General features: G+C 49.4%; 52 protein-coding genes and 1 pseudogene (1 of these 53 running past the window's edge). 37 read left to right on the top strand and 16 right to left on the bottom strand.

Annotated elements, in window-relative coordinates; all coding sequences use genetic code 11:
- The 8 genes from EJV45_RS05940 to EJV45_RS05910 all read left to right on the top strand — a co-directional run.
- Positions 1-318, top strand: partial view of a mechanosensitive ion channel family protein gene (locus EJV45_RS05940; protein ID WP_129714749.1) — the 3' portion only. It extends 471 nt beyond the left edge of the window; the window shows 318 of its 789 coding nt (coding positions 472-789); its start codon lies off the left edge, out of view; it ends in the stop codon at positions 316-318.
- A gap of 11 nt (positions 319-329) precedes the next feature.
- A complete protein-coding gene (locus EJV45_RS05935; RefSeq protein ID WP_129714748.1) occupies positions 330-569 on the top strand; it encodes a hypothetical protein in 240 nt (79 codons plus the stop codon).
- Between the two features lie 217 nt (positions 570-786).
- Positions 787-996, top strand: a complete 210-nt coding sequence (locus tag EJV45_RS05930) for an entericidin (protein ID WP_129714747.1) — start codon at positions 787-789, stop codon at positions 994-996.
- Positions 997-998: 2 nt separating this feature from the next.
- Positions 999-1,280: a hypothetical protein gene (locus EJV45_RS05925; protein WP_129714746.1), complete on the top strand. Its 282-nt coding sequence runs from the start codon at positions 999-1,001 to the stop codon at positions 1,278-1,280.
- A 46-nt stretch (positions 1,281-1,326) separates the two neighbouring features.
- Entirely contained in the window at positions 1,327-1,503 is a 177-nt protein-coding gene (locus EJV45_RS19460) for a DUF6496 domain-containing protein (protein WP_165304998.1), read from the top strand.
- Between the two features lies 1 nt (position 1,504).
- Entirely contained in the window at positions 1,505-1,756 is a 252-nt protein-coding gene (locus EJV45_RS05920; protein ID WP_129714745.1) for a hypothetical protein, read from the top strand.
- A gap of 139 nt (positions 1,757-1,895) precedes the next feature.
- Positions 1,896-4,346, top strand: a complete 2,451-nt coding sequence (locus EJV45_RS05915; protein WP_129714744.1) for a glycoside hydrolase N-terminal domain-containing protein — start codon at positions 1,896-1,898, stop codon at positions 4,344-4,346.
- Between the two features lie 95 nt (positions 4,347-4,441).
- Positions 4,442-4,969: a GNAT family N-acetyltransferase gene (locus tag EJV45_RS05910; RefSeq protein WP_129714743.1), complete on the top strand. Its 528-nt coding sequence runs from the start codon at positions 4,442-4,444 to the stop codon at positions 4,967-4,969.
- A gap of 180 nt (positions 4,970-5,149) precedes the next feature.
- On the opposite strand, the gene EJV45_RS05905 is transcribed toward EJV45_RS05910, so the two are convergent.
- Entirely contained in the window at positions 5,150-5,395 is a 246-nt protein-coding gene (locus EJV45_RS05905) for a hypothetical protein (RefSeq protein WP_129714742.1), read from the bottom strand.
- Positions 5,396-5,717: 322 nt separating this feature from the next.
- On the opposite strand from EJV45_RS05905, the gene EJV45_RS05900 reads away from it, so the two are divergent.
- A complete protein-coding gene (locus tag EJV45_RS05900; protein WP_129714741.1) occupies positions 5,718-6,464 on the top strand; it encodes a LiaF domain-containing protein in 747 nt (248 codons plus the stop codon).
- A gap of 96 nt (positions 6,465-6,560) precedes the next feature.
- Here the strand turns inward: EJV45_RS05900 and EJV45_RS05895 are convergent, their stop codons facing one another.
- The 6 genes from EJV45_RS05895 to EJV45_RS05870 all read right to left on the bottom strand — a co-directional run bounded on the left by EJV45_RS05895 (position 6,561) and on the right by EJV45_RS05870 (position 12,373).
- A complete protein-coding gene (locus tag EJV45_RS05895) occupies positions 6,561-7,229 on the bottom strand; it encodes a head GIN domain-containing protein (protein WP_129714740.1) in 669 nt (222 codons plus the stop codon).
- 23 nt (positions 7,230-7,252) lie between these two features.
- Positions 7,253-8,344: a hypothetical protein gene (locus tag EJV45_RS05890; protein ID WP_129714739.1), complete on the bottom strand. Its 1,092-nt coding sequence runs from the start codon at positions 8,342-8,344 to the stop codon at positions 7,253-7,255.
- Between the two features lie 299 nt (positions 8,345-8,643).
- Positions 8,644-9,897 carry an exo-beta-N-acetylmuramidase NamZ domain-containing protein gene (locus tag EJV45_RS05885; protein ID WP_205942331.1) on the bottom strand — a complete coding sequence of 418 codons (1,254 nt, stop codon included), beginning with the start codon at positions 9,895-9,897 and terminating at the stop codon, positions 8,644-8,646.
- A gap of 203 nt (positions 9,898-10,100) precedes the next feature.
- Positions 10,101-10,451, bottom strand: a complete 351-nt coding sequence (locus EJV45_RS05880; RefSeq protein ID WP_129714738.1) for a hypothetical protein — start codon at positions 10,449-10,451, stop codon at positions 10,101-10,103.
- Between the two features lie 366 nt (positions 10,452-10,817).
- Positions 10,818-11,378, bottom strand: coding sequence for a GNAT family N-acetyltransferase (locus EJV45_RS05875; protein ID WP_129714737.1), 561 nt, complete (start codon positions 11,376-11,378; stop codon positions 10,818-10,820).
- Between the two features lie 119 nt (positions 11,379-11,497).
- The gene (locus EJV45_RS05870; RefSeq protein WP_129714736.1) at positions 11,498-12,373 is read right to left on the bottom strand and encodes an NAD(P)-dependent oxidoreductase; all 876 of its coding nucleotides are present in this window, start codon (positions 12,371-12,373) and stop codon (positions 11,498-11,500) included.
- Positions 12,374-12,520: 147 nt separating this feature from the next.
- Between EJV45_RS05870 and EJV45_RS05865 the strand changes: the two genes are divergently transcribed.
- The 6 genes from EJV45_RS05865 to EJV45_RS05840 all read left to right on the top strand — a co-directional run bounded on the left by EJV45_RS05865 (position 12,521) and on the right by EJV45_RS05840 (position 19,454).
- Positions 12,521-12,874, top strand: coding sequence for a helix-turn-helix domain-containing protein (locus EJV45_RS05865; RefSeq protein WP_129714735.1), 354 nt, complete (start codon positions 12,521-12,523; stop codon positions 12,872-12,874).
- Between the two features lie 93 nt (positions 12,875-12,967).
- Positions 12,968-14,818 (top strand): glycoside hydrolase family 2 protein, encoded by a 1,851-nt coding sequence (locus tag EJV45_RS05860; protein ID WP_129714734.1) that lies wholly within the window; start codon positions 12,968-12,970, stop codon positions 14,816-14,818.
- Between the two features lie 209 nt (positions 14,819-15,027).
- Complete coding sequence (locus EJV45_RS05855; protein WP_129714733.1) at positions 15,028-16,449, top strand: NAD(P)/FAD-dependent oxidoreductase; 1,422 nt, start codon at positions 15,028-15,030, stop codon at positions 16,447-16,449.
- A gap of 17 nt (positions 16,450-16,466) precedes the next feature.
- Complete coding sequence (locus EJV45_RS05850; RefSeq protein ID WP_129714732.1) at positions 16,467-17,729, top strand: YeiH family protein; 1,263 nt, start codon at positions 16,467-16,469, stop codon at positions 17,727-17,729.
- Positions 17,730-17,883: 154 nt separating this feature from the next.
- Entirely contained in the window at positions 17,884-19,056 is a 1,173-nt protein-coding gene (locus EJV45_RS05845; RefSeq protein ID WP_129714731.1) for a glycoside hydrolase family 88 protein, read from the top strand.
- 47 nt (positions 19,057-19,103) lie between these two features.
- The gene (locus tag EJV45_RS05840; protein WP_129714730.1) at positions 19,104-19,454 is read left to right on the top strand and encodes a nuclear transport factor 2 family protein; all 351 of its coding nucleotides are present in this window, start codon (positions 19,104-19,106) and stop codon (positions 19,452-19,454) included.
- A gap of 1 nt (position 19,455) precedes the next feature.
- Here EJV45_RS05840 and EJV45_RS19455 read toward each other — a convergent pair whose 3' ends face one another.
- The gene (locus tag EJV45_RS19455) at positions 19,456-19,626 is read right to left on the bottom strand and encodes a hypothetical protein (protein WP_165304997.1); all 171 of its coding nucleotides are present in this window, start codon (positions 19,624-19,626) and stop codon (positions 19,456-19,458) included.
- 80 nt (positions 19,627-19,706) lie between these two features.
- On the opposite strand from EJV45_RS19455, the gene EJV45_RS05835 reads away from it, so the two are divergent.
- Both EJV45_RS05835 and EJV45_RS05830 read left to right on the top strand, forming a co-directional pair.
- Positions 19,707-20,576, top strand: coding sequence for a sigma-70 family RNA polymerase sigma factor (locus EJV45_RS05835; RefSeq protein ID WP_129714729.1), 870 nt, complete (start codon positions 19,707-19,709; stop codon positions 20,574-20,576).
- A 66-nt stretch (positions 20,577-20,642) separates the two neighbouring features.
- Positions 20,643-21,101 (top strand): carboxymuconolactone decarboxylase family protein, encoded by a 459-nt coding sequence (locus EJV45_RS05830; RefSeq protein ID WP_129714728.1) that lies wholly within the window; start codon positions 20,643-20,645, stop codon positions 21,099-21,101.
- 55 nt (positions 21,102-21,156) lie between these two features.
- Here EJV45_RS05830 and EJV45_RS05825 read toward each other — a convergent pair whose 3' ends face one another.
- Both EJV45_RS05825 and EJV45_RS05820 read right to left on the bottom strand, forming a co-directional pair.
- Positions 21,157-21,330: a YtxH domain-containing protein gene (locus EJV45_RS05825; RefSeq protein ID WP_129714727.1), complete on the bottom strand. Its 174-nt coding sequence runs from the start codon at positions 21,328-21,330 to the stop codon at positions 21,157-21,159.
- A gap of 12 nt (positions 21,331-21,342) precedes the next feature.
- Positions 21,343-21,630 (bottom strand): hypothetical protein, encoded by a 288-nt coding sequence (locus EJV45_RS05820; protein ID WP_129714726.1) that lies wholly within the window; start codon positions 21,628-21,630, stop codon positions 21,343-21,345.
- A 713-nt stretch (positions 21,631-22,343) separates the two neighbouring features.
- On the opposite strand from EJV45_RS05820, the gene EJV45_RS05815 reads away from it, so the two are divergent.
- The 17 genes from EJV45_RS05815 to EJV45_RS05735 all read left to right on the top strand — a co-directional run bounded on the left by EJV45_RS05815 (position 22,344) and on the right by EJV45_RS05735 (position 44,779).
- Positions 22,344-22,907, top strand: coding sequence for a hypothetical protein (locus EJV45_RS05815; protein ID WP_129714725.1), 564 nt, complete (start codon positions 22,344-22,346; stop codon positions 22,905-22,907).
- Positions 22,908-23,002: 95 nt separating this feature from the next.
- Complete coding sequence (locus EJV45_RS05810; protein ID WP_129714724.1) at positions 23,003-25,675, top strand: glycoside hydrolase family 78 protein; 2,673 nt, start codon at positions 23,003-23,005, stop codon at positions 25,673-25,675.
- A gap of 87 nt (positions 25,676-25,762) precedes the next feature.
- On the top strand, positions 25,763-26,449 hold the full coding sequence (locus EJV45_RS05805; protein ID WP_129714723.1) for a FadR/GntR family transcriptional regulator: 687 nt from the start codon (positions 25,763-25,765) through the stop codon (positions 26,447-26,449).
- 162 nt (positions 26,450-26,611) lie between these two features.
- Positions 26,612-29,851: a SusC/RagA family TonB-linked outer membrane protein gene (locus EJV45_RS05800; RefSeq protein ID WP_129714722.1), complete on the top strand. Its 3,240-nt coding sequence runs from the start codon at positions 26,612-26,614 to the stop codon at positions 29,849-29,851.
- An 11-nt stretch (positions 29,852-29,862) separates the two neighbouring features.
- Positions 29,863-31,302 (top strand): RagB/SusD family nutrient uptake outer membrane protein, encoded by a 1,440-nt coding sequence (locus EJV45_RS05795; RefSeq protein WP_129714721.1) that lies wholly within the window; start codon positions 29,863-29,865, stop codon positions 31,300-31,302.
- Entirely contained in the window at positions 31,292-32,476 is a 1,185-nt protein-coding gene (locus EJV45_RS05790) for an exo-alpha-sialidase (RefSeq protein ID WP_129714720.1), read from the top strand. The genes EJV45_RS05795 and EJV45_RS05790 overlap by 11 nt, the downstream gene beginning before the upstream one ends.
- A gap of 11 nt (positions 32,477-32,487) precedes the next feature.
- Positions 32,488-34,140, top strand: coding sequence for a sialidase family protein (locus tag EJV45_RS05785; RefSeq protein ID WP_129714719.1), 1,653 nt, complete (start codon positions 32,488-32,490; stop codon positions 34,138-34,140).
- Positions 34,141-34,160: 20 nt separating this feature from the next.
- On the top strand, positions 34,161-35,102 hold the full coding sequence (locus EJV45_RS05780) for a dihydrodipicolinate synthase family protein (RefSeq protein WP_129714718.1): 942 nt from the start codon (positions 34,161-34,163) through the stop codon (positions 35,100-35,102).
- Positions 35,092-36,594 (top strand): PKD domain-containing protein, encoded by a 1,503-nt coding sequence (locus tag EJV45_RS05775; protein WP_165304996.1) that lies wholly within the window; start codon positions 35,092-35,094, stop codon positions 36,592-36,594. The genes EJV45_RS05780 and EJV45_RS05775 overlap by 11 nt, the downstream gene beginning before the upstream one ends.
- A 2-nt stretch (positions 36,595-36,596) precedes the next feature.
- A complete protein-coding gene (locus EJV45_RS05770; protein WP_129714716.1) occupies positions 36,597-37,709 on the top strand; it encodes a galactose oxidase in 1,113 nt (370 codons plus the stop codon).
- Positions 37,709-38,950: an MFS transporter gene (locus EJV45_RS05765; RefSeq protein ID WP_129714715.1), complete on the top strand. Its 1,242-nt coding sequence runs from the start codon at positions 37,709-37,711 to the stop codon at positions 38,948-38,950. Before EJV45_RS05770 ends, EJV45_RS05765 begins: the two co-directional genes overlap by 1 nt.
- Positions 38,947-40,341 carry a sialate O-acetylesterase gene (locus EJV45_RS05760; protein WP_129714714.1) on the top strand — a complete coding sequence of 465 codons (1,395 nt, stop codon included), beginning with the start codon at positions 38,947-38,949 and terminating at the stop codon, positions 40,339-40,341. The genes EJV45_RS05765 and EJV45_RS05760 overlap by 4 nt, the downstream gene beginning before the upstream one ends.
- A 137-nt stretch (positions 40,342-40,478) precedes the next feature.
- Positions 40,479-41,450 (top strand): DUF6268 family outer membrane beta-barrel protein, encoded by a 972-nt coding sequence (locus EJV45_RS05755; protein ID WP_129714713.1) that lies wholly within the window; start codon positions 40,479-40,481, stop codon positions 41,448-41,450.
- Positions 41,451-41,479: 29 nt separating this feature from the next.
- The gene (locus tag EJV45_RS05750) at positions 41,480-42,046 is read left to right on the top strand and encodes a porin family protein (protein WP_129714712.1); all 567 of its coding nucleotides are present in this window, start codon (positions 41,480-41,482) and stop codon (positions 42,044-42,046) included.
- A 67-nt stretch (positions 42,047-42,113) separates the two neighbouring features.
- Positions 42,114-42,683 (top strand): RNA polymerase sigma-70 factor, encoded by a 570-nt coding sequence (locus EJV45_RS05745; protein WP_129714711.1) that lies wholly within the window; start codon positions 42,114-42,116, stop codon positions 42,681-42,683.
- Positions 42,680-43,639, top strand: a complete 960-nt coding sequence (locus tag EJV45_RS05740; protein ID WP_129714710.1) for a FecR domain-containing protein — start codon at positions 42,680-42,682, stop codon at positions 43,637-43,639. Before EJV45_RS05745 ends, EJV45_RS05740 begins: the two co-directional genes overlap by 4 nt.
- A gap of 129 nt (positions 43,640-43,768) precedes the next feature.
- Positions 43,769-44,779 (top strand): lysophospholipid acyltransferase family protein, encoded by a 1,011-nt coding sequence (locus EJV45_RS05735; RefSeq protein WP_129714709.1) that lies wholly within the window; start codon positions 43,769-43,771, stop codon positions 44,777-44,779.
- On the opposite strand, the gene EJV45_RS05730 is transcribed toward EJV45_RS05735, so the two are convergent.
- Complete coding sequence (locus EJV45_RS05730) at positions 44,714-46,483, bottom strand: hypothetical protein (RefSeq protein WP_129714708.1); 1,770 nt, start codon at positions 46,481-46,483, stop codon at positions 44,714-44,716. The two genes, EJV45_RS05735 and EJV45_RS05730, sit on opposite strands and share 66 nt — an antisense overlap.
- 803 nt (positions 46,484-47,286) lie before the next feature.
- Between EJV45_RS05730 and EJV45_RS05725 the strand changes: the two genes are divergently transcribed.
- Positions 47,287-47,808: a transposase gene (locus EJV45_RS05725; RefSeq protein WP_129714707.1), complete on the top strand. Its 522-nt coding sequence runs from the start codon at positions 47,287-47,289 to the stop codon at positions 47,806-47,808.
- Between the two features lie 496 nt (positions 47,809-48,304).
- Here EJV45_RS05725 and EJV45_RS05720 read toward each other — a convergent pair whose 3' ends face one another.
- From EJV45_RS05720 to EJV45_RS05710, 3 genes are all read right to left on the bottom strand, one after another.
- Complete coding sequence (locus EJV45_RS05720) at positions 48,305-49,369, bottom strand: zinc-binding dehydrogenase (protein WP_129714706.1); 1,065 nt, start codon at positions 49,367-49,369, stop codon at positions 48,305-48,307.
- A gap of 180 nt (positions 49,370-49,549) precedes the next feature.
- Positions 49,550-50,572 (bottom strand): chemotaxis protein CheB, encoded by a 1,023-nt coding sequence (locus tag EJV45_RS05715; RefSeq protein WP_129714705.1) that lies wholly within the window; start codon positions 50,570-50,572, stop codon positions 49,550-49,552.
- A gap of 91 nt (positions 50,573-50,663) precedes the next feature.
- Positions 50,664-51,695: an alpha/beta fold hydrolase gene (locus EJV45_RS05710; RefSeq protein ID WP_129714704.1), complete on the bottom strand. Its 1,032-nt coding sequence runs from the start codon at positions 51,693-51,695 to the stop codon at positions 50,664-50,666.
- Between the two features lie 19 nt (positions 51,696-51,714).
- On the opposite strand from EJV45_RS05710, the gene EJV45_RS05705 reads away from it, so the two are divergent.
- On the top strand, positions 51,715-52,200 hold the full coding sequence (locus EJV45_RS05705) for an STAS/SEC14 domain-containing protein (RefSeq protein WP_129714703.1): 486 nt from the start codon (positions 51,715-51,717) through the stop codon (positions 52,198-52,200).
- A gap of 593 nt (positions 52,201-52,793) precedes the next feature.
- On the opposite strand, the gene EJV45_RS05700 is transcribed toward EJV45_RS05705, so the two are convergent.
- Positions 52,794-54,272, bottom strand: coding sequence for a PAS domain-containing sensor histidine kinase (locus tag EJV45_RS05700; protein WP_165304993.1), 1,479 nt, complete (start codon positions 54,270-54,272; stop codon positions 52,794-52,796).
- A 159-nt stretch (positions 54,273-54,431) separates the two neighbouring features.
- A pseudogene (locus tag EJV45_RS19620) lies at positions 54,432-56,245 on the bottom strand (SDR family NAD(P)-dependent oxidoreductase).
- A 303-nt stretch (positions 56,246-56,548) separates the two neighbouring features.
- Between EJV45_RS19620 and EJV45_RS05690 the strand changes: the two are divergent.
- Positions 56,549-56,923, top strand: coding sequence for an SPW repeat protein (locus EJV45_RS05690; protein WP_129714701.1), 375 nt, complete (start codon positions 56,549-56,551; stop codon positions 56,921-56,923).
- Positions 56,924-57,671: the final 748 nt, after the last annotated feature.

Genomic DNA, 57,671 nt, shown 5'->3' with positions numbered 1-57,671 from the left:
AGCAAACTTTCCAACGAGGTGATTATCAACATTAGCAGGGAAGGCAGGCGGCGGCTTGATATAGAAATTAAATTTACGAATGCTATAGATTTTGAAGCCGTTAAAAATATCATGGAAGAAACGGCCCGGAAGTCTGCCGATATTATTGATGAAAGTCAGACCCGCATAGGTATTTCAGCCATTGAGCCTGACGGGTACAAAGTGATGCTGAATGTCTGGTTAAGCGCGCATGGATATGTTGATGGAAAATTGCGCTTTCAGCAGCAGCTGGTTGAAAATCTGCGTAACTCAGGACTTAAACTCCCCGGCATGGGCTAAAAACTTTCAAAATGAAAAATTCAAAGAATATCCCTGAAAACCCTGCAGCCTCCAATGTCAACGCTGAGGAGCAAAAGGCGCATAACTACCTGAACGAGGAATCTGATGACGCGTCGCTAGAAGACATCAATGGCCGGCGCCGGAATGAGATCGCAGGCAACGATGCAGATTACAACCCTGATCTGGCGCGCGACGGTAGTCCCTTCAGCGATGAGGAACTTGGTCCAGACTCCCCGGTCGGTAAAAGCTGATCCCGGTCTACCGTAGACGGGAGTGCCTGCATTGTTGTTTCGCGCGTGTAGGATCGATATTATAGACGCGGCGATTAACCTGCAGCGCTGGCGTTAAGCATTCTGCTGATGCCTGTATTACAGTGTGTTGTGCTTGGCATATTTAACTTTTTCAAAACTTTTTTCGCCGGCAAACCTTCTTACTCTACCGGATGTCCGGCAACTTAACCTTAAATCTATGAAAAAGTTAATTTTTGCAGCCTGCGTTTTTGGGGCAATCTCCTTCAGCAGCTGTAGTTCTGACAAAAATGGCAGTGGCAGCGACACCACATCATCAGACACAACAAGCATGGACAATACCATGACCGATACGATGACAACAGACACCATTCAGCGTGACAGTGCAGATAACCGCCGTATTGACACCGCCGCAACTACACAGCCATAGATATGAGCACATCAAAACAAACGCATAATCACGACGAGATCGAATCGTGGGTCGAAGAACATGACGGCGTGCCCGCTATCATCAAAGGCACAGGAAACGGCAAGGGCGATGGCGTACTTCGCATCCATTTTCCAGACCACAGTGATAACGATGATCAGTTCAGCAAGGTAAGCTGGGAAGATTTTTTTGAAGAGTTCGACAAGAACAAACTCGACTTCCTGTATCAGGATAAGAAAAAAGACGGCGAACCCAGCACCTTTCATAAGTTCGTAGCCCGCGGTTAAACGTTGGTTTGCAGCAAACTGGCACAGTTAATTTAGTAATCAGATTATGGCAAAATATTCAGACAAAGCTGGTGAAAAGGTTGGTGAGACCATTCACGAGATGAAAGAAGGTAAATTGAAGAGCGGAAGCGGAAAAAAAGTAACGTCAAAAAAACAAGCCGTTGCAATAGGCCTGTCAGAAGCCCGTAAAGAAGGTGCGAAAGTGCCAAAAAAGAAGAAATAGTATGAGCGACAGTATGAATAACCGAAACGGGGCGGCCCGGAGCCAGCCAGTTCCTGAAGATTCCGGAATTGACAGTATTCAGGGTACTACGCAGGCTGAAGACGGTGCCCGGCTGGACAACGAAAAAGATTTGTCAGAAGACAAAGATTATTTTGCCCACCTGGAAGACCGGGTAGACAATAACCTTTCGCGGGATCGTGACGATATTGACGAGACTGCAGCACGCGATAAAGCTAACAAAGACCGGGAGTAATTCCTGGTCTTTTTTTTTCGAAGCGTGTATTTATTAAAACTTTCCCAGGCCCTGGGGCCAGTTTCCACGATACGATCCCTGGAATGAGGAGATGAAACGCTGCTGATTATTTGTAATTTGCTGATCAGCTTTTATTTCCATGCAAAACAAAATTGCTTTTTTCCTGGTCGCTGTGTTGGTGTTGGTAGCCAGCCGAAGTTCAGCGCAGGCAGACCAGATTGTCAGGTTTGATGAACCTGCAAGACATTTTACGGCCTCGGCGCCACTGGGTAACGGCCGGCTCGGCGTCATGATTTTTGGGGGTACAGGCCGTGAGCGAATTGTGCTGAATGAAATTTCAATGTGGTCGGGAGGTATTGACCAGGCAAACCGCGAAGGTGCGCACAGGCATTTGCCCGAGATTAGAAACCTGCTCATTGCGGGCAAAAACCGCGAAGCACAGGCGCTTTTGCAGCGTGAATTTACCAGTGCGGGAAAGGGCTCGGGGAGGGGGAACGGCGCGAACGTGAAATATGGAAGTTACCAGCTTTTTGCCGAGATGCTGATCAACTGGAAAGATTCTGCTGTTGCGGTTTCAGACTATGAGAGAAAACTCGATCTGAATACGGCAATGTCAACAACGAGCTGGACGCGCGCCGGCGTCAGATACACACAGGAAGCAATTGTCAGCGCTGCGGACGAGGTTGTAGCCATCAGGATACGCGCCAGTCGGCCGAAGGCTATTACACTAAGTATCCAACTGCAGCGACACGAACATGCGGTGCAGGGTAGCGATAGAAACGGTTTGTCGCTTGCCGGGCAGCTTCCTGGCGGCGATGGCAGCAAAGGGATCCGGTTTTTTGGTGCCGCGAAGATCATGCAAACCGATGGCAGGCTCCGGCTCGAAGACAAAACCCAGTATGTAGACGGAGCAACAACTGTTCTCATCGTTTTTGCCGGCGCAACTGACTTGAACTGGCCAAATGTTGAAAGCCGCGGACCAGACCCCAGGATTGCCGTCCAAAAAACGCTGTCGAGCGCTTCAGCAAAAGCATGGCTGCAACTGGTAACTGCACAGCGCACAGCGCATCAGCAATATTACAACCGTTGCAGTTTCAGACTGACTTTACCGGAGAAAGAAAACACAGATTTGTTGTCTGCCGGCGAAAGGCTTAAACGCTTTGCAGCCGGTAAGCAGGACGTAATGCTGCCGGTGCTGTATTTTAACTTTGGCCGCTACCTGCTTATCTCGAGTTCCCGGCCCGGGGAGCTCCCTGCCAATCTGCAGGGAGTCTGGGCAGATTCATATCAAACGCCCTGGAATGGGGATTATCACCTGAATATTAACCTGCAGATGAATTATTGGCCGGCCGAGGTAACGAACCTTGGCACGCTGCACGAACCGCTTCTCAGTTTCACGGAACAGTTGGTGAAGCCTGGCAGAAAAACAGCCGCTGCGTATTATAATAGCAGCGGATGGGTCGCGCATATGATGAGCAACCCCTGGAAATTCACTGCGCCCGGAGAAGAGGCTACATGGGGATCAACGCTTTCGGGCGGAGCATGGCTCTGTCAGCATTTGTGGCAGCATTATCTGTACAATCCCAGCCGGGATATATTGTCGAGGATTTATCCTGTACTTAAGGGTGCAGCCTTGTTTTATACCGATATCCTGATCCGCGACCCGGAAACTGGCTGGCTGGTAACTACGCCATCTAATTCGCCCGAAAACGCCTACCGAACAGCAGACGGTTTTACGGGACAGACTACGATGGGCCCCGCAATGGATATGCAGATTGGCCGCGAACTTTTAGGAAACACCATAGCGGCCGCCCGGCTGCTGGAAACCGATGGGGCCTTTGCCGATACCCTGGAGAAGGTACTTAAAGAACTGGCACCCAACCAAATCAGTAAAAAGACGGGTGGAATACAGGAGTGGCTCCGGGATTATGACGAAAACGACCCGCTCCATCGGCACATATCACATCTCTACGGCTTACATCCTTTTGACGAGATTACACCTTCAGCCACACCTGAACTCGCAGCTGCTGCGCGCAAGACCCTGCTAAGACGCGGAGACGAAGGGACCGGCTGGTCTAGGGCGTGGAAGATGAATTTTTGGGCGAGGCTGGGCGACGGAGACCATGCACTGAAAGTTTTCCGAACTTTGTTATGGCCAGCGGTTGCGGGCGATAAAATATCGATGCGAGAGGGAGGAGGCACCTACGCTAACCTGTTCTGCGCACACCCGCCTTTTCAGATCGACGGAAATTTCGGCGGCACTGCCGGCATTGCCGAACTTTTGCTGCAAAGCCATGGAAAAAACAATATCATTCGTTTATTGCCCGCCCTTCCATCTGCGCGCGAGTGGACACAAGGAACCGTTAGCGGCTTACGCGCGAGAAACGGTTTCGAAGTCAGCTTCGACTGGAACTCGGGGAAGATCGGCATGGCGACGATTACTTCGCTTGCCGGCAACCCCTGTTATATAGAGCTGCCCGCGGGCAAGCATATCTGCGACGATAATGGTAAACTCGTCCGGCTGCGCCCGCATGGCGATGGCAGTTTTGTCTTTAATACCCGCGCCAGGGCGATTTATCATATGCGCTAGCGATAGCCAGCCTGAAATTTTCTTGCAAGCCGCCAGCGGGCAGGGATTTTCTAACTTAGCGGGTAGAAAACAGTCTTAAGCAGGCAATACATTTCATGAATCAACCAACGGCTTCCATCACCACGCGCCTCATGTTAAGGCAGCCCAATTTGCAGGATTTTGATGCTTTCTTTGCCATATTCAGCGATCCGCAAACAAACATCCACAATCCGCGCGGACCTGTTCAAGATCCTGAAACCGCCGCCATGCGGTTACGCAGTCTTTTAGAACATTGGGAAGAACACGGCTTTGGTGTATGGACGGTTTGCCTCAGAGACGACGATGAAAGAATTGTGGGCTTCGGAGGGATCAGCTATAAATCAATTGGTCAGGAACAAAAACTTAATCTAAGCTACCGGTTTGCAAGACAGGTCTGGGGAAAGGGTTATGCAACAGAGCTGGCTACCTACGCGCTTCGGCATGCCAGATACGTGTTGAAGATCAGGCAGGTTTGGGCAGTGGTACAAGCAGGCAATACAGCCTCCATACGTGTATTGGAAAAAGCAGGACTTATCCTCGCCGGAAGGTTAGAGGAGACGCCCGGTCAGGCGACCAGCCTGGTATACAGGAATATGATATATTAGTTTGCGGACTGCGGGCAGTTTTGCCTGACCCTTATGTCACACACAGGATTATAAAGGATTTAAGAACGTGAATGAAATGGCGGATATGGAAATGCTACCGCCGGGTTTTTGTTATGTGTGTAGCTTACAAAGCAGCTTAAAATGAATAGGTGTCGCAGCTGCATGATCAAATAGCGTTGCCTAGCTGTCCTGGCCTTCGATCTGCTCGTCTATAAGTTTGCCGAAACGTTCAACCTCTTCCTCACGATTATCTTGCAGAGCTGACCAGGCCCGGCCGGTACCAGGATCTACTGATCGCACAATAAGTAAGGGTTGGCGTTTGTAAGGAAAGTGAACCTTGTAAATTAATTCATTGTTAATCAAGTAGCTATCAATAACGTGGACCTGGCCTTCGTAAACTACCGAAAACTTTTCCTGTTTTGCCATCAATCAATTTTTGTTTAACTTTTTGCAAAGATAGAATAAACAGATACAAAAACTGGATTTAAATAAAAATTTATAACATTCTTTATTCTGTTTGAGAATATATTAAAACGCGATTAAAACCATCAGGGAACACTTCCGAGATGGTTCTTTTATGGCGCCGCTTCGTCATTCGCCGGCATTTTTGCGGATCATTTAGGCGGCAAAAAAAGAGTCAACTTTTTCACCGGAATAAATCTGCTGTTCACCGGCGGGAACCCGTTGATCCGGCCGTCTGTGTTTGCCAACGCTTGTTTACAGACTAGTTTTGATAAAAAATACGAACATGGACACTCCGATAAAACACAACCAAAATGCAAGCAAAGCCGTTGGCGGCATCATTCTGATCGCAGTAGGCTTGGTTTTTTTAATGCGCGGCATGGACTTTATGCCAGCATGGATTTTCAGCTGGCCGAGCATTGTTCTGCTTGTTGGTCTATTTGCAGGATATAAGTCCGGGTTTCGTTATGGCGGCTGGCTGGTTCCTGTTGGCCTGGGGTTGATATTCAGTATCAATCATGCGCTGGGGCACGGATATGATTTTTCAAAGTACCTGTTTGCCGTGGTGCTCATCTTCCTTGGGCTGTATAGCATTTTCAAGCCATCAAACTACAGACCATATGGAAAAAAGAACAGGCCGTCTCGGGAGTATACGCAACCTATGGCTGAACATGTCTATAAAACAGACGCTAAAACATTTGATATCAATTATATTTTTACCAGCCGCCGTCAGCAGGTTTACAACAAACATTTTCAGGGCGGAAATGTAACTGCTGCCTTTGGCGGGGGCGAACTTGATCTCAGCCATGCCGGTTTTGAAAAAACAGCTGTATTAGATATGCTGACCTTTTTTGGCGGCGTCAAATTGATTGTCCCGGCGCACTGGGAAATACAATCTGAGATTACATCTGTATTCGGCGGGGTATCTGATAACAGGGGAAGCTCTCCGAAATCTGATCCTGAAGCCCGCATACTTGTGTTGAGGGGTGTGGCTTTCTGCGGTGGCATCGAGATTATCAGCCGAACAGTTTGAAAATAACAGGTGGCAACGCCTTCCATATAAATAAAAAGCTTCCCGTATCAGGAAGCTTTTTTGTTGACACGACAGCAACTGCTGCTGACACTGTTATCACATTTTCCGGGTTTTTCCAGATCCGGAAATCCGGCTGTCAACTGTAGGATTTCCGTAGTAGTAGACATCTCCGCTGCCGCTGATACGGGCTTTAAGCAAATCGCTGATCCGGCAGTGCAGGCTTCCGCTTCCGGATATCTGAACTTCAGCTTTTTCACTGTCGAGGTTTTCCAGATAGGCTGCCCCTGAACCAGAAAGATCCACGACAAGCGATTTAGTCTTCATATCGCCATTGAGCCGAATCTCGCCAGAGCCGCTTATTTCTGCTTTAAATTGCTCCTTCGCGGGAAAGCTGCCCTCTATCTCCATGGTACCGCTTCCGCTTAGGGCTGCGCGCTCCATCTCAGGCATCGTGACATAAACTGATACGTCACTGCGCTGCAAACTGACGCCTTCAAACCCAAGCACGAGCTGCCTGCCGGCTACGCGGCTCTGGAAGTGCTTAAGCAAATTTGCAGATCCCCTGACCTCTACTTTCAGCTCCTCGCCGTAAGTTACATAAACCGGCGAAGCGCCATTGCTTTCTATGCCGGTAAAGGACTGAACGCTGCGTATTTCAGTTTTCTGATTTCCATCTGGTGTAAGCATAAATTTCTGGCAGCCTGTTAACATTGGTACGATGGCAGCGATGGCCGGGATGAGAAAATGTAAAGTTTTGTGTTTCATATATGTGTTTTTATTGTTTACAGTTAAAATTGTACCTGGAGGCCTGCAGTATAGCCGACGTACAAGGCCTGAAAATTCCGGGCATTGTTGCCATTCCAGGTATGCAGGTGATGGCGGAACAGTTCTTTGCCCTCTGTGGTGTTTGTTGTGAGGTAGTTGAACGTTGGGCCGCCGAAGATAGCAACCGGACCTGTCTGGAACGCGGGCAGCACTTTGACGGCGCTTCGGAGATAGTTTCCGCTTCGGAAATTTTCAAGGCTTTGAGCGGTAGCTTCGAGATCCAGACGGAACTCCCTGCTGCTTAACAGGTGTGCGCCGAAACCACCTTCGAAAGCATAAGTTTCTTCAGCGTTTTTGAGGTTGTACCCCACACCAAGAATTCCGTACAGGACACGGCCGCCTGATTTGAAATTGAGCATGATCGTTTCAGTCTCATCTATCGAGGCACCAACCGACTTTTGGCCATCCTTTATCAGGTTAATCAGGCCAAGCGGATAATCGCTGTGTGTTGCAATGTTTATAAAACCCGAAAGCTGCACACCGTTTACCCTGTGCGCTACGTTGAGGAAGGCTGCCATCTGAAAGCCGTCTACGTTCCCGGCAATATTTGCGAAACTGGCCAGCTGTACACCCCGCATATCTTTAGCAAGGTTTGCAAAGCCTGCAACCTGCATGCCGCGGCTTGCAAGGGCTTTGTTGAATAAGCCGGCGAATTGCATGCCTTCCAGATTTTTTGAGAGGTTAGCCAAACCGGCAAAAGAAATTCCTTTTGCCGCCCCCGATGTGTTGACGAGGCCTGCAAATTGCAAACCGGAGGTCCGGCCCCCGCTATGGTTGGAAAGACTCGCAAAGCGGATCCCAGCAGACTCATGCCGCGATACATTACTCAGGCCGGCGAAAGCCAGACCACGTTCTGCAGCAGAAACACCAACAAGAACATGAACAGACAGGATATTTGTGTCGCGCACGGAACTTTGCCCGCCGGTGCTGAGCGGATATACAAGCCCTATATTTATTTTTCCGTTCGTCTGGCCAACAGCCTTCAGCGAACAAACCAGTATGGCGGGCAGTATCAGATATAACAGAGCTTTAGGGCAGGCCTTCGTGCAATTCATTTCGTGTCTTTTAGTATGATACACGAGTCCAGCCTTTCACCCCTACGTCAGCGTGGATTTTTTTTTGCGCTCGCCTGCGGTTTGTCTCAGTCATTGACTGGTGGGCCGCCGGGTTTGCTAATTCACCAATAGACTCCAGTCATGATTTGCTCATAAGAAGGTCGTATCAACCTCCGGCGGGCGGCCTACGCGGATAATGGGTTTGCCCGCTATTCTTGCCGGGACCGGAAGACTGGTAAAAGAAAAACCCGCATATGGATATGCAGGTTTTTATAAGTTTGACGCTACGCATCCAGGGATCAGTCTGCATACAGCGTATACTGTTTACGCATTTTTTTATAGGTAGTTAACCCGGGTTCCCATGTTTTCCTGATCTCTTCCTCACTCATACCCTGGGCAAGTTGTTTTACAAAAACATCATTGCCGATCAACCGCTCAATGCGGCCCATAGCTTTACTTTGCGATGAATCAAAAAATTTACTTTTATCAGGATAGGCATTATATAACTCGATCATCCATTTAAGGTTAATTTTTTTGGCAGCATGAAATTTTTTAAGATCGGTATTTCTCAGGTCCAGGCCGTAACAAGTTGCATCCTGATGCAGCGGACTTTCAGACATGCCTTTAATACTTACGGGCTTGAAGTTGAAGTCGTATTTGCCCTTAAGTGCCGGTGCGCCGAGTACGGTAAACGGCATATAGGTGCCGCGTCCCTGGCTGATGATTGTTCCTTCAAACAAACATAAAGTAGGGTAGAGTATGACCGAAGCCTGGGTATTCAGGTTCGGCGACGGTTTTACAGGCATTTCATAGTACATGCTGTGGTCGTAGTTTTTCACCTTGATCACATTTATCTTGCATTTTAGTTTGTTTGGTAGCCAGCCCTCGCCGTTTATCATTTGTGCAAATTCGCCTATGGTCATACCATGAGTAGCAGGAATCGGAAATTTCCCGATACCGGATTTAAAACGCATATCCAGGATTGGTCCGTCTACATACGCATTTGGGTTCGGCCGGTCGAGAATGATTAATTCCTTGTTATTTTCGGCGCAGGCTTCCATAACATCGGCAAGCGTATTGATATTGGTATAGAACCGGCAGCCAACGTCGGCGATATCAAACACCATGATATCGAGGCCGGCCATGTCTGCCTTTGAAGGCTTGCGTTTTGCTCCATACAGCGAAATGATTGGTATTCCGGTTTCTTTGTCGATCTCATCCTTTACCACCGCCCCGTTGCTCGCGTTTGCACGGAAGCCATGCTCAGGTCCGAAAATCGCCTTTATATCAATACCATGACTTCGAAGGCTGTCTACACTTAGTTTTTTGCCAATTACTGAAGTCTGATTAACGAGCATCCCGACCCGTTTGCCCTTAAGCAGTGGGAGGTAAGCGGGAACCTGATCGGCTCCGGTAATTATCTTCGACGCGGGAGCGGGCGTTTCTGCTGTTATCTGCCCTTGAGCATGGGTCCGAGGCTGCGTGTCAGCGCAGGCAAAGCGCGACAACAAAAAAGCGCCGATGACAATGGAGGAGCGTACGAACATGGTCATAATAATAAGTTTAAATGATGCAATAGATATTGATCCAATTTTTGCGTTAAATTAATAAAACGAATCAGCTTTGGAAATCAAAAACTCAAAATCACTCATATAGCCGCAAAAACCCGCAAGGAAGCGCATGGCTCCTGATGGACAGATGAAAGGACTCAGGATAGTTAATACCTCGTATAACCTTATCTATCGGGTGTTCGGGATCAGGTCAGATTTTCGAAAAGAACGGTTCGCGGTTTGCGTTCAGGCCTGTAGCCAATCAGTGCAAGGTTTATTTCATCCTGTTTGCTCGGGTTAATCAGATGTGAGCGGTAGCCGGAGCCATCCGGCAGGCAGAAACCAATGATCGTCCGTTCGCTGGGGAGGTTGATATCCGGCAAAGCCGCTAAAATCTCGTATAGGTGGCTATGCAGATAACCGATGTCTTCCGGCCGATGAACGATGATAATGATCTCCTCACGTCCGTTCTCAAAATCGGGGGTAATGCGCCAGGATTTGTCGCTAAAAAAAGTTTTCAGGTTAAGCAAAAGCTGCTGTTTATACGGATGCGTCATGAAGGTTTGTTGGCTTTGCGAAGATATTATACGTTTCACATTTCTGAAACCCGGGAATGAAAAAAAGTCGAACAAAAAAAAATCCTCGTTATTGATAAATAACGAGGACAATCATCCCTATTGTTACTGTGGCCTCATCCAGGCCGTCAGTACAGAACTATTTGCAAAGAAACAGCCAAAGGATAGGTGAAAACTTTTTGTTTTGTAAACGTTTGATTAACAGGTGATTGTTTATTTCGTGAAAAAATACTCTCCTGAACGTATCGTTCAATAAGCGGAATGATTTTCCACAAGTGTGTAGAAGTTGGGAAAAAACTTCCCGAATCTTAAGCGGTAACAGTGAAAAAGGCCCGCGTATACGATTGCTTACATTTTCTCATTGCGCTGTTGCCACTCGTCCCTGCGTATGCGGTAGATAAAGTTTAATCTGCTCGGTTCGCCGTAGTAAGCCACTTCCATTTCAGCGATTTTTTTCGCACCGATACGGCTGATTGCGATTTGCGAGCGCAGGTTTTCGGCCCCAACATGAAAGTGAACTTCAGCAACATACCCAAATGCGTGGCTGAGCAGCAGAGCTTTGGCGGCTGAGTTATGTCCCTTGCCCCAGAATTTCCGCGCCAGGAACGTGTAGCCGATACAGATCTTAGCCTGCTCAGTATCCAGATCGTACATTCTGGTGCTGCCTGCTATTTCGTTTGTTTGCCTGTCCAGGATCAGATAGGCGCCGCCAGATTCCATTGCTCCGTTGAAAAAATTGCGAAAAATCTCTTTCTGATACCTGTTCTTGTTTGGATGCTGCTCCCAGATTAACGGGTCTGAAGCTACGCGGTATAAAGCTTCAAAATCTTCTTCCTGAAGCGGCTTCAACGCGACCAATTCATTTTGAAGTGGTAGCTGCAGGTTAAGTGCAGGCTGGAATGCTGACATGTTCTGAATGCGAATGTGATCGCCGGGCAAAGTTACGACACCTGATCTGTCTTTACAGGCTCGCCTCCATTTATTGGTAAATGATCTGAGGCAATCGGCGCAGTTATTATTGACAGCGTTCAGGCTATTACTTCAATGATTGCCGACAGGTCTGCCCTGTCAAAGCCCTTAGCAATCGCCCCGAGCATCAGCTTGTGCATGGGCGCCACCAGGGCCGGATTGACAGCCAATGCTTCTGTTGTGTCGAGTAAGTTGCGATAGCCAACTGCCTGCATCTGAAGATTTGATACCACGTCTTTCTCGTATGTGCGTGTATCGATCTGCTCTGCCAGCTGTTCCAATGCCGGCAACATGCCGCTGACACATGATGTGGCCAACGGAACGAATGACCGGGCGGGGAGCTCGGCTTGTTTTAATAGCGCTGCGGCGTGGATAAATCCACCCATCAGGCCATACATGCAGCTCAGCAGCGCTAAATCATTCAAAGCGGCCAGGCCGGGATCATTGCCAAGGAACCTGCTTGTGGCAAAGAGATTTAAAAATGGCGCTGCAATATTAAATCCTTCTTCATTACCGCTGTAAATGATCAGGGCATCAGCGCTGCCGATCATTGGCGGTATGGCCATAATTCCGCCATCAATATACCTGCAACGTGCTGATTCAGCCCAGGCAGCAAGATCATTTGCCTGCCCGGGTGTTCCGTTTGTCAGGTTGATCAGGATCTTACCTTCAAGCTGCAATTTATCCGGTTCCAGTAGGTGCCGCACGATCCCGTTATCAAGCAGACAAAGAACGATCAGATCTGCACTAACTATTGCTTCCGTGCTGGTTTTGCAGGCAACGGCGCCTTGCAGAGATAAGTTGCGCGTTTTTTCCTCAGAACGGTTCCATACTAGAGGTGTTATTCCCTTGTTAAGAAGTGTTTGAGCGAGCGCCGTACCCATCGCGCCGAGTCCTAATATGGCTATTCTGATATTTCGTGTTCCCTGTTTCATTGTTTTTCGGTTAAAGACGCAATTTGTGGAATCCTGAAAAGACGTACAATTAGGGAAAACCGATTCAATAGGGAAAAAATTATCTCTATCTCTATAATTGACATTTGGTTGCCGGGGAGGTATTTTAGCACAAGAAAGGATTTGGATATGTATGAACGAAAAACTCCCGAGCACCTGGAATGCGGAATCAAGGTGACCGCCCGGGTAATCGGCAGTAAATGGAAACCCTGTATCATCGATGCGATCAGCAGGGGGGTGCACAGACCGGGTGCACTGCAGCGGGAGATAGGACTTGCAAGCCGCCGTGTAATACAACTGCAGCTAAAGGAGCTGGAGGAGCATGGAATCGTGCAAAAGAGGGTATATCCTGTTCTTCCACAAAAAGTAGAGTACCGGCTCAGCGAACTCGGGGTGTCCATACTTCAGGTATTGGAGGCGATGAATGAGTGGGGTGAAGCCAACCGGCACCTGTATCTCGCCGGAGTTACAGAGTTGGTATAGGCGGGCCGCAGCCGTTTGCAAAGTTTCGGTTGCATTGGTTTTCCTTGTCAGATATTAACCTATCTTAGGGAAACCAAAATCGTTTTACCCCACATGAATAAAATAAACAGGCTGCTCGTGACAGCCATGCTGCTCCTGACAGCCCTGCCCGGATTTACACAAACCAAATGGGCGCTCGCCAAAAACCGGATAGTCAGTCCATGGGCAGAAAAAGTGGACCCGAAAGCCCCATTGCCCGAATATCCGCGGCCGCAAATGACACGAACCAACAACTGGAAAAATCTGAATGGTATCTGGTCATACGCCATCACGCCGAAAGGCCAGGCCGAACCGGCCCGCTACGAAGGAGAGATATTGGTGCCCTTTGCCGTCGAATCTGCGCTTTCGGGCGTTGGCCGGACGGTTGGTAAGGACAGTGTTCTGTGGTATAAAAACACGATCAGCATACCAGCATCTATGCGGGGAAAAGACGTGTTGTTACACTTTGGTGCCGTCGACTGGCGTGCTGAAGTATTCGTGAACGGACAACCGGCCGGCACGCATGAAGGCGGCTTTGATCCGTTCAGCTTTAATATCACAGCGCTGCTGAAAAAAGGTGCATCACAGGAGATAAAAGTTAAAGTCTGGGATCCTACCGACGATGGTCCGCAGCCGCGCGGCAAACAGGTCAAAAAGCCTGAAGGCATCTGGTACACGCCGGTTACCGGCATCTGGCAAACCGTCTGGCTGGAAGCTGTACCGAAAAGTTATATTGCCGCTACCCGCCAGACACCAGATATAGATGCGAAGCAACTGCAGATCAGTGCCAGCGTTGCGCAGGCCAGCCCCGGCGATCTGCTAAAGGTGGTTGTCTATGACGGCAAGACCAAGGTGAGCGAGCAGCAATTTCCGGCCTCTGAAACCGCCTCGATTACTTTAAAGGATCAAAAACTCTGGTCGCCTCAAAATCCATTTCTGTACGACTTGCAGATCAGCCTGGTCAGAAACAACAAAGTGATAGATCAGGTAACGAGTTATTTTGCCATGCGTAAGATTTCGATGGTAAAAGACAGTAAGGGTATTCAGCGTATGTATCTGAACAATAAATTTTTGTTTCAATATGGTCCGCTTGATCAGGGTTGGTGGCCGGACGGCTTATACACGCCGCCCACAGAAGCGGCTATGATTTATGATATCGACAAGTTGCATGAAATGGGCTGCAACATGATTCGTAAACACATTAAAGTGGAGCCAGCCCGTTATTACACGTACTGTGATCGCAAGGGCATGTTGTTATGGCAGGATATGCCCAGCGGAGATCTCGGTAACGGCTGGGAGCAACGCCCGGGTATTCTTGACAAGGGTACAGATAAAAAACGAAGTCCCGAATCTGAGGGATATTACCGCCAGGAATGGGAGCGTATCATGAACGTTTTACATAATTACCCGAGTATTGTTGTCTGGACACCATTCAATGAAGCCTGGGGCCAGTTCAAAACGCGCGAGATCACCGAATGGACGATGAAAAAAGATCCCTCGCGCCTTGTCAACAGCGCCAGCGGCGGGAATTTCGAACCGACCGGGCACATGACCGACCTGCACAATTATCCGCACCCTGCCATGCCGCGGCCCGACCTCTTCGGAAACTCGACTATTCTTGTACTCGGCGAGTTTGGCGGACTAGGCTGGCCAATTGAGGGGCACTTATGGGACGCGGGAAAACGCAATTGGGGTTATCAGAATTTTAAGAACGGAGATGATCTGTTTGCCCGTTATGAGAAATTTTCGGCCAGATTACTGGAACTTATTCCATTGGGCCTGTCGGCTGCCGTATATACACAGACCACCGATGTTGAAGGGGAAGTTAACGGCTATATGACCTACGATCGTAAAATTATGAAATTCCCTGTCGACAAGCTGCGCGGACTGCACCTGCGGTTTTATGACGCATCGCTTGTAGAATAGAGTTGACATTTAACGACAGAGCTTCTGCCGAAGGAAGAGGGGGCGGCCGCCGGTTTAACCCTCTTCCCGATAGCAGTTCCGCAAGTAAATCAGCTGAAAGCGGCGGCTGCTTAACCTAGTTCTGCCATCAAAAGGCCCTTTATGCTCAGATTGACTATTTTGATGCCAGTATCATTGTAACTTAGAGGGATCAACTTTAAAAGCCGGTTTTGACGAAAGATTTTTATGATGCAGTTGTGGTGGGTTCCGGACCGAACGGGCTTGCGGCGGCAATCCGCCTGCAGCAGCACGGCTTATCGGTTCTGCTGGTAGAGGGACGTGACACGCCGGGGGGAGGAATGCGGACAGCCGCGTTGACACATCCCGGTTACATGCACGACATATGTTCAGCAGTACACCCGATGGCACTTGCATCACCGTTTTTTTCAGGTTTGCCGCTGGCAGATTACGGGCTGCGGTTCGTGCAGCCGGAAGTTCAGGCGGCGCATCCGCTTGACGACGGCACGGCAGGACTTTTATTCACCAGTATAGAATCAACAGCAGAAAATCTGGGGACGGACAGTAAAGGTTATACAAACCTTGTCAGCTCTGTTGTCCGCGACTGGTCAGATCTTAAAAACGATCTCCTTGGCCCGCTGCGCTTCCCGTCACGCCCTTTGTCCCTGGCGCGTTTTGGAATAAAAGGTTTGCCGGGAGCTGCTTACACAGCACGAAGATTTCGGGGTACGGCGGCCAAAGCACTCTGGGCCGGCATGGCTGCACACGCCATGCAACCGTTCACTAACCTTGGCACCTCTGCCATTGCGCTCGTGCTTCTGGCGGCGGGTCATGCGCAGGGCTGGCCAATTCCTTTGGGTGGCTCGCAAGCTATAGCCAGTGCCCTGACGGCGTATTTCGTAGCGCTCGGGGGCGAGCTTAGCTGCGGTACTTTTGTCAAGGCGATTGATGAGCTTCCTTCTTCCCGGGCGGTGTTGCTAGATGTAAGTCCGAAACAACTGCTCAGCATTGCAGGCGCGGCCTTGTCGCCCGCATACAGGCATCAACTGGGCAGGTACCGTTATGGGATGGGCGTTTTTAAGATTGACTGGGCACTAGACCAGCCGATTCCTTTTTCAAGTGCAGAAAGCCGCAGGGCGGGAACGGTGCATCTTGGCGGTACGCTGGCTGAGATTGCTTTGGCTGAAAAGGAAACAGCTGCGGGCCGCATGCCAGCCCGCCCCTTTGTGCTGCTTGCCCAGCCAAGCATTTTTGATCCATCGCGTGCGCCGGCAGGAAAACATACCGCCTGGGCTTATTGTCACGTACCTCAGGGTTCTGCCGCAGACCAGACCACTGCCATAGAGAATCAGGTGGAAAGATTTGCTCCGGGCTTTAAGAAGATAATCAACGGGCGGCATACACTGAACGCTTTGCAGATGCAGGCTTATAATCCGAATTACGTGGGCGGTGACATTAATTGCGGTGTGCAGGACATCTTCCAGTTGTTTACACGGCCGGTTCCCAGGCTGAATCCGTACCGTACATCTGCCAAAGGTCTCTATATTTGTTCCTCAGCCACTCCGCCCGGCGGAGGCGTTCATGGAATGTGTGGTTACCATGCTGCGCAAACCGCTTTAAAAGACTTGTTTTAATCAGTATAAACCAGCACATGCAGACAAAAGAAAAAAAACTATTTAGTGTACACGAGGATTGGGTTGTTGTTATTCTCGGTGCCATCATCATCGCATTATCCGTTGGGGGTTTGATCCTCGCGGTTCCGTCATTCTCCTGGAGTAATGGCAGTGACCTGACCAATAAAGTATTATCGGCCTCCAACCTGGCTACAATCGGTATACAGTTTTTATTTGTTTTACCGCTGGCGCTTGCCGGTAGTTTGCTTTGCGGCAAAGGCATCGGAGGAACGCTCCGCACTTTCCCGCTCGTTTACCTGCTAACTGTTGCGGCCCTTATACTGAGCGGCAACAGCGGTGTGAAAGCATTAAACCTCGAAGCCGTTATTTTCAGCCTGGTTATCGGTTTGCTGATCGGGAATCTGTTTCGGCTCCCGGCCTGGTTCAAAGCGGCTCTTTCTACTGAGTTGTATGTAAAAATCGGACTGGTTTTATTAGGAACCGGCGTTATTTTTTCAGACATATTAAAAGCTGGGTCGCTCGGGCTCCTGCAGGCGCTCGTGGTTGTCCTGTCTGTCTGGTACTTTGCCTTCTGGGTCTGTAAAAAGCTGAAGGTTGACCAGGAAATGAGCATGATGATTTCCAGCGCGGTATCAATTTGTGGCGTGTCTGCGGCTATAGCTACCTCGGGCGCAATAAAAGGCGATTCAAAGAAGTTGAGTTATGTGATCAGTATGGTGCTGATTACTGCCATCCCCATGATGATCTTTATGCCATATGTTGCCGCCTGGTTCAATTTCCCGCAGGCGGTTACAGGTGCCTGGCTTGGCGGCAGTATTGATACGACGGGAGCAGTCGTTGCATCTGGTACACTGGTTGGCGAAGAAGCGTTGAAAATCAGCACGATTGTGAAATTTTCTCAAAACGTGCTTTTGGGACTGGCAGCTTTTGCTATTTCCATCTACTGGACCTACAACAAACAGGCTGAAGGCGCGGCGCAGACTGAGAAACCTACATTGCGCGTCATCTGGGAACGGTTCCCAAAATTCGTGCTGGGGTTCATGGCGGCCTCTCTATTGTTCTCGTTTGTTATCAGCCCTGAAACCAATAGCCTGGTCAAAGGCAGCCTGAAAAATTTACAAGGCCTTTGGTTTGCGCTGGCCTTTACCAGCATTGGCCTTGAAACCAATTTCAGGGAACTTTTTGCTCAAAACAGCAGAAAACCGCTTTACGCATTCCTGATCGCCCAGGGATTTAATGTCGTGGTTACGTTGGTGGTGGCCTTTCTTTTATTCAGCTAAGATGAACGATGACCGGCCTGTTCTGAAATCGATTTCATTATTGATCGGAACTGTTTTTTAGTTCTAACGGAGCGCAAAACCATGCCTTTTAGAAATCGATTTCATTACATATCTTAGTTATCCCGTACCAACGGAGTACCAGATATAACCGATAATGAAAATCAGACTTTTAATTGCTGCCCTAGGCATTTTGCTTAGTGCAGGGTGCGCAGGCCGTCGCCACACGTCAGGCATCAACACAACTGACATTCTATCACGCGCAGCGGAACAGTATAAAGTTCTTGCCGCAACCACACCTGCAGGTCGCTTTCCAAAGAGCACCACCGCAGATGGGAAGCTTGAGACCAGCGGTTCAGAATGGTGGTGCAGCGGCTTTTATCCGGGAACGCTGTTATATCTGTATGAACAGACTAAAGATGGATCTTTAAAATCAGAAGCTCTAAGGCGCCTCAAATCTTTGGAAAAGGAGCAATACAATACAGCGACGCATGACCTCGGTTTCATGATGTTCTGCAGCTTCGGAAATGCCAATCGCCTGAATCCGGATGATGCGTACAAACAGATCTTACTGAACAGCGCCAAATCGCTGTCAACCCGTTTTAACCCCACCATCGGCTGCATCAAGTCCTGGGATTCAAAAAACCCTTCAGACTTTCTGGTCATCATCGATAACATGATGAATCTGGAGTTGTTGTTCTGGGCATCCCGCGAAAGCGGTGACCCGCGCTTCAGGGAGATCGCGCTGATACATGCCAATACGACGATGAAACACCATTTCAGGCCAGATCACAGCTCATATCATGTCATAAACTATGATGCCAAAACCGGCCAGCCAAAACAAAAGCGTACGGCTCAGGGCGCTGCCAACGAGTCTGCCTGGAGCAGGGGCCAGGCCTGGGGGCTATACGGTTTTACCGTTATGTTCAGAGAAACCAAAGATCAAAAGTATCTTGCCCAGGCTGAAGCTATAGCAGATTTTATGCTGAAGCACGCTAATTTTCCTGCTGATAAAGTTCCTTATTGGGACTTTAATGCACCGGGAATCCCTAACGCTTTGCGCGATGCCTCTGCTGCAGCGATTACGGCCTCGGCGTTGCTGGAACTGGCAGGGTACGTGCCGGCCCGGTCAGCCTGGTACAAACAAACCGCTGCCAGTATGCTGATGCGTTTATCTTCTAATGATTACCTGGCTGCTCCGGGAACGAACGCGGGTTTTCTCCTGAAACATAGCGTTGGTCATCTTCCAGCCAAGTCGGAGGTCGATGTTCCGTTGAGTTATGCCGACTATTATTTTGTCGAAGCGCTGATCCGCCTGAAGAAAAGCTGAACAAAAATCCCGAACAGCTGTTAGTACGGTGATCAAAGATTTTTAATATGAATCCTGACGAAATTTCTGAAGGCCGTGCCCGGGCCGTTGTACTGGCGTTGGTACAGGCTATAAACAGCGAAGATTTTGAGCGCGCACGCAGTTATGCCGATGACAAACTGACTTTTGAAGGTGTGCTTGGTAAAAGAGATGGAGCAGATGCCTATTTCAGCGACATGAAGCAGATGAAACTTAAATATGAGATCGAGAAAGTTTTTGCTGATGGCGATGACGTATGCCTCTTTTATAATTTGGAAATGGCCGGAAAACGCGTTTTTGGTACCGGATGGTATCGTGTTGAAGGTGGCAAGGTGACGTCCTTACGTGTTGTATTTGATCCGCGACCTTTTCTGGACTGATCTAATCATCCTTTTTCCACCCTTTTTTAAGTTTTTTGTAGTCTGATCGTTTAACCGTTTTTTTTCGTTTTGAACGGCTGATGCCCTTTTTCTTCCGGGCATTTATATTGTTTACCAGTGAGTTTTTTACGCCGAGCCTGTTTTTACGGCTCTTTTTCTTTTTCTTTGCCATGCCGGACAATAGGCAAACAACATGCCTGAAAATACAGCTGAAAGGCCGCATAAATAAGTCCTGGTCTGAAGATGCCCGAAATGCCCGAGAAAAAAGACCTGCCATATCATTTGCCTTTGCAGGAACTGCTGCGCCCGGTTTTGATCAGATATGCGTATGGTATCTGCGGCTCGGTAGCCGAAGCAGAAGACGTTGTTCAGGACCTGTTCCTATACCTTCTGGATCGGGATCTGACCGGTGTAGACGACCTCCGTGCCTATCTGATCAGGAGTGTGATCAACCGGGCGATCGACCGGAAAAAGGCTTTAATTAAGAGAGTCGAAAGTTATCCGGGTACCTGGCTGCCCGAACCGTTTGCAGATGATACAGCAGATAGGCGGTTGCTGAGCAAAGAAAAGTTTTCATATGCGCTCATGGTTTTACTGGAGCATCTGGATCCGCGGCAACGGGCAGTTTTTATTCTTAAAGAGGCGTTTTCATATAGTCATGAAGAGATAGCAGCGGTGCTGGATTGTAATGCTGCCCTGTCACGTCAGTTGCTCAGCAGGGCGCGTAAGCAGCTTGCAAGTGTGCAGCGCGAGGATGAAAGAATGGCGTCGGGCACTTTTCTGTCGCGCTACCTTGATGTCATGCAGAGTGGGAACACTGCGGCACTTGAGAAACTTTTGCTCGAAGATATCATCGTTATTTCTGACGGCGGTGGCAAAGCTGCAGCGGCCTTAAACCCTGTGATTGGTGTGGCCCGCGTCACTGCATTGCTTTTTGGAATCTACAAAAAGTTTGCGCTGCACTGTGAGCTCAGAACGTCTTTTGTGAATGGTTCACCTGCACTGCTATATCTCTCTGAAGGCCAACTCATCAAATGTCAGATCCTTACCATCGAGGCGGGCCGTATCAGCCGGATATATATAATACGAAACCCGGATAAGCTGCTGAAAATTTCTTTCTGATTTTTTATTTTTTTTTGTCACATCAGGCCTCTGTTTACAGTCCTGCGTGTATATAAACATTTAAAAATGGAAAGAATAAAAAACGATGAATTGCCTGATGGTATGATGCAGGCCTTGTATGCCACACAGAGTTTCCTGAACAAAAGCGGCTTGAGCAAAACATTGGTCAATCTGATCAACATGCGTGTTTCCCAACTGAACAGTTGCGGCTTTTGTCTGGACATGCATTCAAAAGAAGCTGTAAGTGCAGGTGAAACCATGCAGCGGCTGATAGCTTTGCCCGCCTGGCGCGAAGCCTCATTTTACACACCGGCAGAACGGGCCGCGCTGGCACATGCGGAGTTCCTGACCAGGCTGGATGGGCATACGGACATATCACCAGTTTATGCAGAACTTGAACAGCATTTCAGTAAAGAAGAAATCTCTCTTGTAACGCTGGCAGTAATGCAGATTAATTCATGGAATCGCCTGGTGAGAACCACCGGCCGCGAGGCAGGGAGTTACCAGGTTGGTGCGCATGGCTGATAAAAAAAAGAGCAGCCCGGGTGTCGGGCTGCTCCTTTTTAGACGATGGTGCGGTTTAGCGCATTTCCGTTCTGTAATCGTCTTTGAAAGCACGTGCTTTCTCCATCCATTCAGGCGCTTTGTCTTTTATTTCGTCAAGTTTGCTGCGACCGAATTCGTCTTTTTTCGTTACATATTTTACTGCGGCATAAACCGCTGCGCCAATTAATGCTGTTCTTACAAGTCCCATAATGTTCTTTTTTTATAGCAACAAGCTGAGCGGGAAAGGGTTTTGTATTTTTTGAAAATTCAGGCGCGTTGTTACAACTAAAATGCGTATTACAGGCAATGACCCGATTTGTAATCCGGGTAAGTTGAGAGGCAGATATTTTATCCGCACGATATTGTCCGGGTTGGAAACCCGGTGCTCAGTTGCTTTGGATTTTAAATCCAAATTGACGTAGTCCTCCCGGATTTGCAATCCGGGTGGGCTGAGCAGCGGATCTTTTATCCGAATAATATTGGCCGGGTTAGCAAACCCGGTGCTCATTTGCTTTGGATTATAAATCCAAAGCGACGTAGAGTCTTCCCGGATTTGCAATCCGGGGGGGTGAGCGGCGGATATTTTATCCGCACGATATCGTCCGGGTTGGAAACTCGGTTCTCAGTTGCTTTGGATTATAAATCCAAATCGCCGTAGTCCTCCCGGATTTGTCATTCGGGGGGGGGTGAGCGGCGGATATTTTATCCGCACGATATGGGCCGGGTTGGAAACCCGGTGCTCAGTTGCTTTGGATTATAAATCCAAAGCGACGTAGAGTCCTCCCGGACTTGCAATCCGGGTGGGGTGAGCGGCGGATATTTTATCCGCACGATATGGGCCGGGTTGGAAACCCGGTTCTCAGTTGCTTTGGATTATAAATCCAAAGCGACGTCGAGTCCTCCCGGATTTGTAATCCGGGTGGGCTGAGCGGCGGATATTTTATCCGCACGATCTTGTCCGGGTTGGAAACCCGGTTCTCAGTTGCTTTGGATTATAAAATCCAAATCGACGTAGAGTCCTACCGGATTTTGCAATCCGGGTGAGCTGAGCAGCGGATATTTTATCCGCACGATATTGCCCGGGTTGGAAACCCGGTGCTCAGTTGCTTTGGATTTTAAATCCAAAGTGACATTTTCCTGGCGGATTTGCAATCCAGTGTTTCTGACGTATTCGATGCCCGGCATTCTGCCGAAATTAGTTAGATTGTCGAAAAAAAAAATATGAAATTTTTATCATCCTCCCTCAAGGTCAGCGGTATATCGCTTCTGACCTGCGCGCTTTTACAGTTTTCCTGCTCGGGTAAGCCGGATGCCGGTGGCTGGAAACTGGTGTATCAAAACGATTCGCTCGGCCGGCCCGTTTACGGCAGCAAAAAAGACCTGATCCTGGCAGTAAAACGCGGCAGTCCCATCAGGGTTGCCTGGGGCGAGTTGCTGGATGATGGCACAAGTGATGTTGAATTTGCAACACCGGATTTTACAACGCTTGTCAACGAAAGCGATCTGGTTGTGCAGTTCCCCGCCAGCATGATCCAGACCGAATACATGATCGCTGCAAAGTCTTATTTGAAAACCGATCCGCCTCTTCAGTGGCGGGCACTGATGTGTACAGACGGGCATTATCACCAGTTCCATAATGACCTGGCCTCCGGAAAGGTTACACGTACCATGTATCTCAAAACAGCTATGGCCTGGTATGCCGAGGTACCGGAGCGTGACGACAGGCACGTTCCCGCATTGGCGATACCAAATGGAATCAGACTGGACAGTTTGCGGGTCCATTAGTTTATATTCGACAGCCAGCGTCCGGGGTCCGCAAACCAGCACAGTACATAACAATTTCTGCTGAAAAAATCGCACTTTGCAGGTTTAATGCGCATATGAAATCAATAGCCCTCAGATTTACATTCGTCTTTTTATTTTGCTCGTTTATCGTTTTAGTTACCAGGGGAGCAAGTAACCCGGTACATCTGCGCTGTGAGCATATGGAACATCCGCTGGGCATTGATGCCGTGCAGCCCCGTTTTTCATGGCAGATGGAAGATCCCGCTCAAGGCGCCCGGCAGACGGCCTATCAGGTACTTGTAGACGTCGACTCGACGGGCGTACTCAGCGGGAAAGCATCTGCATGGAACAGCGGACGGGTAACAGGCACGGATAATCTGGTAACGTATAGTGGTGCCGCACTGCGACCGTTTACCCGGTATTTCTGGAAGGTGGTTCTCTGGAACGGATCAGGGCAGCGCTCGGTTTCTAAAATACATGCCTTTGAAACCGGAATGATGGGCATACACAACTGGCGCGGCAGCTGGATCAGCGATGGGCATGATGAGACCTTTCTGCCGGCCGGTTATTTCAGGAAGGCATTTCAGGCAGGCAAAAAAATCCGTTCGGCGCGGGTCTATATAGCTGCAGCGGGTCTGTACGAATTGTATATGAATGGTGATAAAATCAGCAACCACAGACTGGACCCGATGTACACACGTTTCGACAGGCGCATCCTCTATGTAACACACGATGTAACGCATCAGCTTCAGCAAGGCAGCAATGCGATCGGTGTGCTGCTGGGAAATGGCTGGTACAACCACCAAAGCATCGGCGTTTGGAACTTCGATCGCGCCCCGTGGCGTGCCCGGCCGGCATTCTGTCTCGATCTGCGCATTACTTATACAGACGGGACGACAGAGATCATAACCTCGGGCACCGACTGGAAAACCGGCTCCGGCGGTCTGACCTTCAACAGTATTTATACCGCAGAACATTATGATTTCCGCAAGGAGCAGCCGGGTTGGAATAAGGCCACATTTGACGATACTAAATGGAGCAATGCGCAGCTTCGCACAGCACCGGCCCCGCAGATCGTAGCACAAGTGATGCAGCCGATCAGGAACGTTGAGCGCATACCGGCGAAATCGGTCAGGAAATTTAGTGACACCTGTTATGTGTACGATCTTGGCCGCAATATCGCAGGGGTAAGCCAGATCAGTCTAAAGGGGCCTGCAGGTACTGTACTGCGCCTGCGGCACGCAGAGCGGCTTTATCCGGACGGCCATACAGACCTGTCAAATATCGATGTCTACCACCGGCCCAGGGATCAGAATGATCCTTTTCAGACAGATATCATAACTCTTTCCGGCAGGGGCACGGAAACCTTTATGCCGCGTTTCAATTACAAAGGTTTTCAATATGTGGAAGTGACAAGCAGTAAGCCGGTGCATCTGGATAAAGAAAGCCTGACCGGTTTTTTTATGCACAGTGATGTAGCCGCAACCGGGAAAATTAGTTCTTCCAATCCGCTTATTGACCGGTTGTGGTGGGCTACAAACAATTCATACCTGTCGAACCTCTTTGGTTACCCGACCGATTGCCCGCAGCGGGAAAAGAATGGCTGGACCGGCGATGGGCATTTTGCCATTGAAACCGGTCTGTATAATTTCGATGCCATTACCGTTTATGAAAAATGGCTTGCTGACCACCGTGATGAACAGCAACCCAACGGCGTGTTGCCGGATATCATTCCAACGGGCGGCTGGGGCTATGGTACGGCGAATGGTACAGACTGGACCAGTACCATCGCCATTATTCCCTGGAATATTTATCAGTTTTATGGCGACAGTAAGTTGCTGCTCGACAGCTATGAGCATATAAAAAGATATGTTGGTTATGTAGAGCAGGGCAGTAAAGGCTATCTGACAAGCTTCGGCCGTGGCGACTGGGTGCCGGTAAAAACCAGTTCGTCTCTTGAATACACGTCATCTGTCTACTTTTATACTGATGCACTTATCTTGTCGAAAGCGGCAAAACTCTTTCGCAGAGCCGAAGATCAACGACGTTACGAAACACTCGCTAAAAACATCCGCGAGGCAATCAATAAGAAATATTTCCGCCCCGCAGAAATAAGTTATGCATCGGGCACGCAAACGGAAATGAGCATGGCTTTGCAATGGGGAATCGTACCTGAAGCCTACCGGCTGAAGCTTGCCAGGCGCCTTGCTGAGAAGGTTGCGTCAGACGGCATGCACCTCGACGTCGGTGTACTTGGTGCCAAAGCGATCCTCAATGCACTCAGCGAAAACGGAGAGGCAGAAACCGCATACAAACTTGCTGCGCAGGATACGTACCCTTCATGGGGCTGGTGGATTGCGAACGGGGCTACAACCCTGTATGAAAACTGGAACATTCAGGCCGAGCGCGATATATCCTTGAACCATATGATGTTTGGTGAGATCGGCGGCTGGTTTTTCAAAGGCCTGGCTGGCATACGCACAGATGAATCGAGACCCGGATTCAGACACATTCTTTTTAAACCAAATTTCGTGACTGCGCTAAGCCATTTTGAAGGCAGCCATGACGGACCCCGCGGAACAATCCGTTCTGAATGGAAAAGACGCGGCAATACGATTGAATACACGATCGTTGTTCCGGCGAACTCAACGGCCACGGTTTTTCTTCCGCTGAAAAGCGGCCAGTCGGCCTGGCTTGGGCGGAAGCAGGTACTGTCTGATTTTGAGGTCGCAGCCGGAAAGCATGTGTTCGAGATCAGAACCCCATAACCGGCAAACTGGCTGCTAAGCGGAGAAATAAATTTTCATTTGTAGTACATAATCAAAAAAAATCCCATTTTTGAGCGACACTAAACTATGGCTACAACCGACTTAAGCAAAGATCTGGCACCGATCGTTTCAAACACCATGGCAGACATGGTCGAGCTCAGGCTGCGGGAATATCTTAAACGCAAATCTTTTCGCCCGGGCGATGCATTGCCTAAGGAGCTCGAACTCGCTGAAGCCCTTGGTGTGAGCCGGAACGTGCTCCGGGAAGCATTGAGCAGGCTGCGGATGCTCGGGATGATCGAAACCAAGAAAAAGCGCGGCATGGTGCTCGCCCGTCCGGATATACTTGGCACCTTTGAACGGGTGCTCGATCCACTTATTATCGACAATTCTACGCTGCAAGACATTTTTGAACTTAGGCTGGTATTAGAAATGGGCCTTGCAGATTTACTGTACATCAGGAAAACGGATCGGGATATCCAGGAACTCGAAGCAATAGCAAAAAAAGAGGTTAACCTTGACAATTCGTTTCGCATAAAAAATGAAATTGCTTTTCATGGCAAACTGTATGAGATGTCCGGGAATGATACCTTAAAGCGTTTTCAGATCATGCTGCTGCCCATATTCGACTACGTAGTTTCTGTTGAACCAAACCCGACCCGGGGCGACGTTACGCACATGGATCTGGTCGATATTCTAAAGACTGGCAGCAAAGACGATTTTAAAAAAGGCATGGAAGCGCATCTGAAGCCGCATTTTGACCGGTTGAGATAACTTAACGATTACATAACATTGCAGTCAGGGGCCACGCGGCCCCTTTTTTTATTTTTGCGCCATCCATAAAAATTATTGTTTCTGATTTGCTAATTAAAAAAATACTTCACACATTTGATATGTAGTACATAAGGACTACAAACCAAATATAATATCTTGATTATGAACAAAATTTCTACAAGCTGGCTGATCATGCTGTTTTGCCTTGTCGCTTTTCAGAGTTTTGCGCAAAACGCTGTTACTGTTACCGGAACCGTCAGATCTTCGAAAGACCGGGAAGTTATGCCGGGAGTGGGCGTTAAGCTAAAAAACGGTCAGGCAAATACGCTTACAGATGGATCCGGGCAATTCAGCATCCGTGTTCCCGATTTACAGGCGGTACTTGTCTTTACCTATGTCGGTGTAAAAACAAAAGAAGTGGCACTTGCCGGTAAAGCCACAATTGATGTGGTCCTTGATGAAGAAGTGAATGAGCTTAATGAAGTGGTTGTAGTAGGGTATGGCCAGCAATCGCGTGCAACGCTTACCAATTCTATTACGAAGGTAGATGCAAAAGAATTTCAAAACTCCCCTGCAGCAAACCCGCTCACGCAGCTGCAGGGTAAGGTCGCAGGTTTATCGTTACAGGTATCGAGTGGCCAGCCGGGGGCCAACCCGCAGATTTTTATCCGCGGCGGTGCCTCAACATCGCCCGAAGGGGACGCGCCATTATTTATCGTCGATGGTATTGTCGGCGCTATGCGCAATATCAGCGACATCAATCCTGACGACATTGAATCGATGCAGGTGCTTAAAGATGCCGCTTCGACAGCAATCTATGGAGCGCGCGCAGCGAATGGCGTCATTATTATCAAAACAAAGTCGGGCAAGATCGGAGCAAAACCAACCATCAATTTTAAGTATACAGGCGGGCTCGACCGGCAGGGCAAAACTTATGACTTCACAAGCGCTGAAGAATATGTTTACATCAGCCGCTTAAATACGCAGAAATTTAATACGTCAAATGCTTCACTTTTTCTGAATGGCGGAACGTACGGAATGTCTACGGGTAATGCCAGGAATACAAAAAACACGCTTGAATTTCTGGACACCTATATCTCTGCCTATGGAAAAGATTATGTGAGCGACCTGATCGACAACCAGGGCTGGACCACGATGACCGATCCCGTTACAGGCAAAAAGCTGATTTTTAAGGAAACCAATTACCAGGATGTTTCCTTTCAGGATGCCATGCGCAGTGAGTATGACTTCAATATTGGCGGAGGTACTGAAAAGGCTACCTATTACGCAAGCCTGGGCCACCTGAACCAGAACGGTATTGTTGCCGGAACTGACTATAAGAATTACAATTTTCTTCTTAACGCGACCTATAAGCTGAGCGACAGCTGGGATATCAATGCAAATGTGAATTACCTGCTTCGCCAAAGCAACGGCATCGGGAACGTTCAGAACGTTCTTTCGAGGTCAGTAACCATGCCGTTTACTTATCGCGAAACTTTTGAGAATGGTCTGCCGGCGCCGGGTGAAGGTGTGACATCCTTCCGGAACCGAAACCATGAGGTATACTACCGGGATCAGTACAGCGATAACAAAGTGTACCGTACAAATCTTAGTCTTGGCGCAACCTGGAAAATAATCCCGGGCCTGACATTCAAACCAGCGCTCTACTGGTTTACAACAGAGGGTATCAATAGTGCTTTCGAAGCTTATAATGAAGTGAACATAAACAGAAATGCTTCATCAGAACATTCGTTCGTTCGCGCGGGTCAGATAGATGGGGTGTTTAATTATGTCAAAAACTTTGGTGACAAGCATCATACCAGTACAGTTCTCGGCAGCAGTTACATTAATAACTATAACTACGTCATTAATGCGTCGGGATACGGTTCTCCCACCGATAATGTCCGGACCGTGAATGCGACATCGATCCTTACGCAGCGCAGCAGTACGGAGATCAACAGCGATATTCTGATGAGTTTCTTTGGCCGTATCAACTATGATTACGACAGCAGATTCCTTTTCAGCGCCAGTCTCAGAAATGACGGCTCATCGAAGTTCGCTGAACGCAACAAATATGGCTGGTTCCCCGGCGTGTCGGCCGGTTGGAACATTCACCGTGAGAAGTTTTTTGAGCCGCTCAGCACCTATGTATCTACACTAAAGCTCAGAAGCAGTTATGGCGAAGCCGGCCAAAATGAGCTGTCAATTTTTGATACCCGTGGGCAATACAATATCGGCAACACTTATCTTGGCGAAGTAGGAATCATTAATACCAGGCTGGCAAATGCAGACCTGGTCTGGGAAACAACCAGTTCTCTTGATGCCGGCGCGGATATTGGTCTTTTCAAGAACCGGGTAACACTGTTGCTCGACTGGTACGATAAGCGAACACGCGATCGAATTTTTAGTAAGCCGCTCGACGCCACCACCGGTTTTAGCTCGATAACAAGCAACTTTGGTCAGATCCGTACACGCGGGTTCGAGATAGAACTGGCTGCAAACCCGGTAAAAACCAAAAACTTTTCATGGGACCTAAATTTCACCTTCTCGTGGAACCGTTCCGTAGCGCTTGAACTTCCAGATAACGGTGAGATCAAAAATCGTATTGGCGGTAACCTGGTGTACAACAAGGACCTGAACGCATACGTAAAAGTGGGCGGTACAGCCGAAGGCGAACGTTACGGCGGTCGCTGGGCTTACAATATGATAGGCGTCTATGCAACCGATGCGGAAGCAGCCAATGCGCCAAAAGATGTCGAGGCCAATAACCGGGTTAAAAAAGGCGGCGACGCGATCTGGGAAGACGTCGACGGTAACGGCATCATAGACAGCCGCGACATGGTTTTTATGGGTTTCATCAGGCCGGACCGCATGGGCGGAATCGTCAATACCCTTAACTACAAAGGCCTGTCGATGCGAATCGTAGCAGATTTCGCGATTGGCCATGTAATCGACAATTCTTTCAAAGGACGTGCTATGGGAAGTGCCCGCAACAACAACATGACCCTCAAAGACGTGATGGGTGATAAGATTTGGAACAACCCGGGTGACCTGGCTAGTATTCCAAAATATACCGTACAGAGTGATGCTGACTACAACTACAGGAACCACCTGCGCAACGGAAACGGACTTGCATCAGGTTCAGGTTACATTACCGCTAATTCCCTGTACCATTCGAAAGGTGATTTCCTGGCTTTCCGCGAAGTGTCGCTTTCTTATGCACTTCGTGCTGGTTTTTTGAAGAAGGCACATATTGCCGGCATCAACCTGTTTGCGGGTGTATTCAATCTTGGTTACCTGACCAAATACGATGGGCTAATGCCTGAAATTTATACGGGCAATGACCAGGGCTCATATCCGAGGCCACGTCAATACAATTTCGGAGCCACTGTAACTTTTTAACAATAACGACGATGACACAAAGACACCATATATGGACCTGCCTGCTGGCAGTTGCCCTGCTGGGCAGTGGCTGCAAAAAAATACTTGATGCGCCACCCGTCTCCAGTCTAACCAACGAATCTTATTGGACTGCTGAGGGCGATGTGACCGGTTACATGACCGGCATTTATTCCGATTACCGGAACCTGATGAATCAAACCCTTCATTTTGAAGACCGGAGCGACGTTTTCGTAGCCGGGCTCGAGGGGGCGGTGAGCAATGCCTGGGCACAAAACCTTACGCCACTCAATGCTCCTAACTGGATTGATTTTTACAACCAGGTGCATCATTGCAACTTGTTGCTAAAAAATGCGCCCCTGATCGGCAGCAGCGCAAACATCAAGCGCGCCATGGCTCAGGCACATTTCATCCGTGCCCACGTTTACTTTTCGTTAATCAGGATCTGGGGCGATGTACCATTACTTCTCGAACCGACAGAACCGGTAGACCGTGAACTGCCTGCCCGCGCTCCGGCGGCCCAGGTTATGACGCAAATTCTCAGTGATATTGACCAGGCCATTGCACTTTTTCCTGAAGCGGGATTTCCAAACAAAAATCGCGCGAGCAAGCCTGCAGCTTATGCCCTCAGGGCCGATGCACTCTTGTGGAAAGCCAAAGTCTTAAACGGCAGCGCACAGGATTTTGAAGCAGCCATCGTGGCGGCCGATCAGGCGCTGGCCGCGGGGGTGAGCCTGCTGGCAGATTTCAGTAAGGTTCATGCCACAGATCAACGGAAGAATTCAGAGGTCATTTTCTCGCTCTATTTTCTGCGGGATGAAAAGTCCGATCAGTACGGAAGCCGATTGAAACCGCGTGACATATTTGTATCATCGGCCACAAACGCAGCTGCTGTTCCCTTTGCAAGAAACGGCGCGCGCAGTGTTTATGCACCAAGTCCGAAGATTATGAACCTGTTTGCTGCCAACGATTTGAGAAAGGCCAACTCATTTATTACAGCGGTAGATGCAGCAGGCAATGTGATGGGCATCTTCGATAATAAGTTTCGCGGAACTGTGTACCCGGACGACCGGTATTTTGAGAATGAAACAGTTATTTACCGTGCTGCAGAAATGTTCCTGTTCAAGGCAGAAGCACTTGCAGCCCTCAATCGGGTGCCAGAGGCAAAAAGTGAACTCGATAAGGTCCGGATCCGTGCCGGTATAGGTCCATACACCGGTTCACTTGAAAAATCGGTATTCGAAAGAGAAGTTCTCAATGAGCGCGGCCGCGAATTGTGGCTGGAATTAAAACGCTGGCCGGATATTGTGCGCTTCCATTCAGGCGGTACAATTAATGCCTACAGCGAGGTGCCGAACCTGGTTGGAAAAAACATTCCGCTTTATTCCCCGATACCCAACACACAGATATTCCTGAATCCAAATCTTAAACAGACAGAAGGTTATGGCAATTAGATTTTATTTAAAGAACATAAGCTATGCCTGTGTGCTGGCCATCGTCCTGATCATTGGCGGCTGCGGCAAAGAAAGTGCGCCGATACCTGAACCCGTAGCGCCGGTAACCCCACCGCCGGTTAATCTTCCATATAATCATATTTTTAAGTCCGGGGAAGGAGGCTACTATTGTTTTCGCATACCTGCCCTGGTAAAGACAAAAGCCGGAACGCTACTGGCCTTTGCCGAAGCACGCCGGGTAAACTGCGGGGATGAGGGCGATATTGACCTGGTCGTGAAGCGCTCTTCAGACAAAGGCAAAACCTGGTCGGCGTTTAGCGTGATCTGGAGCGATGGGGAAAACACCTGCGGAAATCCGGCGCCCGTTGTTGATGAGAGCACCGGAAAAATTCATCTCCTCATGACCTGGAACCTGGGTTCAGACGACATTGGCATGATTGGCAATGGTACCAGTAAAGACACCCGCAGGGTATATAAAACCAGCTCAACTGATGATGGTAAGACCTGGGCGGCCGCACAGGAAATAACCTCGAGCGTGAAGCTGCAGGGTTGGGGCTGGTATGCAACCGGGCCTTGTCATGGTATCCAGCTTAGCAAAGGTCCGAATGCGGGCAGGCTGGTCATTCCCTGCGACTACATACAGGTAGGGGGTGCCAAAAAGGGTTTTTCGCATGTTATCTATTCAGACGACAAAGGCGAAACCTGGAAACTTGGCGGCGTTACGCCGATCATCAATCTCAATCCAAATGAAAGTACTGTGGCTGAACTCGCAGACGGGCGGCTGATGCTGAACATGCGCGTATCAAATAACGATAACCTGAGAATGCGCAGCATCAGTTCCGATGGCGGTCTGACCTGGTCTGTTCCTGAAACGACACCCGCACTGCTTGATCCGGTTTGCCAGGGCAGTTTGCTGTCGGCCATGGTAGGTTCACAGCATACACTGTTCTTTTCAAACGCCGCAAGCGTAAACCGCACTAACATGACTGTCAAAATGAGCACTGACCAGGGCGATACCTGGAGTAAGTCTGTTGCAATCCATACCGGACCGTCAGCTTATTCAGATCTTGTTATGGTTGCAGACAATGAATTGGGGCTTTTGTATGAAGCGGGAACAAATCGTTTTTCAGACGGTATTGCCTGGAAAAACATCAATATGTCGGAATTTAAGTAAACACAAACAGCATGAATCATCATAATCGCTATATCCGTTTTCTTGCATCGATACTTTTCCTGCTTGCACTTGCACCGCTAACGGGCGGTGCACAGGAGGCGGTCTCGACGGCTTTTCAGCTTCCATTGTTAGTTGACCGTGAGCAAAATCCTGTTGCCAGACTTGCCGTCTCGGTACCGGCACAAACTGACCTTTCTCAGATAACTGTTGAGATGCCGGGCGGTTCGGCAAAACATATTAAAACCCTCAGCCTGGTGTTTGCCGGCCAGGATTCTGCCTTGCTTACTGAGGCGAAGCTACAGAAAGCCACATTATTCGGTCAATCACCGGTAAAGGGCAGTAATATTCTGACAATCAATGGAAAAACCCCGTTGTCTGAAGGAATAAATTACCTGTGGTTAACGCTCCAACTGCAGCCCGGCACACCGTTATCAGCAAAGATTCAGGTGCATATCAAGTCTGTTGAAGCAGGCCGTACGCTGACGGTGAAGACCTCCGGTAGGGCGTCTGTTTATCGCCCGGCGGTTGCCGTTCGCCGGCATAACCAGGAAAATGTGCATACACACCGTATTCCCGGCCTGGCGACCGCAAAAGATGGTACACTGCTGGCTGTTTATGACGCTCGCCGAACCAAGGGCGGTGATTTGCAGGGTGATATTGATATCGGTGTATCCAGAAGTTTCGATAAAGGCGTAACCTGGCAGCCCATGCAAATCGCACTTGATATGGGCAAATGGGGTGGGCTGCCTCAGAAATTTAACGGCGTATCAGACGCTTGCATTCTGGTCGATCAAAAAACAGGAACCATCTTTATTGCGGGCCTCTGGATGCATGGTGTGATCAATAAGGAAGGCAAATGGCTGGAAGGTCTGAATGAGGAAAGTACAGACTGGAATCATCAGTGGCGCGATAAAGGTTCCCAGCCAGGATTCGGTGTAAAACAAACCTCACAATTTTTGCTAACAAGAAGCACTGACAACGGTAAAACCTGGTCTCAGCCGGTTAACCTGACCAAGATGTGTAAGAAAGAAGAGTGGTGGCTGTGGGCACCTGCACCAGGTCAGGGTATTACCCTTAAAGACGGCACCCTGGTGTTTCCGACACAGGGGCGGGACCGCACCGGTAAGGCTTTTTCGAATATAACTTATAGTAAGGATGGAGGCAAAACCTGGAAAACGAGCGAACCTGCGGTTCAGGAATCAACAACCGAGAATATGGCGGTCGAGCTGAGCGATGGCCGGGTTATGCTGAATATGCGTTCGAATGCCAACCGCACAGACACAAGCAGCCGGAATGGCCGTGCGGTCGCTGTAACCAGCAATCTCGGCGCCAGCTGGACGGAGCATCAAAGCTCTCACAGTGCCCTCATCGAGCCCACGTGTATGGCAAGCATTATCAGACATGATTATACGGAAAAGGGAAACAGGAAGTCGATACTTGTTTTTTGTAATCCCGATTCCAAGGTGGCCAGAAACAATATCAGTATCAAAGTCAGTACCGATGACGGTAAGACCTGGCCGCGTAAAATCCTGCTCGACCAGGAAAAAAGCCGTGGGTACAGTTGCCTGACAAGCGTATCGCCCGGTGTTATTGGCGTGCTCTATGAAAGCAGTCAGGCCGACCTTGTTTATCAGCAGATCGAGTTGAATGAACTACTGAAATAGAATGATCTACAAAATTGAAAATGAATAAAATAACAGGACTAATAGCTGCAACATTTGCGGCTTATCATACAGACGGATCATTGAACAATGCCTTGATCCCGTCAGTGGTGGAGAAGATGATTGGCGACGGGTTATCGGGCGTATTTATATGCGGAACAAATGGCGAAGGGCCGAACCTGACGGTTGAAGAACGCATGTCGGTTGCCGAGGCATATGTAACGGATGCCGCCGGACGCCTGCTGGTTCTGGTGCATGTAGGGCACAGCTCAATTGCTGAAAGCCGCAGGCTCGCTGCACATGCACAACGGATCGGTGCAGATGCCATTTCGGCGGTTTCCGCATTCTATTTTAAGCCTTCAGGTGTTGAAAATATGGTCGATTGTATGGCTGAAATCGCCTCGGCAGCGCCGGATACGCCATTTTACTACTATCATATACCCGCCTTGACGGGGGTTGCGATCGATATGGTCGAGTTCCTTGCCCAGGCAGGTGCCAGGATCCCGAACCTTGCCGGTATCAAATATACGGCAGCGACGCTGCACGAGTACCAAGCCTGTCTGAATTACGATGGCGGACGTTTCGATGTTCTTTTCGGCTATGACGAGCTGTTGCTCCCTGCACTGGCCGTTGGCGCAAAAGGTGCCATCGGTAGCACGTACAATTTCGCTGCGCCCGTATATCTGCAGGTCATGAAACTATTCGCTGAAGGGCGCGCAGAAGAAGCGGCAGCCATGCAGCTGCATGCGGTGAATATGGTTCGCAACCTTGTTAAATTTCCGCCGATCCCGGCCCAGCGCGCTATTATGAAACACATTGGTTTCGATCTCGGCACCTGCCGTCTTCCCTTGGTGTCCCTAACAAATGCCCAGGCAGAAGACCTGATCTCGTTCCTCGCGAACGATGGTTTCTTTGCGGCAGTCAATCAGAATTATCACCTCATACATTCAGGACATGAAAACTAAGCTCTTAATTTCTTTCGCCTGGCTGCTGCTGATTCTTGCGGCGTGCAAAAAAGATGAAATGGAATCCCTTAAGCCGGCATTCAGTGTAAGCAAACAGGAAATTCTTGCCGGCGAAAGCCTGACCTTTACTGACTTATCTACAGGGCAGCCATCATCCTGGAACTGGGAGTTTGAAGGTGGAACGCCGGCCAGGTCTGATCTGTCAGGGCCGGTCGTGACGTACAGCCAACCCGGGACTTACGCCGTAACGCTTGAAATCAGGAATGCTGCGGGCGCGGCGGTTGAGAAAAAAACCGGCTACATTACGGTGAGTTATCGTGATATCGCTGCAGATTTCAGTCAGAGCGCTACGACAATCAAACAGGAAGAAAGTGTTACCTTCACCGATAAAAGTTCAGGTATGCCTAACAAATGGGCCTGGGAATTCCGGTCCGGAAACGTTGTCCTTACTTCAGACCAGCAAAACCCTGTCGTCAAGTTCAGTACGCCCGGGGTATATACCGTTAAGCTCACGGCCAGCAATCCGAAGGGTGCCCAAACTGTGGTGCGCGAAAATCTGCTGACAGTGGTAGATATCACCTCTGTAGAAGCAGCGTTTGACAGCGATCAGACAGGTACCTATTCAGGCGGAAGCATCCAGTTTAACGATAAGTCGATCGGAACGGTTACGAGCTGGAACTGGACTTTTGAAGGAGCTTCTGTAAGCAGCTCTACCGCGCAGCATCCAAGGGTAACCTATCCGTCTCCGGGCAGGTACAGGGTCAAACTTGTGGCTGCGAATGCCACGCGTTCATCAACCGTAGAAAAAGACGGCTACATTCTGGTGGTGCCCGCCAATGGTCTGACAGCGTTTTATCCGTTAGACGGCAGCATCAACGACGCCGGCCCGTCAAAACTCGTGTCTACAGCGGTTGGACAGGTAGCATTCACTGATGCGGACCGCACCCTGGCACCGGGCCGAACAGCAACCTTTACAAGCAGCGGCGGTTTTGTTGTGCCTGACAACGATGCTATGAACTTTGGTACCGGCGACTATTCGGTTTCCTGCTGGATTAAAACCACCACCACAACAAGTGGCATGGTGTGGCAGGAGAGTGGTGGTAAGGGTTCAGGTGATAACCAAACCTGGCTTCGTTTGCTCGGTTCAGCCACGAATTTAACATCCTTTGCAACTGAAGATGCTCTCAACGGATCAGTAATCAACCTGACCAGGGCGGCAAACGGCAATGTTGCTGCCACCAATGACGGTGTATGGCATCACATTGTCTGTGTGCGTTCGGGAACCCTTACCGCTATTTATATCGATGGGGTGAAAATCCGCGAAGCGACGGCTACAGGTGTGAAAAACACTTCAAATACCGGAGCCTTCAAGGTTGGTATGCAGGAGGGGACCGGCGGATACAGCAGACAGTTTGTCGGTCAGATCGATGATCTCATCATTTATAAAAAGGCCCTGTCTCAGACTGAAATCAATACATTAAAAAACCTTTAGGAATGAACAGGCACTGTTCGTATATACTGCTGCTGATTATGCTTTTAACATTCGATACCGGCTGTGCCCGGCAAAAAAACACGGCTGAAAAGCTGTCCTGGAAAAATCTGGCACCCATCCCTGATCCGGTCGGCTTCGCCGGATCGTTTGCCGGCGTTGCAGGAGGCGCACTGCTGGTAGCCGGCGGGGCAAACTTTCCTGACGGCCGCGCTCCCTGGAGCGGCGGTGTGAAAGCATGGACCGACGCAATTTATGTGCTGGACCGGCCTGAAGGAAGTTTCAAAGCCATTGGAAAATTGCCTTCGAGGCTTGGTTATGGGGCCTCTGTTCAATGGGATGATCAACTGATTCTGATCGGCGGAAGCAACGAAACAGGTCACTCTGCCGCTGTGTTCCGGCTGGATTACCAGGACGGGAAGATCAGCACCACTACGTTGCCAGATTTGCCACAGCCCCTTGCCAATACATGCGCTGCTCGGTGCGGCAACCGCATCTATGTTGCCGGCGGGATCGCTGCTCCCGATTCGAAAACCGCTGAGCAAGTATTTTTGATGCTCGATATGGCTGCGGCTAAAAAAGAATGGAAGAGGTTACCGGCATGGCCGGGGCCCGCACGTATGCTCGCCGTGGCAGCAGCGAAGGACGATCTGTTCTATCTTTTCAGCGGTGTCGAACTGGTAGACGGCAACCGCCGCTATCTGAAAGATGCCTATGCTTACAGTGAAAAAAAGGGTTGGGAAAAGCTTGCCGATCTGCCATCTCCTGTGGCGGCGGCAGCTTCACCTGCCTATACCGGCGAAAATCAGGAAATTCTGATCTTCGGCGGAGATGACGGCACCCTTGCTCCATGCGCGGCGGAGCTCAAAGATGCGCATCCCGGATTTTCAAATATCATACTTTCCTTTAAGACAGCAGAAAACAGGTGGGATTCTGCAGGAAAAGTTCCGGTAAATAAACGCCCGGATGCGGTGAGCAAACCGGGCAACAGCACCTGGACCCCCGTCACGACCACACTGGCTGTATGGAACAAGGGCATTGTTCTCCCCGGCGGTGAGATCCGTCCGGCGGTGCGCACCTCCAGCGTACTGATGGCCATACCTTCAAACGAAAATTGATGGAAAATAAAACCTTATCTGCTAAACTTAATCCCTATGCCTGGCTTGTCGTCGGTCTGCTGTGGATCGTTGCTTTCCTGAATTACCTGGACCGCATTCTCATTACATCCATGCGGGACCCGATCGTTGCAGACTTCGGCCTGACTGATGCTCAATTCGGTCTGCTCACATCCGTCTTTCTATGGTCCTACGGTTTCCTGAGCCCCTTTGGAGGTTATTTTGCAGACCGCTATTCCCGAAAGCAGGTAATTGTATTCAGCGTGTTCATCTGGTCGGCCGTAACCCTGTGGACCGGTTATGCGACCTCATTCGGAGAAATGCTTACAGCACGTTTGCTGATGGGCGTTAGCGAAGCCTGTTATATCCCGGCGGCGCTGGCGCTGATTACAGACTATCACCGCGGCAGGACGCGCTCGTTAGCTACAGGTCTGCATATGACGGGCCTTTACGCCGGTTTGGCACTTGGCGGACTTGGAGGCTATATCGCCGAAGCCTATGGCTGGCGGGCCGGCTTTCATCTTTTTGGTGCGATCGGGATTGTGTATGCGCTCATTCTGGCCTACTTTCTCAAAGATAACCGAAACACCGGGGGCGAGGAAGAGCAGCACTCTGCCCAGCCGGTCAGTGTAAGCGGAGCATTGAGCAATTTGTTTTCGGCACGCTCATTTTATATTCTCCTGCTTTATTTTGCCGTGCTCGGCATGGTGAACTGGCTTGTGTACGGTTGGCTGCCTACCTTCCTGAAGGAACATTTCTCCCTCGATCTGGGTGAAGCCGGCATCTCGGCCACCGGTTATATTCAGGTCGGTTCTTTTGCAGGCGTGCTGCTTGGTGGTTTTATTGCCGACAGGTGGACGGCAATCAATCCGCGGGGGCGCCTATATATGGTTATCATCGGTTTCCTCATCGGTGCGCCATTTCTCTATCTTATGGCTTCTACAGGCGTCTTCGCCATAGCCATTGTTGCGATGCTGTTCTTTGGGCTTGCCAGGGGGTTCAATGATGCTAACTTGATGCCCATACTCAGACAGGTTGCAGATGGTCGTTATGTGGCTACAGGTTACGGGTTTCTGAATTTTTTAAGTACCATAATAGGCGGACTGATGGTGTACGTAGGTGGTGCCCTGAAAGATGCGCAGATTGATCTGTCTGTGATTTACCAGGTTTCTGCCGTGGCCATGCTGCTTGCTACATTGTCGTTATTTGCCGTTAAAATCAAAAAAAGTATTAACAGTCAATGAAAAGATTTCTTTTTTGCCTGGTTATAGCGCTCAGCTGCTTAACTGATGGTTATGCAAAGGTCAGGTTGCCGGCTATATTTGGCAGCCACATGGTGTTGCAGCAGCGCGCTGAGGTGTCGGTATGGGGAAAATGCCGTGCCGGCGCCGGCCTGAGCCTCCAAACCAGCTGGGATGGGAAAAAATATCGGGTAAAGTCGTCAGCTGACGGGAACTTCACCCTGAAAATAACGACCCCTGCCGCTGGCGGACCTTACAGAATGATCTTCACTGACGGGGAAAGGCACATTCTTGAAGACATTTTAATCGGAGAGGTTTGGCTGTGCTCGGGCCAGTCGAACATGGAAATGCCGGTGAAAGGGTTCGCTAATCAGCCTGTTCTTGGCTCGAATGACCTGGTTGCAATGGCGGAAGAACCTGGTTTAAGACTGTTCCGGGTAGCAAAAAACATGTCAAAAACACCTGTTACAGAACTGGATGCGAAATGGGAAACTGCTACCGCTGCAACGGTGAGCGAATTCAGCGCCGTTGGCTACCAGTTTGCCCGTATGTTACAGCGGGCGCTTGGTGTCCCCGTGGGTATCGTGAGCAGTGCCTTTGGCGGCACGGATATCGAAGCCTGGATGAACAGGGAGGCACTGAGTCCGTTCAGCGACTATAAAATTCCGGCTGATACTGCGAAGATTTTCAAAAATCATCCGGGTGTATTGTACAATGCTATGATCAATCCCATAGCCGGTTTCCGTATCAAAGGTGTGATCTGGTACCAGGGTGAAAATAACCGGGTAAATCCGGAGACATACGACCGCAAAATGGCTGCCATGGTGGCTTTATGGCGAAAGGCTTGGAATTGTGGTGAATGGCCTTTCTATTATGTGCAGATCGCGCCGAACAGATATAAGGACAGTCAGGCGAATATCCCGCTCCTTTACGAAGCGCAGCAACGCGCCATGAGCCTGATTCCCAATTCAGGAATGGCAGTTAGTGTCGACGCCGGCAGTATGACTACCATACATCCGCCCGATAAAACCTTAATTGCAAAGAGGCTGGGCTATTGGGCACTCGCGCGCACCTATGGCAGAACCGGAGTTGCGTATCAGGGGCCAGTTTACAAAAGTTTTTCTTCCAGAGGAAATACAGCGGTCATTGGGTTTGACCACGTTGACCTGGGGTTGACCGCTTATGATCAGCCGCTCTTATCGTTCGAACTGGCTGGTCCCGACAGGAAATTTTATCCCGCGGAAGCGCGGATCAGCGGAAAAACTGTTCTGGTGCAAAGCGACCGTGTTCAGGAGCCAGTGGCCGTACGTTACGCGTTTAAAGATACGCAAAGCGGAAACTTATACAGTACAGCAGGTCTGCCTGCTGCGCCCTTCCGAACCGATACCTGGTAAAAAAACTGGCGTTAGTTGATAGTTGGTTACGCCCCGGTTGCTTAGCAGCCGGGGCTTTTTGCTTTTATGCTGATTTTTTTTGGACTGCGCTAAGGGTGCGGTCCGGATTCCGTGTATCAGGAATAAACAAACAAAAAATGAGCTTTTATCAGCCCCGAAAATTATCATCAGTAAACAAACTTTTGAACCGGCTTCTCTGCCTTCTCTGTGCGCAGGTGGCCCTTATCTGCTGCCAGGTTACCACAGCCAGCGCGCAGTTTGGTCAGCCCAACACCCTTAATCTTGATGCGATCTATGTGCCGCGCTCTTACCATATCAGGCCGGAGGATACGACCAGAACCAACTCTTCCACCGTTCAGCAACGCATTGGACTGGGGTACAGCTTTTCGCTTTCCGCCCGGGTCGATACGGCAACAGGAAAGGTTCGCAGCTGGATGGGAATGATCAACGGAAATTATACAATGCTTAAAAACCGTGATTATCCGGTACAGGTACTGCCAGACCGTTTGCTTTACAGTGAACTTGGCGTTATCCACTACCATAGCTTAAAACGCAAATGGGCCATGATGAACCTTTTCTCGGTCGGATTGAATAGTGACCTGGTGCATATCTCTACAAACGACCTATTTATCAACGCGGGTTTCATCTTTATGAAACATTTTAATCCAAATCTGACGCTCGGATTCGGTGCATTCGCCTACAATGTATTAAGTACGCCGATGGTGATGCCGGGCTTACTCTTCAATTGGCAAACAACGGGCAGGTTCAGGGTACTGGTTAATGTGCCAACTGAGGTAAGCGTCGCTTATGGTGTGTCTAAGGCTTTCGAATTAAAAGCCGCGTTCCGGCCAAAAAATATAAACTATGATGCGGAAAACCGGCTGAACCCAGCAAAATCGGCCCTGATGTACTGGGAACTCCCCATCGGACTGGAAGCGAAGATCAAAGGCAAACGCCTGGATTTTATGATGGCCGGCGGGATTATGCCTGTGCGCAGTTACACCTACGGCGGCCGCGGAATACGGAATATGTTCCGGTCAAACCCACCACACCAGTTTTCTTCAAACTTTTATGTCAGCGCCGGGCTGAGTTATCGTCTTAAAAAATAATTATCAAGTCAAAACTAAAAATCACAAAAATGAAAACAAGAAAAATCTATTTGCTTGCAGCACTGTTCGTTATGGTTGTTACCTCAGCCAAATCACAAACTACCGATCCGGAATTTGGGGTAAAGGCAGGTATCGTGCTGCCAACACTGCGCGGCGATCTGAGCGGCCTTAGCGACAAGTCTAACAAGATGGGATTAACCGCAGGTGTTTTTGGGCGCATCGGGAACAACATCTACTTTCAGCCGGAGATCAATTTTATAGCCTTCAAAAGCACTTTCAGTTACCAGGGTGCAGCCTATGAAGCTAAATTTCGTCAGGTAAACGTGCCATTAATGGTTGGATACAAGTTCATTAATACAGACGATCTGAATCTCCGTGTATCAGTAGGGCCGGATCTGTTTTATGGTTTTAACAAACCCGCTGCCCCCGCCGGCACAGCCTTCAAAAAATTTAGCGCAGGTGGCGTTCTGAATGCCGGTGTAGATATCGGCGGCATTTCTTTCGATGCGCGTTACAGCCTCGGCCTTACATCGGTAAATAAAGAGCTGGATCAAAAGCTTGGTTTGCTCAGCGTATCAGTTGGATTCAAATTTTAATTTCTCTGCGGGTAGTTTTTATAAAGCTACCCGCATTCTTGAGATAAAGATTAATTTCACGCCATAAATGCAAACGCAACAGATTCTGTCCGGAACCAATCATGAAGCACGATTTGAACAGCTTTTTAAGAGCCATTTCAAGGAGCTGCATGAGTACGCTTATTCCATTTTACGCGACTGGGATCTGGCGGAAGATGTCGTTGAAAATATGTTCCTGAAACTGTGGGAAAAGTACAACTGGGAAGAGGAACGAACCTCCATCAGGGCGTATCTCTATCGCTCAGTATACAACGATAGCCTCAACTACATACGGGATCAGAAAGTAAAATCCAGGTACCAGACTCTCACCGCTCATGCCATGAAATATGAAACAGATAATGCATCAGGAAAGATCGAGCTAAGCCAGCTTGAACAGCGGGTGTCGGCAGCATTAAACAAACTGCCCGAAAAGTGCCGGACTGTTTTTCAACTGAGCCGTTTCGAAAACCTGAAATATCATGAGATATCTAATGCTCTCGGCTTATCTGTGAAAACCGTCGAAGCGCATATGGGCAAAGCTTTAAAGATTCTTCGCTTAGAGTTACAGGAGTACCTGCCTTTGTTTGTCGTGTTATTTATTAAACTCGGACTGATATGAAAGATGATTTGCTGATCAAATATTTTCTTGGGGAGGCAACTGCAGAAGAGTCAGCCCGTATTGACGCCTGGTTAGCAGAAAGCGAAAACAACAGGCGCGAATTCAAGCAATTGGAAACTGTTTGGGAATATACCGGAAAGCTGAAGGGTAAAAGTCCTGTCACTGAAGATGAGGCCTGGGCAAGGTTCGTTAATAAGCGCGATAAGCCAGGGCACATTCAAGCTGAGCCGGTAAAAATAACCCGTTTTACGCCATGGCTGCGTATTGCTGCGGCTATAGTTATACTTGTTGCTGGAACCTGGTCGGTTTGGCGTTTTGTATCTCCTGCCGGTAAGATAACCGAGATTGAGGCCGGTGCCGTTGTAAAAAATGTGGAACTGCCAGACGGTTCGCTCATTACGATGAATGCAGGATCCAGCATCAGATATGCCGGAGACTTTGCCCGAAACCGAAACATTGAACTGCGGGGTGAAGCTTTTTTCGATGTTAAACATCAGGCAGAATCTGCATTCAGCGTCACTTCAGGTAATGTCATAGTTCGTGTGCTGGGAACGGCATTTAATATCAGGCAGGGTGCTGATCAAACCGAGGTTGTTGTGGCCCGGGGCCTTGTTCAGGTAAGCCGTGGGAATGAGGCAGTCAAACTTGCCAGACAGGAAAGGATTGTGGTAACAGAAAATAAACGTTCACTTGATGTAGAGGAGAACCACGATCTGCTTTATCGTTTCTATGCAGACAAAATGATCGTTGCAGATAATACGCCATTGCCGGAGCTTGTTCAGGCGCTCAATAGCGCTTTTGATGCGGGAATAAAAATCGACAATGCGAGACTGAAGGCGATGCGGCTAACTGTGACATTTAAAAATGAGAACCTCGACGGCGTGCTCCGCATCCTTCAGATGACAGAACCAACACTTGTTATCGATCGCAGGGACGGCGTAATTCATTTGCGTTAATCATCGCCGGGCAATAAGTGTCCGGTTAACCAGCAGACCTTATGACATTTCTTATCGCAGGCATCAGCCTGGGGCTGGGAGGGCTATTGCTTTCGCTGGCTATTATCCTGCTTATCAAAGCCATTCATCATGGTATCGAAAATTGAAAAACCAACATCACCGGTAACGGCGAATGATTATGTATCACTTTTTATGAAATCATTTACTTCATTTATCTACAATGTTTTATGTTGGTTTATCTACGGTGTGTTTTGGTTCTTCAGCCTCGCGCCGCGCAGATGGCTCAGGTGGCTATCTGCAGGGTTGTATGTCTTGCTTTGTAAGGTTGTTCGTTATCGCCGGGATGTCGTACTGCAAAATCTTTCGCGGGCCTTTCCAACAAAAAACTACAGCGAAATTATCGTTCTGACCAGGTTATTTTACCTGCATTTCTCATCGTTGCTAACCGGGGTGCTGGAGCTTTTCTCTATTTCTTCTGAAGCGCTAAAAAAACGGGTCAGACTGGAAAATCCGGATATCCTGCATAAGTACCTGCAGAAAGGGCGGGATTTGATTGTCGTTACGGGGCATTATGGAAACTGGGAATACCTTAATATCCTGCCCGAGATAACGGAATATGATGTATATGCAATATACAAGCCGATGCGGTCAGGTTTGGCGGCTGCATTGAGCCGGCGTTTTCGCAGTCGTTTTGGTATGAAGCTCATACCGGCAGGACAGGCAGCCAGAAAGCTGATGCGCCCGTCAGCGCGTCCGAGGCTTGCTATTCTGATTGGTGACCAGTATCCGGGAACGACCGCTGCGCGTGATTTCAATTTTATGAATCAACAGACAGCTGCTTTTGCCGGTGCTGAAAAAATGGCCAGAGCGACCGGCGCGGTTGTACTGTATCTTGAGATGACATCACACCAGTCAGGGTGCTGGGAATTACGGCATTCCGTTATTACAGAAACACCGGGGGGATGTTTGCCGGGCGAAATTACTGCAGTGTTCCTGGATAAGCTGCAGGCCAGTATCGTACGCCGGCCTGAATTATGGCTCTGGTCTCACCGGCGCTGGAAACATCCGGGAAATTTACCAGTTGAACTGCAGGCCGCCGGCCCATCCCGCTCTGAAAGACCGGAGTATCGTGCCGTTTGAATTAAGATGTTCGCTGACTTTCCAGCCGCCTGGCAACTCACCGGACTCAACATCGGTAGAAGTGTAAAATAAAGACGGTCCGGCGAATAAACGGATGTTTTTCGTGATGTTGATACCCGGAAGCGCCTTTACGGATAATATAGACGTGTGATGCTGGTTGAAATCAGTAAACGTACGGCTGGTGATCTCTGCGTCAAGACCAAACAACCGTCGATTTACGATATGGGCGCCAAAGCCGATTTCGAGGCCATAGCGAGCTTTTTTCTCCGGCCTCAATCCGACAGCAAGAAGACCATAGAGCGATTTCCCGCCTGAGCGGAAGCCCGTGTTCACAAACGAAGATTCGTCTGTGGCGATAGAAATACCCTTACGCCCGTTTTTGATCAGGTTCACGAGGCCGATGGGGTAGTCGCTGCTGTCTGCAACATTTAATAACCCCGCGAACTGGAAACCTTTTACCTTGTGCGCAATATTCATAAGGGCGGCAAATTGCCAGCCGGAGGCTCCGCCTGATGTGTTCATGAATGCGGTAAGCTGGCCAGCCGCACCCTGCCCGGCATAGTTGCCAAAGGCAGATAACTGCAATCCGGCTTTACGGGCTGCGTAATTACCGAAAGCACCGATTTGAAGTCCGTGTGATTCACCGGTAATATTGGCAAATCCGGCTAACTGAGCACCCGTTCCAATACTTCCAGATTTGTTCAGCAACCCGCCGGCCTGCGTGCCGTTTACCCGGCCCGCTATGGAGTTAAAAAGGCCGCTGAGTTGGACACCATTTACATCGCGGCCCGAAATATTAAATACTCCCGCTGCCTGAAAACCTTCTACGTCTGCCTGGTTAATATTGAAGACGCCGGCAAGTTCCGCACCGCTTACACCGGCAGTATAACCGCCCAGTACATTCAGCGAAAAACGGTTTATAACCTGGCTGTTGTACATGCCATGTGTGCTTAATCCGGGTACGAACGATAGTTGATAGGGGCTGTAGGCGAAGAGTTTACCAAGATTCATGTTCTGCAGGCGCTGCCGCGAAGAGGTGAAAAAGCGCCCCAGGCGGGTTTGTTCCAGGCCCGCTTCATTGCCCGGATAATATCGGTAACGCCGGTTTTGATGTGTTGCCGATACAATGACAGGAAGAAGAATATTCAGGCTGGTATCGCGATAGTGTTCGCGGCTGGCGCTAAGGAAAATCGTCGTGCCTGGTTTTTTTAAACGCAGCTCAAAATTCCCATGCTGGTCTGTAAGCGCAGATGTGAGCAGATTTTTTTCGTAAACGCTGACGGAGGAAAGGCCTTTCCCACTGGCTGCATCGCGAATCACGCCCTTGATGATAGCATTTCTCTGTGAGGCACTTTCAACATCGGCCTCCAGATCCATTTTACCTGGTGCGTGCCGGAGGATAATATAGCCCGGAACCTCTTTAAATTCATATTCGTGCCCCAAAATTGTAGTTAAGAGAGTGTTGACTGTCCCATTGTATCTGGCAAGGCTTACTGTGCTGTCGGCCGGGATGCTGTGGTTAGTATAGGCGAACGAAAAATTGGTTTGCTGCGAAATTTTATCAAGCAGTTGTCCGATCTGCTGCTGCCTGATATCAGCCAGTGAGACCTGGCGCTGAAGGTTGCCCTGCGCTATGGCAGCGGGCGATAAGAAAACAGCGGTGCAGTAAAAGAGGATAATGAATATGCGCTGGCGTTTCGACATAGCTTGTTTAAAAGGCTTTTTCAGGACTAGGCCTGGTAGAGTGTTTCAGTATTTCCCACCGTAAATACACGCAAACCACACGATACCCCTACCGGCAACCTATCTTTTAAGCGTCAGCAAAATTAATATTTAATTCGTTACAGGGGTAAACGCTTTGGCCTGTACTTGAAGTACTCTGATGTATAAGCCGCGCGGTGTTGCCCGGGTTAGAAACTTGGTGCTCAGTTGCTTTGGATTATAATCCAAAGCGACGTAGTCCTCCCGGATTTGTAATCCGGGAGGGTGGAGAGGCGGATATTTTATCCGCAGATATTGCCCGGGACATCGTCCTCCCGGATTTGCAATCCGGGTGAGCTGAGCAGCGGATTTTAATCCGCACCATGTTGCCCGGGTTGGAAACCCGGTGCTCAGTTGCTTTGGATTATAAATCCAAAGCGACATCGTCCTCCCGGATTTGTGATCCGGGTGGGCTGAGCAGCGGATGTTAGTCCGCACGATATTGGTCGGGACATCGTCGTCCTCCCGGATTTGCAATCCGGGTGAGCTGAGCAGCGGATATTTTATCCGCATGGTATTGTCTGATTTTGAACCCGATTTTTAAGTTGATCCGGACAATAGAGTCTATTAAAATGTTTGTGCCGTCAAATTTGAGATAACTGTAATCCGAGATGAGCTGAACTGTACTACGTCTGTTCAGCAATCCGATTTGACCATCTAAAAAAGTAAACAAAGTTAATTATAAAATACTTACTTAATAATTAAACTATTAACTTTAGATAAATATTCATAAATACAACCTTATTATGTATGTTGGCTTATACTTTATAACAACCAGTGTTATCAAATGGATTGATTTGTTTACGCGTAAGGCGTTCGGCCAAATGATCATTGACAGCCTTGTGTTTTGTCAGGAAAATAAAGGTGTCACTATCCATGCCTGGTGCCTGATGCCCAGCCATCTGCATTTGATAGGGTCTTTCAGCGACGAGCGCCAGCTCGAGGCCTTTATGAGAGACTTCAAAAAGTTCACTTCGAAGAAGATTGTATCGGCGTTTTCTGAAGTAGCCGAAAGCAGGAGCTGGCTACTCGCTGAGTTCGAATTTGCGGGAAGCCGCCGCGGCGGATACAAGGTATGGCAGGATGGGTACCATGCTATCGATCTGTTTTCTGATAAGTTTGTTAGGCAGAAACTCGACTATCTGCATGACAACCCGGTACGTGCAGGAATTGTGTTCGAGCCTCACTCATATGTAATGAGTTCGGCGATTGACTATGCGGGTGGGAAAGGCCTCCTGCCCGTGGAATTGATCTCGCTGTTTGGTTGAGAATTTCCCAAACCTAAGATCATGGCCCGTGGATCGTCATTCTGAAAACGGCATTGCCACGTCAAAATCTATTTTTCCGTGTCTTTCGATAAAAAAGCCAAAGAGACACTGTCTCCCCGGACTTGCAATCCGGGTGGGCTGAGCAGCGGATTTTAATCCGCATGATATTGGCCGGGACATCGTCCTCCCCGATTTGTAATCCGGGTGGGCTGAGCAGCGGATATTTTATCCGCACGATGTTGCCCGGGTTAAAAACCCGGTTCTCATTTGCTTTGGATTATAAATCCAAAGCGACATCCCGGATTTGCAATCCGGGTGAGCTGAGCAGCGGATTTTAATCCGCACCATGTTGCCCGGGTTGGAAACCCGGTGCTCAGTTGCTTTGGATTATAAATCCAAAGCGACATTCCGGACTTGCAATCCGGGTGGGCTGATTAGCGGATATTTTATCCGCACGATATTGCCCGGGTTTCCATCCCGTAACTATTATCCCGCTTCAGACAGTCAACGCTACAAACACAGCTCCGGTGTTTTCTTTGTCTTGCGCCGTTTCGAAGGCCTTGTTGATGTCGTCCAGGGCAAAGGTGTGGGTAATGAGTTTCTTCGCATTTAGCTTTCCCTTTGCAACCAGATCTATACACATCTGCATTTCCGGATAAATATCCCAAAAAGCATAACTCGCGCTTGGAATGATCTTAATTTCAGACATTTGCACCTGTTGCCAGTCGAGCTCGATCGCTGTTTTGCCTGCATCAAAGCCGCCAACAACCAGCACCTTCCCGCCGCGCCGTGTAAATGTAGTCGCTTCTGGCAAAGTTTTCGTCATCGACGGTCCCCCTGCGCATTCAAATGTTACGTCAGCGCCCCGGCCCTGCGTAAATTCCATGATCTTATCATAAGCAGATGCTGATTTTGTATTAACAACCTCGTCCGCACCAAGCTCCCTGGCCAGGTCGAGCGCGGAGTCAACGAGATCAGTGATAAGTACATCTGCACCGCAGATTTTTGCCAGCTGTAATTGACCAAGGCCAATCGGACCGGCACCGATTACAACGACTTTATCGTTCAGTTTGAGTCCGCTGAGCTGAATAGCATGCAGTCCGACAGAAAAGGTATCGAGTAAAGTAGCCTCCTCATAACTGATGTTATCAGGTAATTTGTAAAACTTTTTAGCCGGACCAGCCAGATAGGTGGCAAATGCCTGAGATACGGTCTTCATACGTACCTCATAGAGGTGAGGGCAAAGGTTATACTGCTGAACACGACACCAGTCGCAGGTATCATCGCCCAGAACGGTTTCGATCACCACCCGGTCGCCTGGCTTCACATGCGTTACATCAGGGCCGACTTCGAGAACTTCGCCTGCCAGCTCGTGTCCCATAATTTTGCATTCGAGATCGGGGTTTTCCTCGTGCCAGTGCCGCAGGTCGGTACCGCAAATGCCCGACACCTTAACCCGCGCTAATACCCAGTCAGGGCCGGCAAGTTTCGGTCTGTCAACTTCCTGGATTTCAAATTCACCTTCCCTTGTTTTCAGGGCTGCCTTCATGGTTTCTTTCATTGCCGTCTCTTTTAACTTGAATGACTACTATAACCATAAGCAAACAGCATAGATTTTGTTTAAAAAACAGGGCTGTTAAGCGAGAATCCGGGAATGCCGAAACTCCTTATCAAAATTTCACGTAATCCACGCGCCATCTACTGCTCCGGAATCAAATAAAGAAAACTCCCGGCTCTCAGATTAGTTTGCGTTTGCCTCAGCAGCCGGCTCGTCGGCAAGCAGGATTTGCCTGATCCGCTGAATATGGAGCTCAAGTAAGTCGATGCGTTCCTGATTCACCTTATGAAATCCGGTTTTATCTGAGGCCATCATCGAGAGCAGAAGGTTTCGCTGCTGTTCAAACATGCGCAGAGCCGTCCACATCGTTTCCTCCATTTTTGCGTTTTGCTCGGCCAGCAGTGACGAGGCTGTATAGGCATGGCCAACATGGCAGCGATACCTGAAGCCTGTCAACGGATCGCCGACCCGCCACAAAACACCACCGCATCCCGGGCAGCTGAGCGGAACCTGGTCGCCAAGCATGCTCACTGCATCGATGTCACTTGTAACCCGCTCGGCGATCCGGCTTTCGATCATAAGCTGCTGTGGTACAGGCTTCGTTTCGTATCGGTCACTGACGGCCAGCTGACTGAGAACCGGGCCCATCGCGTCGATACCGATACAATAATCGGGTTCGATCTGACTAAGTGCGCTGCGCGGCATCTGAGGCTCTTCGGCTTCGGCTGGGTCCTGGATAATACAGCTGCCCCCGCATTGTTTAATGGCAACAAGGCCGGATGTACCGTCGTCCAGCAAGCCAGTCAAAAGGACGCCAATCGTTCTGGCACCGAAGGCCAGCGCTGCAGATCTGAAAAGCGGATCAATGGCCGGCCTTGATCTGTTCTCAGCGGCTCCCCGCGTTACCAGCAACTCTCCCGACTCTTTGATCATGAGATGATGATCAGGAACGGCCACGTAAACATGCCCGGGCTTTACACGTAATCCTGTTTGCGCAGTGACCACCGGCAGGTGGATGCGCGGCGCCAGGGCGCTTTGCATAAGTCCGTGTGCAGACTCCGGTGATATATGCTGCACAACGATGATTGGCGCCGGAAATGGGACCTGCAACTGTTTAATCAGGCTTATCAAAGCCTGGAAGCCGCCCATTGAGGCACCGATAACAACAAGCCGGTCTATAGATCCGGGGCTCTCTTTTGTCTTCATGAGATAGTTTCTAGTAACACCAGCTGCAATTGCAATGCGGTTATTTGCATGCCAATGTAGTGATAATACCAAAGAAATAGTAAACAGGTACCTACTTCGGCACAGTGGGCACGACGTCTTTATTTGCGTGCTGCCTCAAAAAAACGCCCACAAGGCGGTTATTATCTTCCGGATACTCAATAATGCTCAGGTGGCCGCCGGGTAAGAGCCCAAGGGCAGCCCCTGGTATATGGTCTGATTCAAAGAGAGATGCGATGGGCCTGCAAACCCGGTCTGACGCACTCCCAACAACAAGACACGGAACCATAATCCTGCGAAGGTCTTCGGTTACATCGAACCGTGTTAATTGCAAAATTCCTTCTGCAACAACTTCCGGAGGGCACTGTGCCGCCAGCCGGGAGACATACCGAAGCTCGCCTGCGCTTTGGTTCCCGGTAAAAAACAGATACCTGTAGAAGATGAGGTTGAGGCCATTGAAATAGTTCGTCCAGCCAATGAGCCTGAACAGGAACGGGATCTTTTTAGCCAGGCGCAGGTACGGCTCAATAAGCAGTTTTTGCATCTGTAGCAACGCGCGTCCTGCTATGGTATGTTTTAGCGGGTTGGTATAACTCGACTGCTGCAGGACAGCGGCGGCGGGTGCCGGCAGCAAGTTACGTTTCAGATATTTCATGATGACCATCGAACCCAGGCTATGGCCATACAGTATCGGGTTCTTCAGGCCGAGCTGCGTAATGACGTATTGCAGGTCTGCTGCGAGTGCAGCAACAGATAGGTCTGCGGGCCGGGGCGAACGACCGTGGCCGGCAAGGTCGATCAGCACCAGACGATATCTCTTGCTGAACGCATCCCGCTGCCTGAACCATTGTCTGCTGTCTGAATTTAACCCGTGTAAGAGAACAACCGGCTGACCATGCTGCGGCCCTTCAATTTCCACATATACAGTATTTCCATATGGCCTCGACAGCATTAATCGCTGCGAGTTAGCGGACCCGCGTGAACGCGCTTTGTGACCGGGCGCGGATAAGAGCCATGAAACAGGGTATCTGCCGAAACATGCAAACGCCGCGACTGCGATCGGCCCCGCTATACGTAAGATTTTCTTTATTCTTTCCGTCTCCATTTATACAAGGTTTACAGATATGCGCAGACTCTTACGCTTTGCTGTGGTAATTCTATCATGCCTTAGCAAGCGCCTCCTGTATTGCAACAAAAGCCGTCCGCAAATTGTTAACCCTGAAAAAGATATTATTATGGTCGAATTGTTGGCAGGAATGCCTGCTCATGTAGCTGCGTACAGAGCCTCAGGAGCAATAAGTAAGGAAGAATATGATGCGGTGGTCGTTTCGCGGGTAGACGAGGTAGCCCGGCAATTCGGCAAGATCAATTTTTTGGTATTGCTGGAAACTGATATGGACAATTACAGCATTGGCGCATTCATGAAGTATGTCAAGGTGAGCTTCGCACACTTCAGCAAATGGGAACGTATGGCCATTGTCTCAGACGAGCGTTGGTTGCGTACAGGTTACGATCTGTTGAGCCACCTGGTGCATGGCGAGATACGCACCTATCAAACCGATGAACTGGCGACGGCTCAGGCCTGGGTGAGCGGTCCGCTCGCTACCTGATGTTACGTTTTCCCATCAAGAAAGTAATAGTGAGGCTATAAACCATATGGCTAAGGGTCAGATGAATCATCCGCATGCGGACATCTGTATGGGGCGGATTTGGGTGATGCCTGAATAGCCTCCGCCAGCTTTCAATTGCAATAAGGCTGCTTACGGCACCAAGGAGTAAACCAGCTTGCAAGCCTGGTCTGGCTTTCATCCTTCGAAAGGTAAACCTGAAAACTAACGCCCATATAACCCCGATTCCAAAATGTATGATCCAGCCAAGCGGTTTCGATATTCCCCTGGCTGGCCCACCCGGCCATTTTTGAATGAAATATGAAAGAAGCTCAGGCAAGCTGAGGTTATACCGGCTTGCGCATGAGACCAATTGCCCATAGGCCGTCATGGCTGCCGTCGCAACCGTTCCCTGGTAAAGCGGCTTAATAAAACGTTCTTTTGCCATCGCAGTATTCCGGTGTATACCTGATGAACACCTTCGCTGTGAAAAATGTTATTTCCGGACACCCGGGATGTAGCTTTGAGTCTGCAGATGCGGCCTGAAGAAGAAAACATTTCAGAAGGTTTTGCCTTATCCGCCGCAGGCTAAAGGACTATAGCCGTGGGATAACAAAATAAAAAGCACTGCCCTCGCCAAGCCGGCTTTCAACCCAGATTTCGCCGCCATGTTTACGCACAAAGCCCTGGCACAAATCCAGCCCGAGGCCGGTTCCCTTTTCGCCCAGCGTACCAAAGGTGGTGTACGTAAAGCTGCGGTCGAATAACTGCGGCAGTTTTTCTTCCGGTATTCCCCGGCCATCATCGCGAACTACGAAGAGTGTACCGCTTTTGCGCGCTTCAACATCAATTAAAACGTTACCGCCCGCATCGGTAAATTTGATTGCATTTGTCACAAGATTTCGGATGATGGTTTTGAGCATCGAGCGGTCAGCATTAAGCGCCGAAGCAGATGCGGCCGCCTTGATCTCAACCTTTACGTGTTTTTTTTCGGCCATGGGTAGCACCGGCTGCAGGCTGCTGACGATGAGTTCGTTGATGTCTTTTATCTCGACGCGGTTGAAGTCGACGGCATTCAGCTGCGCCCGGGCCCAGGTGAGCAGGTCTTCCAGGAGTTCGCTGGCATTTTCAAGCTCTTTTTTCATCAATTGAAGCGAGCTTTCTATTTCTGAGACCGTATTAGACCGGATATCCTGTAAAATCAGGTTGGCAAGCTGCAGGCTACCCGAAATCGGGTTTCGCAGATCATGTCCGATAATTGAAAACAGCCGGTTTTTTTGTTCATTTGATGCAGCGAGTTCAAGATTTAATGCCTGGAGCACGTTTTCGTTAAACTTTCTGGTCGTAACGTCGCGCATGCTTCCTTCGCCACCTACAGGCTGGCCGTTTTCAAAAACCAATCGCGCGTTCACCGAAGCGTACTTCAGCTCGTCTGTCTTCGTCTTTAGCCTTACCTCGAAATCTGCAACAGAGCCTGAGGTCTGCAACTCCTTGACAATGCGGTCTCGGTCTTCCACATAATAATAGAAATCCTCAACCGGACGACCGATGATTTCCTGCCTGAGGTAACCAGAGTGCAGTTCGATCGATGGGCTGATCTCCTTGATGATTCCTTTGGTATCAGTCTGGTAAAAGACGTCCTGGACGTTCTCGAAAATCGTCCGGTATTTCTTTTCACTCAGCAGCAGATCGTCCTCAATCTCTTTGCGGCGGGTAATGTCTTCAAGCTGCGAAACATAATGCATTGGCTTGCCTGCGGTGTCGTAAAGCAGCGTGACGGCAATCGCCACCCAGATATAATGACCGTCTTTATGTTTGTATTGTTTTTCCAGCTTTGCATGCGGCGTGTCGCCGGTAATCAGCCTGTTCAGTATCTCATCAGTGCGCTCACGGTCGCCCGGTTTCGTCAGGTCCTTGACATTCAGTTTGATCAGCTCCTGCTCCGAATAACCGAGCATATCGCAAAGACTTCTGTTTGCACGAAGCCAGTTGCCACGCAGGTCGACAATAGCCATTCCAATCATGGAATTCTCGAAAATCTGCTGAAATTGCTCTTTGTAGTCTTCCGTTCTCATATGGTTGTGGCAGTGGGTGCTGCCAGGCATGATTTCATACAAACTACATATTTTTGTTCAATTAAGTTTTCATAAAATTAATACACGCAGCCTTGTTGCATTTATGCGGCTGCACATTTGTTTCATTTCGAGCCTGATAGCTGTCAGATTCCGGCAAACTCAGCGATAATTTTTTCTTTTTTCCTCGTTCTCTTTTTTTATCCGGGGTTTCACGCCGTCAGTTACACCCGTACCCGATGGCATGGGCTTAAATACCGATCCTGAAGTCGGCGGAGCAGGAGGGGGCATTTTCATCTGCGACCTGTGCGCTATATTTGCCGAAAAGCGTTCTGAGCCATGGGGAAACACGCGATGAAAAATCCGTGTTGCCTTCGCTTTCCAGCCAACCGGCAGCTCCTGACGTGGCCTGAGCGACATTCTTAGTATGGCATTTACGACTTTATCGGGATCATCCATAGCCGCCATTCGGGGTGTGCGGCCGCTATAATTTGCCGCATGCCGCCAGAAAGGCGTGTCGGCCGCCCAGGGCTCAACGGTAACGACCTTGATGTCATGATAACCGGACAGCCGCAGTTCCTGGTTTATTGCCTGGGAAAGTTGCCTGATGCCGCCTTTGGTGGCCGCGTAACTGGCGTGATAGGCAAGCGGATTGATACTTTCGATAGAGCCTACATTGATCAGCGTCCCGAAGCCCTGTTTTCTAAACAGGTTAATCGCGCTATGGCTGCCGTAGATAAAACCTTTAAGATTAATGTCTACAATGGTTGCCTGCTCTGCAACAGGGATTTCCCAGAACGGCCGATGCTTCCAACTCCAGCCATGTTGATCCACACATGAATTGTTTTGAACGTGGATACGGCTGTTTCCTGCAACCGCGTTATATCTTCTGGCTTGCTGATGTCCATTGGTACAACAAGCGCATTGCCGCCGTATTTTTTTATGGTATCCGCCACTTCGCGAAGTGGTGCCTCCCGCCGGCTTGCCAAAACCACGTTGGCCTTCAGCCTGCCCAGTTCTTCTGCAACGCCACGCCCGAACCCGCTTGATGCGCCGATAATCACAAAGGTCTTTCTGCCAAGGCGATCCTGACCGCCGCTTCCCGGTTTCCAGGTAGCACAGCTGCAAAACAGGAGCAAGAAGAGCAGGAGGAATGTCAGCGGCGGATTGCCGCCTTTTCCCGGAACATACTTGCCGTGGTCAGGAACCGCCAGCTCTTCAAAATTTGTTGAAAGTTTGTTGAGTTCCTCCCTGAGTTCGGTGCCGCTCATTGACTGCCCATGCCCGGGGATGAGGACACGTGGTTCCAGTCCGTTAAGCAACTGTACCGATGCTTTGGCGGCCGGCCAGTCGGTTGTCAGGTATCTCGGCGGACCATTCACCTCTTTTTTTTGGATCAGCACTTTATACATTTCATCCTGGCGCACGGTTATCACAGCGTCGCCGCTGATCAGGATGCCATCGCCGGCCCGGAAAAACGAAACATGTCCCGGCGAATGCCCGGGTGTAGGCAGCCAGCGCCAATCAGGCGCATCGGGTACGCTGCCATCAGCCGGCAGCCCCTGGAGTGCCTCGGCTACGTTTGTCGCTTCATGCGGGTAAATCGAAGAGATTTTGGCAAGCACGCCGCCTTGTACACCGGGATCTGGCTCCGGATAATCGCGTGTTCCGTTCAGAAAGGGGAATTCTTCCGGATGCGCGTAGACAGGCACAGACCAATGCTCAAGCAGGTAAACCAATCCACCCACGTGATCAAAATGGCCATGCGTAAGGACAATGCATGCAGGCGGATTATCTTTACCAAAACGGGCTTCAGCAGCTTCCAAAATCTCTGCACCGCGTTTGGGCATGCCGGCATCGATGAGGATCCATCTACCGCCAGGCTTGCCGAGCATAACAATGTTTACAATCTGATTTGTAAAATAATATACATCTTCAGCAACTTCAACGCCCTGTCCGGAATGAATTGAAGTCATCGGTATAAACCGGTTATCGTCGCTTTGTTTCATCTGCTGTAAACTTAGGTTTGCTTGCAGCTAACAGGATGTTTGCGGTAAGGGTTTAAATGGCGGTAAAAAATGCGTAGAAAAGCGGTACGTAAACGTATTTGTTCTTTAGCCACGGGGTTGTCCGGGCTGATCATCATTCACTTCGACCGCCTTGACCAAGAACTACGGTGCATGGCTGTACGGCCGTGTCATAGCGTAACAAATCTGCAGATCGCGTATTTTCCCGACGAAACTTTCGCATGCTGACCGGGTTATGTTAAATAAATGCTTATGAAACTCATATCCAGACGATTTCACGCGGTGCTCGACTATTTGTCGGCTGTAGTACTTGCTGCTGCACCCTGGTTTTTTGGTTTTGCCGATGTCGGCAATGCGTTAATGGTGTCAATTTCAGCAGGTGTATTTGTTCTAATCGTATCCTTGCTTACAGCCTATCCGGGTGGCGTGGTACGGACGTTGTCAATGGCTACACATCTTAACCTCGATATCCTCCTGGGGATCATCCTGGCGTTATCGCCCTGGATTTTTGGTTTTCACGAACAGGTCTATCTGCCGCACCTGATACTGGGTTTGTTCTCCATCTTCGCGGGTGCAGTAACCAACCGTGCCCCCTGGAACAGGCAGGTTCGCAAAGCGGGTGTCTGAAACCGTTGTATGCCGGGTCCCGGCTTAGAGACGATGAACTGAAGCCAGGCAATGGATATCGTTTATGGGTATTCGGATGTTGTACTTAGAGTGGGTGCATTTGGTCGGGATATGAGATTTGAGTCCTGAGACCTGGAGTAGTATATAGATATTCGTAGTTCGTATTTAGACGTGGCTTCGAGATTTGAGATGTGAGATTTGAGACTTTTGTAGTATTTAGGTATTCGTAGTTCGTATTTAGACAGGGTGCATACCCTGCATGGCGCATGACAGGTTAGGCGCCCAGGCTTTAGACTTTCCACTTTCCGCTTTAAACTCGGATGGTCTTTCCTCCTTATTCCTTCCTCCTTGATCTCCCTTTGCGAACGTTTTCGCTACCTCTTCGCAGGAGATCCCTCGCCGTTGCGATCCGGAAGGGGAGGAATGACGTAAACGCGCTTCGGGATGACGGCGTGGGGCATGGGCAGTGAATCACTGTTGTCCGGTAAAAATTGGCTGAATGAAATAAGATCCTTCTGAACAGTCCTTAAAGCAGATTTGCCTGAGTCTTCTGAATCAAGCCCCCCTGTATTCTATGTCTGCGGGTTTTACGTACAGGCGGCGGTTTTGATGACGGTTTTACCTGCTTACTGCCACTGATAGGTGCGGACCGGCCTTGTATCTTCTCGCCGCAGAAAAGTATTAAAAAGTCTTGCACTGTTTTCAGGAGGTTGGGAAGAACCAAGGAGGGGAATCAGCCCGAAACAGA

The organism is Pedobacter sp. SYP-B3415, assembly GCF_004138205.1.
Lineage (GTDB): Bacteria > Bacteroidota > Bacteroidia > Sphingobacteriales > Sphingobacteriaceae > Pedobacter.
The sequence above is the reverse complement of the archived record's forward strand: the minus strand, read 5'-3'. Positions and strand labels throughout refer to the sequence as shown.

Bases quoted from the DNA above. Each gene is read 5' to 3' on its own strand.
- EJV45_RS05790 (WP_129714720.1), top strand. From the start codon at position 31,292: ATGGCAATTAGATTTTATTTAAAGAACATAAGCTATGCCTGTGTGCTG.
- EJV45_RS05700 (WP_165304993.1), bottom strand. From the start codon at position 54,272: ATGAGAACGGAAGACTACAAAGAGCAATTTCAGCAGATTTTCGAGAAT.
- EJV45_RS05860 (WP_129714734.1), top strand. From the start codon at position 12,968: ATGAATAAAATAAACAGGCTGCTCGTGACAGCCATGCTGCTCCTGACA.
- EJV45_RS05910 (WP_129714743.1), top strand. From the start codon at position 4,442: ATGAATCAACCAACGGCTTCCATCACCACGCGCCTCATGTTAAGGCAG.
- EJV45_RS05840 (WP_129714730.1), top strand. From the start codon at position 19,104: ATGAATCCTGACGAAATTTCTGAAGGCCGTGCCCGGGCCGTTGTACTG.
- EJV45_RS05760 (WP_129714714.1), top strand. From the start codon at position 38,947: ATGAAAAGATTTCTTTTTTGCCTGGTTATAGCGCTCAGCTGCTTAACT.
- EJV45_RS05690 (WP_129714701.1), top strand. From the start codon at position 56,549: ATGAAACTCATATCCAGACGATTTCACGCGGTGCTCGACTATTTGTCG.
- EJV45_RS05810 (WP_129714724.1), top strand. From the start codon at position 23,003: ATGAAATCAATAGCCCTCAGATTTACATTCGTCTTTTTATTTTGCTCG.
- EJV45_RS05845 (WP_129714731.1), top strand. From the start codon at position 17,884: ATGAAAATCAGACTTTTAATTGCTGCCCTAGGCATTTTGCTTAGTGCA.
- EJV45_RS05715 (WP_129714705.1), bottom strand. From the start codon at position 50,572: ATGAAGACAAAAGAGAGCCCCGGATCTATAGACCGGCTTGTTGTTATC.
- EJV45_RS05800 (WP_129714722.1), top strand. From the start codon at position 26,612: ATGAACAAAATTTCTACAAGCTGGCTGATCATGCTGTTTTGCCTTGTC.
- EJV45_RS05750 (WP_129714712.1), top strand. From the start codon at position 41,480: ATGAAAACAAGAAAAATCTATTTGCTTGCAGCACTGTTCGTTATGGTT.
- EJV45_RS05720 (WP_129714706.1), bottom strand. From the start codon at position 49,369: ATGAAAGAAACCATGAAGGCAGCCCTGAAAACAAGGGAAGGTGAATTT.
- EJV45_RS05765 (WP_129714715.1), top strand. From the start codon at position 37,709: ATGGAAAATAAAACCTTATCTGCTAAACTTAATCCCTATGCCTGGCTT.
- EJV45_RS05825 (WP_129714727.1), bottom strand. From the start codon at position 21,330: ATGGGACTTGTAAGAACAGCATTAATTGGCGCAGCGGTTTATGCCGCA.
- EJV45_RS05710 (WP_129714704.1), bottom strand. From the start codon at position 51,695: ATGGAGACGGAAAGAATAAAGAAAATCTTACGTATAGCGGGGCCGATC.
- EJV45_RS05880 (WP_129714738.1), bottom strand. From the start codon at position 10,451: ATGACGCATCCGTATAAACAGCAGCTTTTGCTTAACCTGAAAACTTTT.
- EJV45_RS05820 (WP_129714726.1), bottom strand. From the start codon at position 21,630: ATGAGCACCGGGTTTGCTAACCCGGCCAATATTATTCGGATAAAAGAT.
- EJV45_RS05870 (WP_129714736.1), bottom strand. From the start codon at position 12,373: ATGAAACAGGGAACACGAAATATCAGAATAGCCATATTAGGACTCGGC.
- EJV45_RS05740 (WP_129714710.1), top strand. From the start codon at position 42,680: ATGAAAGATGATTTGCTGATCAAATATTTTCTTGGGGAGGCAACTGCA.
- EJV45_RS05805 (WP_129714723.1), top strand. From the start codon at position 25,763: ATGGCTACAACCGACTTAAGCAAAGATCTGGCACCGATCGTTTCAAAC.
- EJV45_RS05785 (WP_129714719.1), top strand. From the start codon at position 32,488: ATGAATCATCATAATCGCTATATCCGTTTTCTTGCATCGATACTTTTC.
- EJV45_RS05775 (WP_165304996.1), top strand. From the start codon at position 35,092: ATGAAAACTAAGCTCTTAATTTCTTTCGCCTGGCTGCTGCTGATTCTT.
- EJV45_RS05830 (WP_129714728.1), top strand. From the start codon at position 20,643: ATGGAAAGAATAAAAAACGATGAATTGCCTGATGGTATGATGCAGGCC.
- EJV45_RS05865 (WP_129714735.1), top strand. From the start codon at position 12,521: ATGTATGAACGAAAAACTCCCGAGCACCTGGAATGCGGAATCAAGGTG.
- EJV45_RS05780 (WP_129714718.1), top strand. From the start codon at position 34,161: ATGAATAAAATAACAGGACTAATAGCTGCAACATTTGCGGCTTATCAT.
- EJV45_RS05935 (WP_129714748.1), top strand. From the start codon at position 330: ATGAAAAATTCAAAGAATATCCCTGAAAACCCTGCAGCCTCCAATGTC.
- EJV45_RS05905 (WP_129714742.1), bottom strand. From the start codon at position 5,395: ATGGCAAAACAGGAAAAGTTTTCGGTAGTTTACGAAGGCCAGGTCCAC.
- EJV45_RS05755 (WP_129714713.1), top strand. From the start codon at position 40,479: ATGAGCTTTTATCAGCCCCGAAAATTATCATCAGTAAACAAACTTTTG.
- EJV45_RS05725 (WP_129714707.1), top strand. From the start codon at position 47,287: ATGTATGTTGGCTTATACTTTATAACAACCAGTGTTATCAAATGGATT.
- EJV45_RS19460 (WP_165304998.1), top strand. From the start codon at position 1,327: ATGGCAAAATATTCAGACAAAGCTGGTGAAAAGGTTGGTGAGACCATT.
- EJV45_RS05920 (WP_129714745.1), top strand. From the start codon at position 1,505: ATGAGCGACAGTATGAATAACCGAAACGGGGCGGCCCGGAGCCAGCCA.
- EJV45_RS05915 (WP_129714744.1), top strand. From the start codon at position 1,896: ATGCAAAACAAAATTGCTTTTTTCCTGGTCGCTGTGTTGGTGTTGGTA.
- EJV45_RS05745 (WP_129714711.1), top strand. From the start codon at position 42,114: ATGCAAACGCAACAGATTCTGTCCGGAACCAATCATGAAGCACGATTT.
- EJV45_RS05795 (WP_129714721.1), top strand. From the start codon at position 29,863: ATGACACAAAGACACCATATATGGACCTGCCTGCTGGCAGTTGCCCTG.
- EJV45_RS05705 (WP_129714703.1), top strand. From the start codon at position 51,715: ATGCGCAGACTCTTACGCTTTGCTGTGGTAATTCTATCATGCCTTAGC.
- EJV45_RS05900 (WP_129714741.1), top strand. From the start codon at position 5,718: ATGGACACTCCGATAAAACACAACCAAAATGCAAGCAAAGCCGTTGGC.
- EJV45_RS05735 (WP_129714709.1), top strand. From the start codon at position 43,769: ATGGTATCGAAAATTGAAAAACCAACATCACCGGTAACGGCGAATGAT.
- EJV45_RS05815 (WP_129714725.1), top strand. From the start codon at position 22,344: ATGAAATTTTTATCATCCTCCCTCAAGGTCAGCGGTATATCGCTTCTG.
- EJV45_RS05925 (WP_129714746.1), top strand. From the start codon at position 999: ATGAGCACATCAAAACAAACGCATAATCACGACGAGATCGAATCGTGG.
- EJV45_RS05885 (WP_205942331.1), bottom strand. From the start codon at position 9,897: ATGACCATGTTCGTACGCTCCTCCATTGTCATCGGCGCTTTTTTGTTG.
- EJV45_RS19455 (WP_165304997.1), bottom strand. From the start codon at position 19,626: ATGGCAAAGAAAAAGAAAAAGAGCCGTAAAAACAGGCTCGGCGTAAAA.
- EJV45_RS05770 (WP_129714716.1), top strand. From the start codon at position 36,597: ATGAACAGGCACTGTTCGTATATACTGCTGCTGATTATGCTTTTAACA.
- EJV45_RS05875 (WP_129714737.1), bottom strand. From the start codon at position 11,378: ATGTCAGCATTCCAGCCTGCACTTAACCTGCAGCTACCACTTCAAAAT.
- EJV45_RS05730 (WP_129714708.1), bottom strand. From the start codon at position 46,483: ATGTCGAAACGCCAGCGCATATTCATTATCCTCTTTTACTGCACCGCT.
- EJV45_RS05850 (WP_129714732.1), top strand. From the start codon at position 16,467: ATGCAGACAAAAGAAAAAAAACTATTTAGTGTACACGAGGATTGGGTT.
- EJV45_RS05930 (WP_129714747.1), top strand. From the start codon at position 787: ATGAAAAAGTTAATTTTTGCAGCCTGCGTTTTTGGGGCAATCTCCTTC.
- EJV45_RS05835 (WP_129714729.1), top strand. From the start codon at position 19,707: ATGCCCGAGAAAAAAGACCTGCCATATCATTTGCCTTTGCAGGAACTG.
- EJV45_RS05890 (WP_129714739.1), bottom strand. From the start codon at position 8,344: ATGAATTGCACGAAGGCCTGCCCTAAAGCTCTGTTATATCTGATACTG.
- EJV45_RS05895 (WP_129714740.1), bottom strand. From the start codon at position 7,229: ATGAAACACAAAACTTTACATTTTCTCATCCCGGCCATCGCTGCCATC.